This window comes from Acidovorax sacchari, from assembly GCF_042847045.1.
In the GTDB taxonomy this organism is placed as follows: Bacteria; Pseudomonadota; Gammaproteobacteria; order Burkholderiales; family Burkholderiaceae_C; genus Paracidovorax; species Paracidovorax sacchari.
On record NZ_AP035783.1, the window covers coordinates 2,662,910 to 2,719,849 of the forward strand.

The 56,940-nt window shown below is 70.1% G+C and carries 43 protein-coding genes, 2 tRNA genes and 2 riboswitches (2 of these 47 only partly in view); of the genes, 15 read left to right on the forward strand and 30 right to left on the reverse strand.

Annotated features, from left to right (window positions below):
• Nucleotides 1-404 carry the 3' portion of an SIR2 family NAD-dependent protein deacylase gene (locus ACGHC0_RS12070; protein WP_415268316.1) on the forward strand. 334 nt of this gene lie to the left of the window's left edge, so the window shows 404 of its 738 coding nt (coding positions 335-738); its start codon lies off the left edge, out of view; the stop codon is at nt 402-404.
• A 44-nt stretch (nt 405-448) separates the two neighbouring features.
• A riboswitch (FMN riboswitch) is annotated at nt 449-632 on the forward strand.
• A gap of 148 nt (nt 633-780) precedes the next feature.
• Nucleotides 781-1,482: a 3,4-dihydroxy-2-butanone-4-phosphate synthase gene (ribB, locus tag ACGHC0_RS12075; RefSeq protein WP_415268317.1), complete on the forward strand. Its 702-nt coding sequence runs from the start codon at nt 781-783 to the stop codon at nt 1,480-1,482.
• Between the two features lie 26 nt (nt 1,483-1,508).
• On the opposite strand, the gene ACGHC0_RS12080 is transcribed toward ribB, so the two are convergent.
• From ACGHC0_RS12080 to ACGHC0_RS12145, 14 genes are all read right to left on the reverse strand, one after another.
• The gene (locus ACGHC0_RS12080) at nt 1,509-2,477 is read right to left on the reverse strand and encodes an aldo/keto reductase (protein ID WP_415268318.1); all 969 of its coding nucleotides are present in this window, start codon (nt 2,475-2,477) and stop codon (nt 1,509-1,511) included.
• Between the two features lie 121 nt (nt 2,478-2,598).
• Nucleotides 2,599-3,183 (reverse strand): chromate transporter, encoded by a 585-nt coding sequence (locus tag ACGHC0_RS12085; RefSeq protein ID WP_208942442.1) that lies wholly within the window; start codon nt 3,181-3,183, stop codon nt 2,599-2,601.
• Nucleotides 3,180-3,776, reverse strand: coding sequence for a chromate transporter (locus tag ACGHC0_RS12090; RefSeq protein WP_415268319.1), 597 nt, complete (start codon nt 3,774-3,776; stop codon nt 3,180-3,182). The genes ACGHC0_RS12085 and ACGHC0_RS12090 overlap by 4 nt, the downstream gene beginning before the upstream one ends.
• A 116-nt stretch (nt 3,777-3,892) precedes the next feature.
• A complete protein-coding gene (locus tag ACGHC0_RS12095; RefSeq protein WP_415268409.1) occupies nt 3,893-5,719 on the reverse strand; it encodes an aminopeptidase P family protein in 1,827 nt (608 codons plus the stop codon).
• 20 nt (nt 5,720-5,739) lie between these two features.
• Nucleotides 5,740-7,203: a leucyl aminopeptidase gene (locus ACGHC0_RS12100; protein ID WP_415268320.1), complete on the reverse strand. Its 1,464-nt coding sequence runs from the start codon at nt 7,201-7,203 to the stop codon at nt 5,740-5,742.
• 32 nt (nt 7,204-7,235) lie between these two features.
• Nucleotides 7,236-7,661 carry an ExbD/TolR family protein gene (locus ACGHC0_RS12105; protein WP_368355433.1) on the reverse strand — a complete coding sequence of 142 codons (426 nt, stop codon included), beginning with the start codon at nt 7,659-7,661 and terminating at the stop codon, nt 7,236-7,238.
• A gap of 12 nt (nt 7,662-7,673) precedes the next feature.
• Nucleotides 7,674-8,093, reverse strand: a complete 420-nt coding sequence (locus ACGHC0_RS12110; RefSeq protein ID WP_415268321.1) for an ExbD/TolR family protein — start codon at nt 8,091-8,093, stop codon at nt 7,674-7,676.
• A 2-nt stretch (nt 8,094-8,095) separates the two neighbouring features.
• Complete coding sequence (locus ACGHC0_RS12115) at nt 8,096-8,989, reverse strand: MotA/TolQ/ExbB proton channel family protein (protein ID WP_415268322.1); 894 nt, start codon at nt 8,987-8,989, stop codon at nt 8,096-8,098.
• A gap of 269 nt (nt 8,990-9,258) precedes the next feature.
• Nucleotides 9,259-9,981, reverse strand: a complete 723-nt coding sequence (locus ACGHC0_RS12120; RefSeq protein ID WP_415268323.1) for an energy transducer TonB — start codon at nt 9,979-9,981, stop codon at nt 9,259-9,261.
• A 55-nt stretch (nt 9,982-10,036) separates the two neighbouring features.
• Nucleotides 10,037-11,200, reverse strand: a complete 1,164-nt coding sequence (locus tag ACGHC0_RS12125; RefSeq protein WP_415268410.1) for a PLP-dependent cysteine synthase family protein — start codon at nt 11,198-11,200, stop codon at nt 10,037-10,039.
• Nucleotides 11,200-14,007: a S9 family peptidase gene (locus ACGHC0_RS12130; RefSeq protein ID WP_415268324.1), complete on the reverse strand. Its 2,808-nt coding sequence runs from the start codon at nt 14,005-14,007 to the stop codon at nt 11,200-11,202. Before ACGHC0_RS12130 ends, ACGHC0_RS12125 begins: the two co-directional genes overlap by 1 nt.
• A 1-nt stretch (nt 14,008) precedes the next feature.
• On the reverse strand, nt 14,009-14,341 hold the full coding sequence (gene trxA / locus ACGHC0_RS12135) for a thioredoxin (RefSeq protein WP_415268325.1): 333 nt from the start codon (nt 14,339-14,341) through the stop codon (nt 14,009-14,011).
• A 52-nt stretch (nt 14,342-14,393) separates the two neighbouring features.
• Nucleotides 14,394-16,169 carry an ABC transporter ATP-binding protein/permease gene (locus tag ACGHC0_RS12140; RefSeq protein ID WP_415268326.1) on the reverse strand — a complete coding sequence of 592 codons (1,776 nt, stop codon included), beginning with the start codon at nt 16,167-16,169 and terminating at the stop codon, nt 14,394-14,396.
• A gap of 92 nt (nt 16,170-16,261) precedes the next feature.
• Nucleotides 16,262-18,643: a TonB-dependent siderophore receptor gene (locus ACGHC0_RS12145; RefSeq protein WP_415268327.1), complete on the reverse strand. Its 2,382-nt coding sequence runs from the start codon at nt 18,641-18,643 to the stop codon at nt 16,262-16,264.
• Between the two features lie 426 nt (nt 18,644-19,069).
• On the opposite strand from ACGHC0_RS12145, the gene ACGHC0_RS12150 reads away from it, so the two are divergent.
• Nucleotides 19,070-20,551 carry a PLP-dependent aminotransferase family protein gene (locus ACGHC0_RS12150; RefSeq protein WP_415268328.1) on the forward strand — a complete coding sequence of 494 codons (1,482 nt, stop codon included), beginning with the start codon at nt 19,070-19,072 and terminating at the stop codon, nt 20,549-20,551.
• 193 nt (nt 20,552-20,744) lie between these two features.
• Here the strand turns inward: ACGHC0_RS12150 and ACGHC0_RS12155 are convergent, their stop codons facing one another.
• Nucleotides 20,745-22,202 (reverse strand): sensor histidine kinase, encoded by a 1,458-nt coding sequence (locus ACGHC0_RS12155; protein ID WP_415268329.1) that lies wholly within the window; start codon nt 22,200-22,202, stop codon nt 20,745-20,747.
• A 22-nt stretch (nt 22,203-22,224) separates the two neighbouring features.
• The gene (locus ACGHC0_RS12160) at nt 22,225-22,914 is read right to left on the reverse strand and encodes a response regulator (RefSeq protein ID WP_368355444.1); all 690 of its coding nucleotides are present in this window, start codon (nt 22,912-22,914) and stop codon (nt 22,225-22,227) included.
• Between the two features lie 129 nt (nt 22,915-23,043).
• Between ACGHC0_RS12160 and ACGHC0_RS12165 the strand changes: the two genes are divergently transcribed.
• The 3 genes from ACGHC0_RS12165 (at nt 23,044) to ACGHC0_RS12175 (ending at nt 26,192) form a co-directional block, all read left to right on the forward strand.
• Nucleotides 23,044-24,003 carry a Bug family tripartite tricarboxylate transporter substrate binding protein gene (locus tag ACGHC0_RS12165; protein WP_368355445.1) on the forward strand — a complete coding sequence of 320 codons (960 nt, stop codon included), beginning with the start codon at nt 23,044-23,046 and terminating at the stop codon, nt 24,001-24,003.
• 117 nt (nt 24,004-24,120) lie between these two features.
• Nucleotides 24,121-24,678: a tripartite tricarboxylate transporter TctB family protein gene (locus ACGHC0_RS12170; protein WP_368355446.1), complete on the forward strand. Its 558-nt coding sequence runs from the start codon at nt 24,121-24,123 to the stop codon at nt 24,676-24,678.
• 2 nt (nt 24,679-24,680) lie between these two features.
• On the forward strand, nt 24,681-26,192 hold the full coding sequence (locus tag ACGHC0_RS12175) for a tripartite tricarboxylate transporter permease (RefSeq protein WP_368355634.1): 1,512 nt from the start codon (nt 24,681-24,683) through the stop codon (nt 26,190-26,192).
• Between the two features lie 173 nt (nt 26,193-26,365).
• On the opposite strand, the gene ACGHC0_RS12180 is transcribed toward ACGHC0_RS12175, so the two are convergent.
• The 3 genes from ACGHC0_RS12180 to ACGHC0_RS12190 form a co-directional block, all read right to left on the reverse strand.
• On the reverse strand, nt 26,366-27,556 hold the full coding sequence (locus tag ACGHC0_RS12180) for a PepSY-associated TM helix domain-containing protein (protein WP_368355447.1): 1,191 nt from the start codon (nt 27,554-27,556) through the stop codon (nt 26,366-26,368).
• Between the two features lie 31 nt (nt 27,557-27,587).
• On the reverse strand, nt 27,588-29,789 hold the full coding sequence (locus ACGHC0_RS12185; RefSeq protein WP_368355448.1) for a TonB-dependent receptor: 2,202 nt from the start codon (nt 29,787-29,789) through the stop codon (nt 27,588-27,590).
• Between the two features lie 135 nt (nt 29,790-29,924).
• A complete protein-coding gene (locus ACGHC0_RS12190; protein ID WP_368355449.1) occupies nt 29,925-30,194 on the reverse strand; it encodes a hypothetical protein in 270 nt (89 codons plus the stop codon).
• A 291-nt stretch (nt 30,195-30,485) separates the two neighbouring features.
• On the opposite strand from ACGHC0_RS12190, the gene ACGHC0_RS12195 reads away from it, so the two are divergent.
• Complete coding sequence (locus ACGHC0_RS12195) at nt 30,486-32,618, forward strand: D-(-)-3-hydroxybutyrate oligomer hydrolase (RefSeq protein WP_368355450.1); 2,133 nt, start codon at nt 30,486-30,488, stop codon at nt 32,616-32,618.
• Between the two features lie 113 nt (nt 32,619-32,731).
• A complete protein-coding gene (locus ACGHC0_RS12200; RefSeq protein ID WP_368355451.1) occupies nt 32,732-33,136 on the forward strand; it encodes a polyhydroxyalkanoate granule-associated phasin in 405 nt (134 codons plus the stop codon).
• A 22-nt stretch (nt 33,137-33,158) separates the two neighbouring features.
• Here ACGHC0_RS12200 and hemH read toward each other — a convergent pair whose 3' ends face one another.
• Entirely contained in the window at nt 33,159-34,214 is a 1,056-nt protein-coding gene (gene hemH / locus ACGHC0_RS12205) for a ferrochelatase (protein ID WP_415268330.1), read from the reverse strand.
• Between the two features lie 51 nt (nt 34,215-34,265).
• Here hemH and ACGHC0_RS12210 point away from each other — a divergent pair, with 51 nt between their 5' ends.
• Nucleotides 34,266-35,021, forward strand: coding sequence for an HAD family hydrolase (locus ACGHC0_RS12210; RefSeq protein ID WP_368355453.1), 756 nt, complete (start codon nt 34,266-34,268; stop codon nt 35,019-35,021).
• A 68-nt stretch (nt 35,022-35,089) separates the two neighbouring features.
• On the opposite strand, the gene ACGHC0_RS12215 is transcribed toward ACGHC0_RS12210, so the two are convergent.
• Together ACGHC0_RS12215 and ACGHC0_RS12220 are read right to left on the reverse strand one after the other, a co-directional pair.
• Nucleotides 35,090-35,899, reverse strand: a complete 810-nt coding sequence (locus tag ACGHC0_RS12215; RefSeq protein ID WP_368355454.1) for an alpha/beta fold hydrolase — start codon at nt 35,897-35,899, stop codon at nt 35,090-35,092.
• Nucleotides 35,899-37,212 carry an O-acetylhomoserine aminocarboxypropyltransferase gene (locus tag ACGHC0_RS12220; protein ID WP_415268331.1) on the reverse strand — a complete coding sequence of 438 codons (1,314 nt, stop codon included), beginning with the start codon at nt 37,210-37,212 and terminating at the stop codon, nt 35,899-35,901. Before ACGHC0_RS12220 ends, ACGHC0_RS12215 begins: the two co-directional genes overlap by 1 nt.
• 105 nt (nt 37,213-37,317) lie before the next feature.
• On the opposite strand from ACGHC0_RS12220, the gene ACGHC0_RS12225 reads away from it, so the two are divergent.
• Together ACGHC0_RS12225 and aroC are read left to right on the forward strand one after the other, a co-directional pair.
• Nucleotides 37,318-37,770, forward strand: a complete 453-nt coding sequence (locus tag ACGHC0_RS12225; protein WP_011796073.1) for a CBS domain-containing protein — start codon at nt 37,318-37,320, stop codon at nt 37,768-37,770.
• A gap of 246 nt (nt 37,771-38,016) precedes the next feature.
• Nucleotides 38,017-39,114, forward strand: a complete 1,098-nt coding sequence (gene aroC / locus ACGHC0_RS12230) for a chorismate synthase (RefSeq protein WP_368355456.1) — start codon at nt 38,017-38,019, stop codon at nt 39,112-39,114.
• Between the two features lie 33 nt (nt 39,115-39,147).
• Here aroC and ACGHC0_RS12235 read toward each other — a convergent pair whose 3' ends face one another.
• From ACGHC0_RS12235 to ACGHC0_RS12250, 4 genes are all read right to left on the reverse strand, one after another.
• Nucleotides 39,148-41,421: a hypothetical protein gene (locus ACGHC0_RS12235; protein ID WP_415268332.1), complete on the reverse strand. Its 2,274-nt coding sequence runs from the start codon at nt 41,419-41,421 to the stop codon at nt 39,148-39,150.
• 143 nt (nt 41,422-41,564) lie between these two features.
• Nucleotides 41,565-42,014: a transcriptional regulator NrdR gene (nrdR, locus tag ACGHC0_RS12240; protein WP_013594724.1), complete on the reverse strand. Its 450-nt coding sequence runs from the start codon at nt 42,012-42,014 to the stop codon at nt 41,565-41,567.
• A gap of 33 nt (nt 42,015-42,047) precedes the next feature.
• Entirely contained in the window at nt 42,048-43,292 is a 1,245-nt protein-coding gene (gene glyA / locus ACGHC0_RS12245) for a serine hydroxymethyltransferase (RefSeq protein ID WP_368355458.1), read from the reverse strand.
• Nucleotides 43,293-43,330: 38 nt separating this feature from the next.
• Nucleotides 43,331-43,489, reverse strand: a riboswitch (ZMP/ZTP riboswitch).
• Between the two features lie 41 nt (nt 43,490-43,530).
• Entirely contained in the window at nt 43,531-44,421 is an 891-nt protein-coding gene (locus ACGHC0_RS12250; RefSeq protein ID WP_368355459.1) for a lytic transglycosylase domain-containing protein, read from the reverse strand.
• 706 nt (nt 44,422-45,127) lie between these two features.
• Between ACGHC0_RS12250 and ACGHC0_RS12255 the strand changes: the two genes are divergently transcribed.
• Together ACGHC0_RS12255 and ACGHC0_RS12260 are read left to right on the forward strand one after the other, a co-directional pair.
• Nucleotides 45,128-49,060 carry a DUF748 domain-containing protein gene (locus tag ACGHC0_RS12255; protein ID WP_415268333.1) on the forward strand — a complete coding sequence of 1,311 codons (3,933 nt, stop codon included), beginning with the start codon at nt 45,128-45,130 and terminating at the stop codon, nt 49,058-49,060.
• A 213-nt stretch (nt 49,061-49,273) separates the two neighbouring features.
• On the forward strand, nt 49,274-51,976 hold the full coding sequence (locus ACGHC0_RS12260; RefSeq protein ID WP_368355461.1) for a DUF349 domain-containing protein: 2,703 nt from the start codon (nt 49,274-49,276) through the stop codon (nt 51,974-51,976).
• A 444-nt stretch (nt 51,977-52,420) separates the two neighbouring features.
• Here ACGHC0_RS12260 and ACGHC0_RS12265 read toward each other — a convergent pair.
• Nucleotides 52,421-52,505: transfer RNA gene (locus ACGHC0_RS12265), tRNA-Leu, on the reverse strand.
• 203 nt (nt 52,506-52,708) lie between these two features.
• Nucleotides 52,709-52,793 (reverse strand) — tRNA-Leu (locus ACGHC0_RS12270).
• A 19-nt stretch (nt 52,794-52,812) separates the two neighbouring features.
• Between ACGHC0_RS12270 and rnr the strand changes: the two genes are divergently transcribed.
• Both rnr and ACGHC0_RS12280 read left to right on the forward strand, forming a co-directional pair.
• A complete protein-coding gene (rnr, locus tag ACGHC0_RS12275; RefSeq protein ID WP_415268334.1) occupies nt 52,813-55,128 on the forward strand; it encodes a ribonuclease R in 2,316 nt (771 codons plus the stop codon).
• A 77-nt stretch (nt 55,129-55,205) separates the two neighbouring features.
• On the forward strand, nt 55,206-55,970 hold the full coding sequence (locus ACGHC0_RS12280; RefSeq protein ID WP_415268335.1) for an SDR family oxidoreductase: 765 nt from the start codon (nt 55,206-55,208) through the stop codon (nt 55,968-55,970).
• 91 nt (nt 55,971-56,061) lie between these two features.
• Here the strand turns inward: ACGHC0_RS12280 and ACGHC0_RS12285 are convergent, their stop codons facing one another.
• On the reverse strand, nt 56,062-56,280 hold the full coding sequence (locus ACGHC0_RS12285; RefSeq protein WP_415268336.1) for a hypothetical protein: 219 nt from the start codon (nt 56,278-56,280) through the stop codon (nt 56,062-56,064).
• 49 nt (nt 56,281-56,329) lie between these two features.
• Nucleotides 56,330-56,940 carry the 3' end of a glycogen synthase GlgA gene (glgA, locus tag ACGHC0_RS12290; RefSeq protein WP_415268337.1) on the reverse strand. The gene runs 916 nt beyond the window's last position, so the window shows 611 of its 1,527 coding nt (coding positions 917-1,527); its start codon lies off the right edge, out of view; the stop codon is at nt 56,330-56,332.

Genomic DNA, 56,940 nt, shown 5'->3' on the forward strand with positions numbered 1-56,940 from the left:
TGGCCGGCAGCGAGGGGGTGCTCTGCCTGCACGGCGACCTGCGTGCCAATCGCTGGCTGGATGCGCCGCTGCCCTGCTGCGATGCCGATGCTGCCGTGCCGGGTTGCCCGCCCGGCTGCGCCACCTGCGGCAATCTCCTGCGGCCGGCCGTGGTCTGGTTCGGCGAGGAACTGCCGGCACGGTTGCTGGAGCAGGCGCAGGACGCTGCCCACGAGTGCGACCTGATGCTGGCGGTGGGGACGGCCGGCGTCGTCTATCCCGCCGCCGGCCTGGCGCATGCCGCGCACCGGGCCGGCGCGCGCGTGGCCATCGTCAATCCGGAGCCCAGCGCCCTGGACGGCGTGGCGGACCTGCTGGTGCCCGGCACGGCGGCACGGGTGCTGCCCTTCGTCCTGTCCGCCTGACGCGGGGCGGGCGCGGTCCCACGGGGATGCGCGCGGCATAATCCACCGGTCTTCAGGGCGGGGTGGAATTCCCCACCGGCGGTAGGCGGTGCGCACCACGGTGCGCGTCGCGAGCCCGCGAGCGCTCCCGCCGCCTGGCGGGAGGTCAGCAGACCCAGTGCGAGGCGGCCGCCACGGCTGCCTTCAGTCTGGGGCCGACGGTCACAGTCCGGATGAAAGAAGATGCTGCCGGCCGGCTGGCCGCGCGCCCGCGAGGGTGCGCTGCCCGGGGGCCGCGCCGTGCCATGCGCGCCGTGCTGCGGCGGGGCATGCGGTGGCGCGTGGCCGGCGGCATGCGATGCCTTGGAGCGTTCTTTTCCAACCAAGGAGCGTTTCCATGAATTTCCCCGTCACTTTCCATACAGAGCGGTGCAACGCTGCGGCCGGGGCGCCGGAGCCCGCCGCGGGCGGCGTACCGCTGGCCCCCATGGCCGACGTGCTCGCGCAGATCGCCGCCGGGCGGCCCGTCCTGGTACTCGACGATGCCGACCGCGAGAACGAGGCCGACCTGGTCTGCGCCGCCGAGAACATGGCCGAATCCACCATGGCGCTGATGATCCGCGAGGGCAGCGGCATCGTGTGCCTCTGCCTGCCCCAGGACCATGCCCGGGCGCTCGGCCTGCGGCCGATGGTGGAGGTGAACCGGTCGTCGTTCGCCACGGCGTTCACCCAGTCCATCGAGGCCGCGTGGGGCGTGTCCACCGGCGTCTCGGCGGCGGACCGCCTGCAGACCGTCCGGTGCGCCCTGCGCGTGCCTGCGGCCGGCGCTGCGCCGGAAGTGGTCAGCCCCGGGCATGTGTTCCCGCTGGTGGCCCGCCCGGGCGGGGTGCTGGAGCGCGGCGGCCATACGGAGTCGGCCGTGGACCTCGCGCGCCTGGCCGGACTGCGCCCTGCCGGCGTGCTGTGCGAGCTGATGAACCCCGACGGGACGATGGCGCGCGGCACGGACGTGGCGAGGTTCGCGCACGCGCACGGGCTGCTGTGCACCACGGTGCAGGCGCTGGCGGCGTACCGCCTCGCCATCGGCGACGTGCGCTGAGGGGGTGGCGGCCGCAGGGGGCGCGGTCAGGCCTCGGCGGGGGATTCCTCGCTGGCCTGGCTCAGCGCTTCCAGGGCGTCGGCGTCGAGCTGCAGATGCGCGGCGCGCACCAGGTCCTGCAGTTGCTCCAGCGAGGTCGCGCTGGCGATCGGCGCGGTGATGGCGGGCTGGGCCATCTGCCACGCGATGGCGACCTGGCCGGGCGTGGCTTCGTAGCGCTCCGCCACCTCGTCGAGTTCGGCCAGGATGCGCAGGCCGCGCGGGTTGAGGTATTTCTCCACCGTCCTGGCGCCGCGCGCGCTCTTGGACGCGTCGGCTTCGCTGCGGTATTTGCCGGTGAGGAAGCCGGCGGCCAGGGCGTAGAAATTGATGACGCCCACCTGCTGCTCCAGGCACAGCGGCTGCAATTCATCTTCGAACACCGCGCGGTCATAGAGGTTGTAGAGCGGCTGCAGCGATTCATAGCGCGGCAAGCCCAGCCGCGCGCTGGTGGCGAGCGCCTCCGACAGGCGGGCGGCCGAGTGGTTGGACGCGCCGATGGCGCGTACCTTGCCTTCGCGGATCAGGTCGGCATAGGTGCCCAGCGTGTCCTCGAGCGGCGTGGAGGGATCGTCGTCGTGCGACTGGTAGAGGTCGATGTAGTCCGTGTGCAGGCGGCGCAGCGAATCCTCGACCGCACGGCGGATGTAGTCCGGCTTCAGGCCGACCTTGCCGTCGCCCATGTCCTTGCCCACCTTGGTGGCGAGCACGATCCGGTCGCGCTTTCCGGTGCGCTTGAGCCACTGGCCGATCAGGGCCTCGGATTCGCCCCCCATGTGGCCCGGGTTCCAGCGCGAATAGACATCGGCCGTGTCGATGAAATTGAAGCCCGCATCCAGCCAGGCGTCGATCAGCGAGAACGTGGTCGGCTCGTCCACCGTCCAGCCGAACACGTTGCCGCCGAAGCACAGTGGGGAAACCTGCAGGCCGGAGCGGCCGAGGGGGCGTGATTGCATGGGTTGGAGTCTCCTGGAGTGGTTGGAAAGCCGGGCCGCCGCGGCTGCGGGGGCCCGGCGGGCGTCCGGACCATTGTTGCGGCGCCGCACGGTTCCCGGGACGCGCAGTTGTAAGAACCTGTCAGATCCAGCCCAGCGCCCCGAGCACGGCCCCCGCGCCCAGCAGCCACAGCAGGTGGATGCGCGTGCGCCAGACGAGCAGCATGCACGCTGCCGAGACGATCCACAGCCGCCAGCTCTGCGCGATGCCGCCGTGCGCGCTGCAGAGCACGAAGGCCGTGGCCAGCAGCAGGCCCAGCACGACCGGCGTCATGCCCTGCTTGAAGGCGCGCACGGCCCGCATGCCGCGGTGGCGGTGCGCCCAGCGCGCGGCGGCCCAGGTGAGCAGGCTGCTGGGCAGCATGACGCCCACGAGACACAGCACCATCCCGAGCAGGCCCAGGGCCCAGCCACCTGCGTTGAGCCCCACGTTCCAGCCCAGCAGCCCGATGAACAGCACGTTCGGGCCGGGCGCGGCCTGGGCGATGGCGATGGAGGCGTTGAACTGCGGATCGGTCAGCCAGGCGTGCCGGTCCACGAGGAAGCGGTGCATGTCCGGGGCGGTGGCGATGGCGCCGCCCACGGTCAGCAGGGACAGCGAGAGGTAGTACGAGAACAGGTGCAGCCAGTCGGCCGGCTGCAGCGCCAGGGTGGCGGCGGCCGTCATGCGGGCAGCTTCCGCCAGGTGGCCGCGCAGGCCGCGCCGCCGATCGCCAGCAGCACCACGGCCAGCGGCCATTGCAGCACTGCCATGGCCACGAACGTCAGCGCGGCCAGCGCCGCGCCCCCTGCGGCGCCGAGCGGGTGCGCGCGCAGCGCCACCGCCATGCGCAGGGCCACGCCTGCCACCAGGCCGGCGGCCACGGCGCCCATGCCGCGCAGGGCGCCCGCCACGGCCGGGTGGGCGGAGAACCGCGCATATGCCACCGCCAGGCACAGCAGCACCAGCAGGGGCAGCAGCAGCATGCCCGCCAGGGCCGACAGCGCGCCGCGCCAGCCGAAGTAGCGGTCACCCACCATCACCGCAAGGTTCACCACGTTGGGCCCCGGGAGGATCTGGGCCACGGCCCAGTCCTCGATGAATTCCTCGTTCGTCAGCCAGCCCTTGCGGTCCACCAACTCGCGCTGCACCACCGCGAGCACGCCCCCGAATCCCTGCAGGGCCAGCCAGGTGAAGGACCAGAACAGCTCCTTGCAGTCGCGCGGGGCAGGACGCTCGGGGCGGTGGTCGGCGGGATCGGGGTCGGCGTGGGATGGCATGGGAACGAAGCGGTATGCGGGCCGGAAGGGGCCGGGACGGCCCGCATCGTACGCCGGAGCGCGGTGTTCCGCTGGCCCCGCGCAGGCTTGCCGTGGGGCGGAAAGCGGTTCGTCCTTCAGCGCAGGATCGGCCGGGTGCGGTCCAGGAGCCACTGGCGGGCCCGCCGCGCACGTTCGTCCTGCGGGGAGGCGAATTCCGGCAGCAGCGCCTCGCGCACCACGGCGTGGTATTGGTCGATCCAGCGCACCTCTGCATCCGTCAGCCGGTCGAGGCAGAGGCAGTCCAGGTCGATGGGGCACAGCGTCAGCGTCTCGAACGCCATGAAGCGGCCGAAGGCGCTTTCGCCCTTTTCGATCGCCAGCAGCAGGTTCTCGATGCGCACGCCCCACTGGCCGGGACGGTAGATGCCCGGTTCGACCGAGGTGACCATGCCGGGGAGCAGCACGGAGTCGGCGTTCGCCTCGGCCCGCACCGAGATGGACTGGGGGCCTTCATGCACGTTGAGGTACCAGCCCACGCCGTGCCCCGTGCCGTGGCCGTAATCGATGTGCTCGCGCCAGAGCGGTGCCCGGGCCACGGCGTCGATCATGGGGGCGCGGGTGCCATGGGGAAAGTGCAGCGTCGATAGCGCGATCAGGGCCTGGAGCACCAGGGTGCAGTCGCGGCGCTGGGCGTCGCCGGGCGTGCCCACGGCCACCATGCGGGTGATGTCGGTGGTGCCGCCCGTGTACTGGCCTCCGGAGTCGATGAGCAGCAGTCCGTCGCCTTCGATGCGGGCATGGGCGTGGGCCGTGGCCACGTAGTGCGGCATGGCGCCGTTGGCGTTGAAGGCTGCGATGGTGGCGAAGCTGGGACCCACGAAGCCCGGACGGCGCATGCGTGCGGCCGTGATCCCGGCGTCGATGTCCAGCTCGGTGGGCGTCGCGCCGGCCCGGAGCCGTTCCTGCAGTTCCGCGAAGAACTCCGCGAGAGCCACGCCGTCCTGCACCATGGTGCGCCGGATGGCGGCGGCTTCCGCGTCGCTCTTGCAGGCCTTCATCAGCGCGCAGGGATTGGTGCCCTGGCGCAGCGATGCATCCTGCGGCAGTGCCTGGACATGGCCGGCCGTGGTACGCCGGGGGTCGATCAGCACGCAGGCGCCGGGTGCGAGGGAGCGCAGCGCCTCACGTGCACCGGCATAGGGTGCCAGCGCGATGCCTTCCGACGCGAGCGCCTGCCGTACATCGACCGGCATGCGGGTGGGGTCGATGAACAGGGTGGCGCCCTGCGGTCCGACCAGCAGGTGGGCGAGGAACACGGGGTTGTAGGGCACGTCGCTGCCGCGCAGGCCCAGCAGCCAGGCGATTTCGTCCAGCGCGGAAACGAAATGCCAGTCGGCGCCGTGCGCCTGCATCTGCTCGCGCAGCCGGCGCATCCGGTCGGCGCGCTCATGGCCCTGCACGCCGGGGGGCAGGGCCGCGATGGGTCCCGCGGGCAGACCCGGCCGGCCGGGCCAGGCGCACGCCAGCGGGTCGATGTCGGTGCGCAAGGGGTTGCCGTGGGTGCGGCAGAGGGCTTCGAGCTGCTCCAGAACCGCCAGCGACAGCACGTCGGCATCGACCGCCACCGTTCCGCCGGGGCCCGCGAGGCGGCACAGCGATGCGAGGTCTTCGCGTATCGCGCCCGGCATCGCCTTGCGCATGGCGATGCCGCTGCCCTGCAGCTGGCGCCCGGCCTGCTCCCAGTAGCGGCTGTCCACCCACAGTTCGGCCGCCTGAGCACCGACGACCAGCGAGCCCGCTGAGCCATCGAAGCCGCTCAGCCAGCGGCGGCCCTGCCAGCGGGCGGGCAGGTACTCGGAGAGGTGCGGATCGGACGAGGGGACCAGGCAGGCGGCGATGCCGCTGGCCGACATGTGCCGGCGCAGGCGCAGCAGCGGCGTGTCCGGGGCGAGGATGTCCATGGGCGACCGGTCGGGGGCGTTCACGGCGTGGCCCGGTCGATCAGGTACTGCGCCAGCAGGGGCACGGGCCGGCCGGTGCCGCCCTTGTCCTTGCCGCTTTTCCAGGCCGTTCCCGCGATGTCCAGGTGCGCCCAGCGCCCCTGGACGAAGCGCGAGAGGAAGCAAGCCGCCGTCACGCTGCCTCCGGCGCGACCGCCGATGTTGGCCAGGTCCGCGATGGGCGATTTCAGCTGTTCCTGGTAGGCAGCATCCAGCGGCATGCGCCAGGCGGGGTCTTCCACCTTGTCGCCCGCGGCGATCAGCGCGTTGCCCAGCGCGTCGTCGTTGGCGTAGAGGCCGCTGCGCACATGGCCCAGGGCGATCACGCAGGCGCCGGTCAGCGTGGCGATGTCGATGGTCAGTTCCGGTTCGAAGCGCTGCTGGGTGTAGGTGAGCGCGTCGCAGAGGATGAGGCGGCCCTCGGCATCGGTATTCAGCACTTCGATGGTGGTGCCGCTCAGGCTGCGGACCACGTCGCCGGGCTTCAGCGCATTGCCGGCCGGCATGTTCTCGCAGGCCGCGATCACCGCCACCAGGTTGACCTTGAGCTTCATCTCGGCACAGGCGCGCAGGGTGCCCAGCACGCTGGCGGCGCCGCACATGTCGTACTTCATTTCGTCCATGGCCTCGCCGGGCTTGAGCGAGATGCCGCCGGAGTCGAAGGTCACGCCCTTGCCGACCAGCGCCACCGGCGCGCGCCTGGCCTTGTCGCCCTGGTAGCGCAGCACGATCAGGCGCGGCTCCTGCACGGAGCCCTGCGCCACGGCGAGGAAGGAGTGCATGCCCAGCGCCTCGATGCCGTCGCGGTCGAACACCTCCACCTCCATTCCCCAGGCCTGGCCCAGCGCCTGCGCCTGCTCGGCCAGGTGGGCGGGGGTGCAGACGTTGGGTGGGGTGTTGCCGAGGTCGCGCACCATCGCCACGCCGTGGGCGATGGCCTGTGCCTGGTACAGGCGGGCGTGGATGGCTGCGTGGTGTTCGTCCGATGGGGTGGCGAATCTCAGCGTGCGTTCCGGCGGCTCGGGTGCCTTCTCGGTGCGGTAGGCATCGAAGCGGTAGTCGGCCTGCTGCAGTTCGAGGATCGCGTGCACCCAGTGCTCCGCATCGTCGCCCAGGGCCCAGACGATCCTGGCGGCGCGGGTCGCGGCGAGCGCCCGGGCTGCGGCGCGCGACGAGGCGGCCGATGGCGCTTGCGCCGCGCCGGTCCCCACGAGCAGGAGCCGGTGCGCCTGCAGGCCGGCGACGGCGTGCAGCAGCACGGTTTGCCCGGGCTTGCCGGCCAGTTCGCCTTCGGCGCGCAGCCGGGTCAGCAGGCCCTGGCTGGCCTGGTCGATGGCCTTGGCGAGGCCCTTGAATTTGCCTTCCGTGATGCCGACGACGAGGCAATCGCAGGGCGTCTGCAACAGGCGTGCGGGTGTGGGGAAGGCGTTGAGCTGGAAATTCATGGAGGTTCCTGGAAGGCGGTGGCGCGGGCGGATCAGTTGAACTGTTCCTGGCCGGCCAGTCCGACCTTGGTGAGGCCGTGGCGCTTGATGGAGGCCATCACGTGCACCACGGTCGAATAGTTGGCGTTCGCGTCCGGGCGCACCTGCAGCTCCGGGTGGTCGGGCTGCATGGAGGCGGACAGCAGGCGCTCGTTGAGCGTGGCGAGATCGACGGTCTCGTCGTTCCAGCGGATGAGGCTGGCCGGCCCGATGCCGATGCGGACGATGCGCAGTTCCCTGGGCGGCGGAGGCGGGGTGTCCGTGGGCACGGGCAGGTCGAGTTCCACGGTATGCAGCTGCATCGGGATGGTGATGATCAGCATGATGAGCAGCACCAGCATCACGTCGATGAGCGGCGTGGTGTTGATCTCCATCATCAGCGCGTTGTCCTGCTGCTTGCCCCTTCTTGGCAGTGCCATGGCGTGTCTCCGTCAGGGGTTGGACATCGGTTCGGTCACGAACCCGAGTTTCTGGATACCGGCGTCCTGCGCGGCGCGCACGATGCGGCCCACGGGCAGGTAGGTGGCCGAGGCGTCGCCGTACACCTGCACCATGGGCTGCGGCGTGGCGGCGGCCAGTTCGGCGAACCGCTGCCGCAGCGCGGGCAGGGTGATGGGCGCGGCGTTCCAGTAGATCGCGCCGTCGCGCGTCACCGACAGGTTGATGTCCTCGATCTTCGCCTGGCGCGGGTCGTTGGTTTCCTTGGGCAGGGCGACGGGCACCGTCTGCGTGGCGACGGGAATGGTGATCAGGAAGATGATCAGCAGCACCAGCATCACGTCCACCAGCGGCGTGGTGTTGATGGACGAGACCAGCGGATCGCCGCCGTCCTGGCCGACGTTCATCGCCATGGTCAGCTCCCGAGGGTGATGGCGGGCTTGCCGCCCAGCAGGGACGTGTGCAGTTCGGTGCCGAAGTCGTGCACCTCGTCCAGCGCGGCCTTGTTGCGGCGCACGAGCCAGTTGTAGCCCAGCACCGCGGGCACGGCCGCCGCCAGGCCGATGGCGGTCATGATCAGCGCTTCGCCCACGGGGCCGGCCACCTTGTCGATGCTGGCCTGGCCCGCCAGGCCGATGGCCGTGAGCGCGTGGTAGATGCCCCAGACGGTGCCGAACAGGCCGACGAAGGGCGCCGTCGAGCCGACGGTCGCGAGCACCGCAAGGCCGCCCTGCAGGCGGTCGCCGACGGCGTCGATGGCCTGCATGACCGACTGGCTCAGCCAGCTGTTGCGGTCCACCTGCTGCGTCAGCGGGCCTTCGTACTGCTTCTGCGCGACCAGCCCGGCCTCGGCCACGTAGCGGAACACGCTGCTTTCCGGCAGCGCCTGGGTGGAAGCGCGCAGGTCGCCCCGGTTCCAGAAGTCCGCCTGCACCAGGCGCGCCTGGCCATGCACGCGGCGCTGCTCCAGCAGCTTGGTGATGATGACGTACCAGCTGGTGGCCGACATGATCAGCAGGATGAACAGCGTGCCCTTGGACACCATGTCGCCGTGCTCCCACATGGCCTTGAACCCGTACGGGTTCTCCTGACCCGCCGGGCGGGCTGCCGGCGCGGCGGAGCGCACGGCTGCGGTGCCGTCGGCACCGGGCGCCGCCTGGGCCGCGGGGGTCGTGGCAGTGGCCGCGGCGTCATTGGTGGCGGCGGCCTGCGCGAACGCAGCCGCGGGCACGGCCAGTAGCGCCAGGGCGCACAGCGGCGCCGCGACCAGGCCGCGCAGGGAAGGGAGGTGGAACAGACGTTGGGACATGGTGGGCTCTCCAGGAAAAGGGGATGGATCGATGAAATGGTTGGGCGATGGGCTATCGGGGTGTCACATCAGGAATTCACGGCTCTTGAGCATCGGCAGCGCCGTATGAAACCGGCGCAGCGCCACCCGTCGAATGGCCGCGGAGCAGGCCACGTCAGCAGACGCCGCGGAACCGGCTTCGCCGGGCCGCTGGCGTCGTCCCCCTGCCCGCCGTGCGCAGCACGGCGAGAGCGGGGGGAAGCGGCGCAGCCGCTCAGGGGGGTGTCGCTTCACTTCAAGCTGAAGCTGAACGGAACGCGCACCCGGACGGGCATGCCCTGGCCCTTGCAGCGCAGTTCGCGCATGGCCTCCAGCACGGGGCCCGCGAACAGGTCGGAACTGGCGCTGGCGATGCGCAGGTTCTCGACCGAGCCGCTGGGCGACACGTTGAATTCGGCCACCACGGTGCCTTCCAGGCCCTGGCGGCGCGCGCGGGAGGGATAGCCCACGGTCTGCCGCACCTCGGCGTAGTTGGAGCAGACCAGCTCGACCGATGCCACGGGTGGCGCTGCGGGCACCGGGGCCGGTGCGGGCGGGGCCGGCGGCGCGGGTGCAGGCGAGGGAGCCGGTGGCGCGGGCGGTGCAGGCGGAGCGGGCGCCGGTGCCGGCGGTTCGGGGGGCGCGGGCGGCACCGGCTCCACGGCCACGCGTTCGGGCGCGGGCCGGGGCGGCGGTGGCGGCTTGGGGGCCGGCGGTTTCGGCGCGGGCGGCGTGGGCGCCGGCGGCTTCGGAGGAGGCGGGGGCGCAGGCGGGGGCGGCGGTGCCTGGATGGCCGGCTCCGGCTTTTTCTCGGCCATCAGCGAGACCAGCAGCGCATCCTTGTCGATCTCTTTCGGGGGCTTGAGGGCCGTGCTGGTCACCAGCACGTAGGCCAGGCCGACGTGCAGGGCGACGACCATCGCGATGCCCGGTGCGCGTTCCCGCAGGTCTTTCTTCGGGGGCTTTCTGTTCATGGTTTCCAGGCCTTCCTGTTCGGTATCTGCAGACGCTCTGTCGCCCGGGGCCGGGTCACGCGCCGCTGGCGGCGCAACGCAGCGTGGAAGCGAGCGGCGCGCCTTCCAGGAAGCCACGCAACTGCCCGTCCGCCTGCACGATGTCGATCCCGCTGCGCTCGTACCATGCCGGGTCGTAGTAACTGCGGGCGTAGCGGTCGCCGCTATCGCAGAGGATCGAGACGATGGATCCCTCGCGGCCCGAGGCGGCCATCTCCTGCGCGGCCCAGAGCAGGCCGACGAAGTTGGTGCCTGTGGAGCCGCCGACCTTGCGGCCCAGTACCGTGGAGACATGGCGCATGCCGGCCAGCGACAGGGCGTCGGGCACCTTGACCATCGCGTCCACGCAACTGGCGATGAAGCTGCGCTCGACCTGGGGGCGGCCGATGCCCTCGATGCGTGAGCCGTTCGCGACCGTGAGGGCGGCATCGGGACGCCCCTGGTGCAGGCCTTCGTAGTAGTCGAAGAACACCGACATTTCCGGATCGGCGCACAGCACGCGCGTGGGGTGCTGGCGGTAGCGCACGTAGCGGCCCAGCGTGGCGGAGGTCCCGCCGGTGCCGGGGCTGCAGACGATCCACTCCGGCACGGGATGCCGCTCCATCTGCATCTGCCGGAAGATGGATTCGGCGATGTTGTTGTTGGCGCGCCAGTCCGTGGCCCGCTCGGCATAGACGAACTGGTCCATGAAGTGGCCGCCGCTTTCTTTCGCCAGCACCATCGAAGCGGCATGCAGGTCGCAGGCCCGCTCCACGAAGTGGCAGCGCCCTCCGTGGAATTCGATCGCGGCGATCTTCTCGGGCGACGTGGAGGCCGGAACGACCGCGATGAACGGCAGGCCCAGCAGGCGCGCGAAGTATGCCTCCGACACCGCCGTCGATCCGCTGGAGGCCTCGATGACCGGTGCGCCCTCGCGCAGCCAGCCGTTGGAGAGCGCATACAGGAACAGCGAGCGGGCGAGGCGGTGCTTCAGGCTGCCGGTCGGGTGGCTCGATTCGTCCTTGAAGTACACGTCGATGCCCGGGTAGCCGGGCAGCGCCATGGGGATCAGGTGCGTGTCGGCCGACCGGCTGAAGTCGGCCTCGATCCGGGCGATGCACCCGGCTTCCCAGGCGCGCTGCCGGCTGCTGCGCCCGCAGGCTGTTACCGGGCGGAGGAGGGAGGCGGGAAGGGGCGCCATCATGCGGCCTCTTGGGCGGGGTATTCCGCCAGCTGCAGCGAATGGCCCAGATAGTCCATGGCCGACCAGGCTTCCACGCGCCCGCCCAGGTGGCGGCCCAGGAACTCTTCGCACAGGGCATTGAACGACATGCGGTTGGCTTCCCGCACGAAACCGTGTCCTTCGTCCGGGTAGAGCGCGTAGGTCACGGGGATGCCACGCTGCCGCAGGGCGGCGACCATCTGCTCCGATTCCGCCTGCTTCACGCGCGGGTCGTTCGCGCCCTGGGCGATGAGCAGCGGCGCACGGATCTGTGCGGCGCGGTGCAGGGGCGAGCGCTCGCGCATCTGGGCCAGTCCCTCTGCGGTGGCCGGGTCACCCATCGCGCGGTGCTGGCGCACGCGGTCCGATTCCCAGTAGGCGGGAATGGAGGCCAGCAGCGTTTCCAGGTTGGAGGGGCCGACCACGTCGATGCCGCAGGCGTAGCGCGACGGGTACCGGGTGAGCGCCGACAGCACGGCATAGCCACCGTAGCTGGCGCCGAAGATGGCCAGGCGCTGGGGGTCGGCGATGCCGCGCTCCACGGCCCAGGCGACGGCGTCTTCCAGGTCCTCGTCCATCCTGCGGCCCCATTCGCCGTCCGCCGCGTTGACGAAGCGCTTGCCGAAGCCGGTCGAGCCGCGGAAATTCACGCTCAGCACGGCGTAGCCGCGGTTGGCCAGCCACTGGTGCATGGGGTTGAAGCCGAAGCCGTCGCGCGACCAGGGCCCTCCGTGCACCAGCATCACCAGCGGCAGCGGCGCGGTCGTGCGCAGGTCACCCGACTCGGAGCCCGCGGGCACCGTGAGGTAGGACACCAACGAGAGGCCGTCGCGTGCCGGAATGACCACCGGCTGCATCCGCGCGAGCGGAGCCCAGGTGAGTTCGGGCCGCAGATCCAGCAGGTGCCGCAGCGTGCGCGCCTGCCGGTCGTACATCCACGACGAGGAGGGCCGTGTATCGGACGACATGGCGACGATCCAGCGCTGATCGTCTTCGGTGCGTGAGGTCAGGCGCCATTCGCCGTCGCCGGCATGGCCGTCGAGGGTTTCGATGTCGCGCTCGATGGAATCGTCCAGCACGTGCAGCTTGAAGCGCTCGTAGGTCACGCCGTAGGCCAGGGGGCGATAGCTGGCGGCGTCGGTGATCATGCCGCCGATGTCCGCGCGCGGGTTCTCGGCCAGCACGGTGATGGCGCCGCTGTTCCAGTCGATCGCGACCAGCGCGGCAGTGTCGCGCCCTCGGCTGTCGTAGGCGTACAGGGTGCGGCCCTCGACGTCGAAATGGGAAGGACCGGAGCTGCGCCCGTCTTCCGCCGAGAAAACCTGCCAGGGCTGCCAGGCTCCGGACGCATCGCGCCGCAACCACTCGCTGCCGCCGTCCCGCGTATTGCGCACGGCCAGCTTCGCCCGGTACTGCGCATCCACCACGAAGCCGGTGAAGCCGGTGTTCTCTTCCACGCACTGCATGTCGCCGGTGCGCAGATTCAGCACATGCACGTCGAAGAAGCGTGCGTCGCGCGCGTTCGAGACGATGGCGATCTCGTCGCGCCGCACCCGGCTGATGCTCTGCACGCCCGTTCGCACGCCCGGCGCCGCAGGGGTCAGGGCGCGCAGGCTGCCGTCCGAGAGGTCGGCGCCGAACACTTGAAAGTTCTCGTCGCCATCGCGGTCCTGCGAGAACAGCAGCATGCCGGGAACGTAGGTCCAGTGGAAGCTCTGGATGCCGCGCCGCGTGTCATGGGTGATCTGCCGTGCCTCGTTCGGGCTGCTGCTGGGCGCGGCCCAGATGTTCATCACGCCCTCGCTGTCGGCCAGCCAGGCCAGCCATTGGCCGTCCGGACTGATGCCCATGGCTGCCTTTGCGGGGTTGGCGAACAGGTGCTTGCGGGGGATGAGCGCCGCGGGCGCGTCGCCGTCGGTCGCATGCAGGATGTTCTGCATCGCCAGTGCTGCCTGGCGCCATTGCCTGGCGTACTGGCTCCTCTGGTATCGGTAGAAGGCCCTCAGCCGCCTGGCTTTCTCGGGATGCTTTTGCTCCAGCAGAGCGAAGACATTGGTGTAGTCGGTATCACCAGGCTCGCGGCTGGCCATGTCTTCCGCATGCAGGGCTTCCAGCACTTGCTTCATGTCGTCGTCTTCCTCCTTGCCCCACGGATAGACGGCCATGCTCGTGGCGATACGTGCGTTCATCCAGCCACGCAGCGTGTCCGACACGGCGCTGCGGGACTGCATCGGGTCCCAGGCAGCGGCTTCGATGCACGTTCCCACGGATGCGGCCACCGAACCGGGCGTCTGGGCGTTGGTCTGCTCCACCGCCGCACGGCGGGCTTTGCGCCAGCTCGCGCTGTCGACGTCCTGGCCTGCCAGGCGCGCCGCATGCAGCGCTGCCACGCCTTCCAGCGCCTCGGCCAGGCCAGCGGCAGCCTCCAGGCCGTTCAGCCCGTGGGTCTTGCCCTTGAGCAGCTCCAGCAGGCTGCGGCTGCCGACCGTGTCCATCGCCATGCCGGGCTGAATGCCCTGCATCAAGTGGATGCCCCAGGAGACGCCGAGCGTCGAATTGGCGGCGACCATCGAATCGATCGTGAGGGCGAGCCACTTCGGCAGGCCGAAGTCGGCTTCCCAGCGGTCCAGGTCGTCGCCCTGCAGCAGGGTGCCGACGAAGCTGCCGACCTCTCCGTTCCAGTAGAGGGGTCGGTGTTCCCACCGCCCAGCCTTTTCCAGGGATTGCAGTTGGTCGATCACCTGCTGGCGCAGTTGGGGGTTGCCGTGGTATGCGTTCAGGGGCATGTCAGGCTTCCAGGGCTTCGTCGATGACCTGCGCGATACGCGTCTTGGAAACCAGGCCCACCAGGCGGGCCTTTTCCTTCCCATCCATGAAGAGGATCATGGTGGGCAGGCCGCGCACCTGCAACTGCTGCGTGGTTTCCTTGTTTTCGTCCGCGTTGATCTTGCAGATGCGGGCTTCGCCGGCGTATTCCTCGGAGATGTCGTCCACGATGGGCAGCAGCTGCTTGCAGGGGGCGCACCATTCGGCCCAGAAGTCCACCAGTACGGGGCCGGAGGACTGGAGGACGTGTTCTGCGAAGGTGGCGTCGGTGAGCGGGATGACGTTGGAAGCCATGGTTTGTTCTCTGCGAGTGGTCGGAAAGTGAATGAAAGGGGGTGAGCCGGATTCAGGCGGGTACCGTGGGCGGCCCGGAGGCGTTGCCGCCGTTCCTGTGGTCGTCCTGGCTGCCGCCTTCGCTGCTGCCTTCGCTGCGTTGCGGCGTGAGGTCCAGCACGTGGTCGTGGTAGGAAACCAGCGATTCGCGGTGCGCGACGCTGATCAGGGTGCTGTCCGGCAGGGCGTTCAGCAGGGCCTGGTAGAGCGCCTGTTCGGTGTCCGGATCGAGCGCGCTGGTGGCCTCGTCCAGGAAGAGGTAGTCGGGCCGGTGCAGCAGCGCGCGGCAGATCGCCAGCCGCTGCTGCTCGCCGCCCGAGAGCTTCTGTTGCCAGCGGTCGCTGTCGTGCAGCCGGTCTGCCAGGGCGGACAGCCGCACTTCCTGCAGCACCTCGCGCACGCGCCTGTCGTCGAAATCCTCGGGCTGCCCCGGATAGCACAGGGCGGCCTTGAGCGTGCCCTGCGGGATGTAGCTGCGCTGCGGCAGGAACATCATCCGGCCGCCGTCCGGCTGCTGGATGTCGCCCTCGCCGTAGGGCCAGATGCCCGCCACGGCGCGCAGCAGCGTGCTCTTGCCGGCCCCCGAGGTACCGCGCACCAGCCAGCGCTCGCCCCGGCGCATGCGCAGTGCGGGGATGGAAGCCAGCGGTTCGCCATCGGGCTTCCTGAGCGAAAGGTCCTGCGCCGCGATGGCGGAATGCGCGGTCTTCGCCACCCGGATGCCCGAAGGACGGGCGTTGACTTCCTCGATGGCACCCAGCAGGTCGCGCAGCCGGTTGCCGAGCGCCCACCACTCGGTGAAATTGACGTAGGCCAAGCTGAAGAAGACCAGGCTGCTGCTGACGGCGGTAAAGGCGCCGCCCACGCGCGTCACGTCGCCCACCGTGATGGCGCCGGAGAGATAGCGCGGCAGCGCCGCGGCCGTAGGCAGCAACTGGCTGGAGAAGGTGTGGGTGTAGGTTTCGCGCGCCAGGATCAGTTTGGCATTGCGCACGATGATGTCCCGCCAGTTGGCGCGCACCTCTTCGAAAGAGTCGTCCAGGCGCTTGTGCTCCTGCGCACCGCCGTCATAGAAGGCGATCTGCTCGGCGTTCTCTCGCAACTGCATGCCGCGATAGCGGAAGTTGGCCTCGACGGTCTGGCGGAGGTTGAAGAGATGGATCAGCGGGCGCCCGGTGAGGTGCGACACGAGCAGCGCGCCGGCCGAATACGCATAAACCAGATAGACCATGTACCCGGGGATCGAGAAATCGATGCCCCATGACGTGAATTGCAGCGTGCCGGACAGGTTCCAGAGAATGACGGTGAACGAGATGGCCGAGACCACCACGTGGATCGGATTGAGGAACAGAAAAAGCGTGAGTTCGATGAACCGCGGAATGTCCTGGGAAATGCGCTGATCCGCGTTGTCCAGGCGCCCGTCCCGCTCGATCGCGTAGTAGGTGCGCCGTTCCGTCCAGGCCGCCAGGTACCGGCGCGTCATGGCTGTGCGCCATTCGTACTGGAGCAGTTCCGTCACCACGAAGAGGAGCACCATCGACACCAGCATGGTGAGCATGCCGGCGATCCAGGACAGGCCCAGGCTGCGCCAGATGCCGTCCCACTCCCGCTTCACCAGCGCATCCACCACCTGGCCCTGGAGTTGGTTGCTCCAGACGGCCACATAGACGCTGGTGAACATGAGGGCCAGCTTGATCGCGAGAAGGATCCAGCCGCGCAAGCTGTCGCGCGAAGCCCAGTAAGGCAGGATCAGGTCGCGCAGGCGAGGGCGGTGGCGGTGGGCGTTCATGAACGAGGAAGACCTTGGAATGGATGCGGGACGCAGGCAGGCCGCGCGGGCAGGACATTGCGGCGCGGCCGCATGCCCTGGTGGAAGAGCCTTCAGAACTTGTGCTGATAGGTCAGCGTGTACGTGCGCTTGTCATACATGGGCACGTACAGGGGGGAGGAGGATGCGGCGTACAGCGTGCGGTCCGCCAGGTTCTTCACGCCCAGCCGCAGCGACCATTGCGGCTGCGTGTAGGCGATGCCGGCGTCGATGCGGGCGCCGCCGGGCAGGCGCGTGGCCGCGTCGGTGAATCCCATCCGCGAGCTGCCCCAGGCGCTGATGCCGAAGGCGAGGCTCACGCCGCGCAGCCCATCCGACTGGAAGTCGTAGGTGCTCCACACGCTGGCCTGGCTGTTGGGGCCAACACCGGGCCGTGCCAGCGGATCGGACAGGCTCTTGCGCTTGTTGTAGGAGTAGTTGGCGATGAGGTTGAGCCCGCGCATGGGCTGGCCCGAGGCCTCCAGCTCCACGCCCTGGGTTCTCTGCCCGTCGATCAGGTCATTGCAGTTGAGCGGGCGGTTGCTCCGCAGGAGGTTGGTCTGATCGAGCTGGAACACGGCCGCCGACCAGGAGAAGCGATCTTCCACATTGCTCTTGATGCCCAGTTCCTTGCTCTTCGACAGCGTGGGTGGGGTCGCCGGCGAGTTCGTGCCGCAGATGGACAGGTCGGAGAAGAGCGGCGAGAAGCCTTCGGCATAGCTCCCGTAGATCGAGGTGTTCCAGTCCAGGTTGTAGATCAGCCCGGCATTGACGGTGTTCTTGCTGAACGATCTCTTGGGGGACGTCGTCGCTGGCGTGGGCGGCGTCGTGTACGCGATGGTGGTGCCGGGGCCGAGGTCCATGCTCGAGTGGCGCAGGCCCGCCACCAGCGTCCACTGCTCCCACTTCACGGTGTCCTGGATGTAGATGCCCCGCTGGGTTTGCGGTGAATGAATGTTGTACGCGCGGCTCGCATCGCTGCGCTCGAGGGCCGGGAAGGGGTATTGCGTGGGCTGGCCGAAGGGCACGGCCGCCCTGGGGCCCGTGTACTGGGTCTGGTCCAGGGAATAGTTGGTGTGGTTGACGCCCGCCACCAGGCTCTGGTCCAGCGGCCCGGTCTTGAACTTGTATGTCAGGTAATGGTCGCCGCCGGTCGTGTCCTGCTTCATGTGGTTGATGGTGCCGCTGTAGCTGAGCAGCAGGTTGGGAACGCTGAGCGGGAACTGGGGCGTCCACAGGCTCAGATCCTGCTCGCTGCTGGTGCGCTGCATGCGGCTGGTGAACTGCAGCGCGTCGGAAAACGTGTGCTGCAGCGTGTAGAACACCGAGCGCGTGTCGAGATCGACGCCGTTGCTCCGGTTGCCGGGCAGGGTGGACGGAGCCGGCTCGATGAAGCCCCGGATCGCGATCGTGTACGGGTCCAGCGGCGTGTGCGACCTGGAGGCCGATGCGCCGACGATGACGTCCGTGTCCGCATTCTTCCAGCGCAGCTCTCCCAATCCGTAGTCCTGCGAGCGCCCGTCGTAGCCTGCGGCGCTGCCGCTGGCGCGCGTCGCCGATCCGATCACGCGGTAGCTGAGCTCCTTGCTGTCGCCGATGGCGCCGGCCAGGTCGATGGTTCCGGTGCGCTCGGCGTGGCTGCCGTAGCTGACCGACACATCGCGGATGGGCTCGGTCGTCGGTTTCTTGGTGACGATGTTCAGGGTGCCGCCGAGGGCGTTCGCTCCAGCGAGCAGGGCCTGCGGGCCTTTGAGGATCTCGATGCGCTCCACGCCGGCGACGTTGGTCTTGTAGGAGTTGGGATCGCTCAGCCCATTGGACAGCATGCCGGTGCCCGCGCCGAAGCCGCGGATGTTGAAACCGCTGCCCCCTTGCGTGGCCGGTATCGTCACCACACCGGCCACGTTCCTGAGTGCGTCTTCGACCGTGGCGGACTGCTGGGTCTCCAGCACCTTGGCCGTCAGCACCGTGACCGACTGCGGCACGTCGAGCAGGTCGGCACCGCCCCGCGTCGCGGTGGAGGAGCTGGACGCGCGGAACCCGGTTTCGGCCTCGTCGCGCTTGGCCGTCACGGCCACGGCCGCCAACTGCTGCACGAACACGCGGATCGAGCCGTCCGGGCCCGTGTTCATGGTCAGGCCGCTGCCCGAGATGGCGGCCTGGACGGCGCCCTGCTCGCTGGTTTGTCCGGAGATCGCGGGTGCCTGGAGCCCCTTCACGTCGGCTTCCTCGAACTGAACGCGCTTTCCGCTGATCCTGGAGATCGCCTGCAGTGTGGCCGAGAGGGGGCCCGCGGGAATGGAGAAGTCCCGCTGCGCAGCGGCCTGCGCCGCTGCCGCAGGTTGGCCCTGCTGCTGGGCATGCACGGCCGCCGGCAGTGCGAGGGCGAGGGCGGCGCAGACGGCGGTGGAGCGGAACGGAGCCGGGCGGAGCATCGGGGACGTGGTGGACAACATGGCGGGAATCCTCTGGAAGGGCATGGTTTGCGAAATCGCTCTCAACAGATGCAATTAGTGTTCCATACGCTTTTCATCTGGCTTGCGCGGCCGTTGCGCTCCTGCATTTGGGCGGCGGCTCCTATTTGGATTCCGGGCGTGAAAAGTGTTTGGTACAGTTTTATTGTGACACTTTGTCCGTCGCGCAGGATCGGGGTATGTACGGATGGGCTGCCGCCGATGTCATACGTGCGCCGGCAAGGTGCAGGGGGATGCACCATGTTGTGGCGGAACGGTGGCGAGAAAGGCGCGTGCTCTCTTCTGGCGCGTCATGGTGGATGACTGACTGTATGTGGCAGTTTTTCTGGGACAGTCCTGCAACGGCTCCGGCGGTCTATCATCCGCGGACCCCTTCCACATCTCCATCCTTCCGACAGCGCACCGTCCATGCCAGCCACCCCCAAGCCGAAGCCGGGCCCCAGGCCGCAGAAAAACCAGGCCTCGCCACAGGCCGCCCGCGCCAGCGGAGCGCTCATCGACCGGATCTTCGATGACGTCAGGGGCCGGATCGAAAACCGGGCGCTGGCTGTCGGGGAGCGGCTGCCATCGGTACGCGCGATGGCAGCCAGCATGGACATCAGCAATGAAACCGTTCTGCGCGCCTACGACAAGCTGGTGGCAGCGGGCTACCTGGAGGCGCGCCGTGGCTCGGGCTTCTACGTATCGCCCGAGGCCCTTCAAGTGGGCAAACCGGCTTCGCCACAACGGTGGAACGGGCCGCCGGCCCAGAATGCCTGGGACCATTTGCTGTATTCCAGGGGGCCCGATGGCGATTCCGCACTCGGCACGCTGCCCGCCGAGTGGATCGGCACCGAGGTGCTGTCCGGTGCCCTGCGGTCACTGGCTGCCCGGCCACCTGCGAACCTGTCCGAATATTCGGACCACCGCGGGTGGCCGCCGCTGCGCGAAGCCCTGGTGGCCAAGCTGCGGATGGCCGGCATCGATGCCACGCCCGACCAGATCATGACCACGGCGGGGGGCGCCGATGCGCTGAATCTCGTGATCTGGTCGCTGCTCTACCAGGGCCAGTACGTGGTGGTGGAGGAGCCGGCATCATTCATCCATACCCAGCGCCTGCTCGCCAGCGGCATCTGGATACTGCGTGTGCAGCGCCTGGAGGACGGTCCGGACCTGGAACGGCTCGCGGAACTGTGCGAGCAATACAAGCCCAAGGCCTTCCTCTGCAGCTCGGTGCTCCAGAACCCGACATCCACCAACCTGTCACCGCGCAAGGCCCACCAGTTGCTCAAGCTCGCGGAGCAGCACGACATGTGGATCGTGGATGACGACACCTACGGCGACCTGCTGCCACGCAGCCGGCTGGGCGAGACGGCACGCCTGGCGGCGCTGGACCATTTCGAGCGGGTGATCCATATCGGCAGTTTCTCGAAGACCGTGGCGCCGGCATTGCGGTCCGGCTTCCTGGTGGCCAACAGCCAGCGCATGAGGCGACTGATGCTGATGCGCTCGGTCAGCGCGATCCACTCCTCGCTGCTCACGGACCAGATCGTGCACCACCTGCTCAGCGAAGGCGGCTACGAGCAGCATTGCGAGAAGCTGCAGAAAAAGCTGGCTGCCCGTGGCAAGGCGCTGCTGGCGAAAATTCGCGCGCGGGGCTGGCAGGCGGCCGAGACGGGAGCGGGCATGTACCTGTGGATGTCTCCCGGCGAAGCCATCGATGGCGGGGCTGTATGGCGGGCTCTGGCCGCGTACGGCGTCATGGTCGCGAACGAAAGCATTTTCACGAGCGAGATGATCGAATCGCACGTGCGTCTCAACATCGCTCGCACCGACGATGCTCTGCTGGACCGGATCGCGGCCGCCATTGCCGGCATCGGGGGCGCAGCGGGCCCCGCCGGCATGCCCTGACCCGGATGTGACGTGCCGGCCGCACGCGGGTGCCCGGCTGCCGCTGGCTGTCAGCCATTCGTAAGGGGCATGCCCACAATCGACGGCACCGGGCGGGCGCATGGCGCCTCCCGGGGATTCGGGCTGTGACCGGGCCGCAGCGCCTGCCCGACTTGGGCCCGCCCTCCGTGGCGGGCATTTCTTTGCGCCGTCGTCAGGGCATGGACCTCTTCCTCTCCGTGCCCGGCGCATGGCCGTCCCGGGCCAGCGGCAACCGCACCACGGCATCGAGGCCGGCCACGCGGCTGCCGTCCATGCGGTTCGACAGTTCGATCTGCCCGCCGAGCGCCCGCACGATTTCCTGGCAGATGGCCAGCCCCAGCCCGGAGCCGGTCCGCACGTCGCCCGCGGAGAACGGCTGGAAGAGGCGCTGCGCCAGATCGGCGTCGATGCCCGGTCCGCTGTCGGCCACCGTCAGTGCCGCATGGCGCCCGTCCGTGACCAGTTCGACCGACAGCAGGCCGGATTCGGGCGTGTGCCGGATCGCGTTGTGCAGGAGGTTGCGGGCCAGTTCGCGCAGCATCCACTCGTGGGCCTGCACGGGAGCGGGCTCCGTGTGGATGCCGAAATCCAGGTCGCGCTGAGCGATCAGGGGCGAAAGCTCGAGCGCGATCGCGCGCAGCTCCTCGTCCAGGCGGGTCACGGGCGGCGCGCTCTGCTGGCGCAACTGCTCCACCTTGGCGAGCGCCAGCATCTGGTTGGCGAGCTGCGTGGCGCGGTCCACGGTGTCGCGGATTTCCAGCAGCGCCTGCCGGGGCGCCACGTCGCCGCGCAGCGCCGACTGCACCTGCACCTTCAGCACGGCCAGGGGCGTGCGCAGCTGGTGCGAGGCATCGCGCACGAAGCGCTGCTGGTGCGCCAGCAGGTGGGCCAGCCGGCCCATCACGTGGTTCGTGGCCTCGACCAGGGGCTGCAGTTCGCGCGGCGCACCGGGCGCTTCGAGGGGGCGCAGGTCCTCCTCGGGCCGGTTCTGCAGCTGCTCGCTGAGCTGCCGCACCGGGCGCACCGCCCACTGCACCACCAGCGCCACGATCAGCGCGACGACCAGCGCCAGCAGGGCCTGGCGGGCGAGGGTGGCCTGCAGGATCTGCAGCGCGAGGGTGCGCCGCAGCTCCAGGGTTTCGGCCACCTGGATCACCGCCATGCCGCGGCCCGTCGGGCTGGCGACCGGCTGCAGCAGCACGGCGACGCGCACCGGCTGGCCGCGGAATTCGTCGTCGTAGAAGTCCACCAGCGCGGCATAGGGCGGCCGTGCAGGAATGCGCCCATGCCAGAACGGTAGCTCGGCGAAGCCCGACACCAGTCCGCCGTGCAGGTCCGACACGCGGTAGAACATGCGGCTCTGGTTGTCCGCCTCGAAGGCCTCCAGCGCGGAGTAGGGCACCGTGGCCCGCAGCCGGGCCTGCCCGTCATAGCCCGACACGTCGATCTGCTCGCCGATCGTCTTGGCGGACGCTAGCAGCGTGCGGTCGTATGCCGTGTGCAGGGCCGACAGCGTCTGGCGGTAGAGGCTGGCCGTGTTGTAGGCGATGAACAGCGCCACCGGCACCAGGATGCCCAGCAGCAGCCGCCGCCTCAGCGACTGGGACCGGTCGGCCCGGCCGCGGTTCACGCCGTTTTCCCCCGTGCGCGCCTCATGCGTCGGCCTTGAGCAGGTAGCCCAGCCCCCGCAGCGTCATGAGCGTGAGCCCGGTACCTGCCAGCTTCTTGCGCAGCCGGTACACCACCACTTCGATGGCTTCGTACTGCACATCCAGCTGCCCAGGGAACACCAGTTCATAAAGCCGCTCCTTGGCCACGGCGTGGCCCGGCTGGGCGAGCAGGGCGTGCATGAGGGCCAGCTCGCGCGGCGTCAGCTCCATCACCTCGCCATCGCGGTAGATGGCCCCGCTGTCCTTCTCGTAGCGGATCGCGCCGATGGACACCGTGGAGGGCGCGGCGGGCGGCCGCGCTTCCGACAGGTCCCCCAGCCGGCGCACCAGCGCGCGCAGGCGCGCCTCCAGTTCGTCCAGGTCGAACGGCTTGGGCAGGTAGTCGTCGGCGCCGGCATTGAGCCCCAGCACCCGGTCGCCCACGGTGCCGCGGGCGGTGAGCAGCAGCACCGGCGTGCGCAGGCCCCGGGCCCGCGCCTGCTGCAACACCTGCAGGCCGTCCAGCCCGGGCAGCGTCAGGTCCAGCACCACGGCATCGGGCGGGCGCGAGGCCCACTGCGCCAGCGCGGCCCGGCCGTCGCCGAGCGCGGTCACTTCCATGCCGCGGCGCGCGAGCGAACGCTGCAGCGTGGCCTGCATGGCGGGATCGTCTTCCACGAGAAGCAATTGCATGCGCGGGACCATAGCACCGGGCGCTGCCGGTGCCCCCATGGGTGTTTTCCCTGAGTCGGCGGACAGCCGTTTGACAGGAAGCGGGCGCATCATCGGCCCCGTTCGCCAAACCACAAGGAGACAAGAGACATGCGTCGCGATACCTTCCTCAAATCCCTGGCGGCCCTCGCGGCCGCGGGCACGCTGCCGCTGTCGGCCCGCGCCGCAGCCGCCATCCGGATGCTGCTGCCCGCCAACCCCGGCGGCGGCTGGGACACCACCGGCCGTGCGCTCGGCAAGGCGATGCAGGACGCGGGCGTGGCCTCGTCCGTCACCTACGACAACAAGGGCGGCGCGGCCGGCGCCATCGGCCTGGCGCAGTTCGTCAATTCCGCCAAGGGCGACCCCAACTCCCTGATGGTGATGGGCTCGGTCATGGTGGGCGGCATCATCACCGGCAAGCCGCCGGTCAACCTGTCGCAGGCCACGCCGATCGCGCGCCTGACGAGCGAATACAACGTGTTCGTGCTGCCCGCCAACTCGCCGTTCAAGTCGATGGCCGAGGTGATCGCCCAGCTCAAGAAGGACCCGGGCAGCGTGAAGTGGGGCGGTGGCTCGCGCGGCTCCACCGAGCACATCGCGGCGGCCATGATCGCGCGCGAGGTCGGCGTGGACCCGGCTAAGATCAACTATGTCGCGTTCCGTGGGGGTGGCGAATCCGTCGCGGCGATCCTGGGCGGCAACGTCACCATCGGCGGTGGCGGCTACAGCGAGATGGCCGAATACATCAACACGAAGAAGATGGTGCCGGTGGCCGTCACGTCGGGCCAGCGCCTGAAGGGCTCGAGCGTGCCCACGCTCAAGGAGCAGGGCATCAACGTCGAGATCGGCAACTGGCGCGGCGTCTATGCGCCCCCGGGCATCTCCGCGCCGCAGCGCAAGGCGCTCATCGACATGGTGGCCCAGGCGACGAAGAGCAAGAGCTGGGCCGAATCCATGGAGAAGAACGACTGGACCGCCGCCTGGCTCGCGGGCGATGAATTCGGCGCCTTCGTGGATGCCGAGTTCGCCAGCATGCGCGCCACCATGGTCAAGGCCGGCATGGTCTGACCGCCGCGGCGGGCGCCATGCCCGCCGTGCTTCCCGAGTTTTCCTCTTTCTCCTACCGCTTCGCGCGGCCGGGCGGCGCGCCTGCGCGCCACGGCCGTTTTCCCGAGGACACCCATCATGTCAGAGCCTCTTGCTCCTACCGCGGCGGATGCCGACAGCGACGAGGGCGCCGTCCCGTCCCGGCGCGCCCAGACCATCGTGGGCGGCGGCGTGCTGCTCGTGGCGGCGGCGCTCGCCGCGGGCGCCCTGCAGATCCCCGGCGACGCCGGCTACGGCGGCGTGGGCCCGAACTTCCTGCCCTGGCTGGTCGCGGCCGTGCTGGCCGTCTGCGGCGGATTCCTGCTCTGGGAAGCGGCCTCCGGCGGCTTCCGCTCCCTGGGCGCACCCGGCGGTGCGGCCCGCGCGGACAGGCAGGCCTTCGTCTGGGTATCGGCCGGGCTGCTGCTCAATGCCGCGCTCATCGGCACGGTGGGCTTCATCGTCAGCTGCACGCTCTGCTACGTGCTGGCCGTGCAGGGCCTGCGCCGCGCGGGCCGCCAGCCGGCCGCGGGCGCCGCACGCACCTGGGCCGTGGACGTGTTCACCGGCCTGGCCATTTCCGCGCCGGTGTTCTGGGCCTTCACGCAATTCCTGGCGATCAACCTGCCGGGGCTCACGCAAACGGGATGGCTGTGATGATGGATATTTTCAACGCCCTGCTGCAGGGCTTCGCGACGGCGGCCACGCCCGCCAACCTGCTGTGGGCCCTGGTGGGCTGCGCGCTCGGCACGGCCGTGGGCGTGCTGCCCGGCATCGGGCCCGCCGTGGCCGTGGCGATGCTGCTGCCCATCACGGCCAAGGTGGAGGTGACGGCCTCCATGATCTTCTTCGCCGGCATCTACTACGGCGCCATGTACGGTGGATCGACCACCTCCATCCTGCTGAACACGCCCGGTGAAACGGCCAGCATGGTCACCGCGATGGAGGGCAACAAGATGGCCAAGAGCGGGCGCGCGGGCGCGGCCCTGGCCACGGCGGCCATCGGCTCGTTCGTCGCCGGCACCATCGCCACCGTGGTGGTGACGCTGTTCGCGCCCTCCGTCGCCGAGTTCGCGGTCAAGTTGGGGCCGCCCGAATACTTCATGCTGATGGTGCTGGCCTTCACCACGGTGAGCGCGGTGCTCGGCCAGAGCACGGTGCGCGGCCTCACCGCGCTGTTCCTCGGCCTCGCGCTGGGCTGCGTGGGCATGGACCAGATCTCCGGCGCGGCGCGCTACACGCTGGGCCAGCCCGAACTGCTGGACGGCATCGACATCGTGCTGGTGGCCGTGGGCCTGTTCGCGGTGGCCGAGGTGCTGTATGCCGCCATGTACGAGGGCCGGCAGGTGGACACCCGCAACCCCATGGGCCGGGTCCACATGACGGCGCGCGACTGGAAGCGCTCCGTGCCCGCGTGGCTGCGCGGCACGCTGCTGGGCACGCCGTTCGGCTGCATTCCCGCCGGCGGCACCGAGATCCCGACCTTCCTCAGCTATGCGACCGAGAAGAAGCTGGCCAGGGGCGCGGACCGCGAGGAGTTCGGCAGCAAGGGCGCCATCGAAGGCGTGGCCGGCCCCGAAGCCGCCAACAACGCCACCGTCACCGCCGCGCTCATCCCGCTGCTCACGCTGGGCATCCCGACCTCCAACACCACGGCGGTGCTGCTGGGCGCATTCCAGAACTACGGCATCAACCCCGGCCCGCAGCTGTTCACCAGCTCGGCCGCACTGGTCTGGGCGCTGATCGCATCCCTCTACATCGGCAACGTGATGCTGCTGGTGCTCAACCTGCCCATGGTGGGCCTGTGGGTGAAGCTGCTCAAGATCCCGAAGCCGCAGCTCTACGCGGGCATCCTGATCTTCGCCACGGTGGGCGCCTACGGCATGCGCCAGAGCGCGTTCGACCTGTTCCTGCTCTACGGCATCGGCCTGCTGGGCGTGATGATGCGCCGCTTCGACTTCCCCACCGCGCCCGTGGTGGTCGGCATGATCCTCGGGCCGCTGGCCGAGGCGCAGATGCGCAATGCGATCTCGATCGGCGAGGGCAGTTGGTCGGTGTTCGTGACGCGGCCGATGTCGCTCACGCTCATCGTGATCGTCGTGGCCGTGCTGGTGCTGCCCCGCCTGCTGCGCGGCTGGGCCGCCCGGCGGTTGCGTGTGGCAACCCCCTGAGGCGCTTCGCGCCTTCCCCCTTCTCTCACGCTGCGCGTGGGAAGGGAGACGCAGCCAGCGCGGCGGGGCGGCCCTTGCGCGGCGGCCGCTGGCATGGCCTGCTCCGCGGCCTTCCGAGTGGTCGTGCCCGAGGTGGCTTTTGCGCTGCTGGCCCGGCGTTGTCTCGTGAGTTATCAGTTCCCCGCGGTGCGCGCCGCGGACGGCTCCAGCGGGGCGCCTTCGGGCGCCCCGTCGCGCTGGCGGCGGGAGGCCGTGTCCTTCTGCGTGGCGCCCGAACCCTTCTTCAGCCACAGGTAGAGCCCGCTGCCGAGCACGATGATGGTGGCGATGTCGAGCAGCGCCCAGAGGATCTGCATCGGCATGCCGGCATAGTCGCCGAAGTGCAGCGGCTGGGAGATGAGCAGGGCGGTCAGGTACCAGGGCAACTCCGGCGCAGCCGTGACCTGCGCCATGCGCGCGTCCACCAGCACGGGCTGGTAGAGCCGAGACGTGAGCGGTTCGTTGCCGCGCAGGAAGAAGGTGTTGTGGTGCGGGCTGGAGAACGCGGTGCCCGGGAAGGCGATGAACGACAGGCGCATGCCCGGGGCGCGCTCCAGCGCCGCGTCCAGCGATTGCTGCAGCGAGCCGCGTTCGGCCTGCGGGGTGACGGGCTGGCCCGCATAGGGCGCCAGCAGCGACGAAAGCTGGTCGTGCTGCCAGTACTTGATGACCAGGTCGGCCCAGGTATTGATCATGCCGGTGCCGCCCACCACGAAGGCCCACACCAGGGTGACGATGCCCAGCAGGTTGTGCAGGTCCAGCCATTTCACGCGGGTGGAACGCTGCTCGCGCACCGTGCCGAAGTCCAGCTTGCGCATGAAGGGCGCGTACAGCACCACGCCCGAGACAATGGCCACGAGCAGCAGCAGCCCCATGAAGCCCAGGAAGAGCTTGCCCGGCAGCCCCGCGAACAGGTCCACGTGCAGCTTGTACATGACGTACATGAAACCCTGGTCGAAGCGCGGCTGCGCGAGGATGGCGCCGGTGCGGCCGTCCACCGCCACCGAGCGGAAGTCGGTGGTCGGAGCGGGCGTGTGCGTGAGCGTGACGAACCACACGTTGGGGTCGTCCGCGTCCTGCGACGCGAACTGCACGATGCGGTCCGGATGCTGCGCGCGTGCCACCTCCAGCACCCGGTCCAGGCTGACCCGGCGCGTTTCCCCGGGCATCGGCGGTGCCTCGACCTCCGTGCCCAGCAAGTGGCCGATCTCGTGGTGGAAGATCAGCGGCAGCCCCGTCAGGCAGAGCAGGAGCATGAACACGGTGCACACCAGGCTGCTCCACTTGTGCAGCCAGGACCAGGTCTTGAGGGCTTTGGGGGTCATGTCGTCGTCCTGCTCCGGCGAAAATCCGCGCTCAGAAATCCACGCTGGCGCTCAGCGTGAAGGTGCGCGGCCCGCCCACCACGAGGTAACCCGAGCCGGGGTAGCCGCCGGACGAGGCCCAGTAGTTGCGATCGGCCACGTTGTCCACGCGGGCGCGCAGCGTCACGAGGCGGCCGCTCCATTCCGTGGCGTAGCGCACACCCAGGTCCAGGCGGGTCCAGCCGGGCACGCGCAGGGCGTTGGCGCCGTCGGCATAGCTGGCGCCCGTGTAGACGGCGCGCGTATCCAGCGCCAGGCCGGGCATGCCGGGAACGTCCCACTCCACGCCGGCATTGGCCTGCACGCGCGGCACGCCGATCACGCGCTTGCCGTCGGTGGCTGCGCTGCCCGTCCTCTGCTGCTTCGCGTCCAGCCAGGTCACGCCGCCCAGCAGGCGCAGGCCGCGCATGGCTTCGCCCTGCACGTCCAGTTCCACGCCCTGGTGGCGGTCCCTGCCGGAGGCGCTGAACACGTTCGAGGCATCCACGTAGGCGCGGGGCTTGGTGGTGCTGAAAAGCGCCAGGGACCCGCGCAGGCGGCCGCCGTCGTACTTCACGCCCACTTCCTTCTGCTTGGCGACATAGGGCGAGAGTTGCTGCCCGCTGTTGGCCACGGGCGCGCCGTTGGCGGTCGCCGGAGCGGTCTGGCCCTGGCTCAGGCTCTCGATGTAGTTGCCGTAGAGCGACCACTGCGGCGCCATCTTGAAAACGAGGCCCGCCATGGGGCTGTTGCGGCTCTGCTCGTAATGTGCGAGCAGCGCGGAGGTGCCGTAGGCGAAATCGGAGGTGTCCAGGCGCTGGTGGCGCAGGCCCACGGTGAGCAGCACCGTATCGTCCAGGAAGGAGAGCGTGTCGCCCAGGGCGTAGCTGAGCAGCCGCGTGCGGCCGGTGAGACGGGGGCTGGCCAGCGTGCCGCCATACAGCGTGGCGGCGCTGAAGGCCGGCTGCGCGGTGGGGCGGTACTGGTAGAGGTTGGAGGCGATGGTGTTGCGCCAGTCCATCGCGTACGCGTTGTCTTTCTCGGCCTCGAAATATGACACGGCCGCCACCCATTCATGGCCCACCGCGCCGGTGCGCAGCTTGCCGCGCAGGCCGATTTCGCCGGTGTCCACGCGGTCCTTGCGGGTGTTGTCGAAGCGGTAGGCCGTGCCCGCGCCCGTGGCGGCGTCGGTCACCGTCAGGTTGGCGAGCGAATTGGCTTCCTTGCCGCGACGCATGCCCCAGGCACCCCAGGCCGTGATGCCGGGCGACAGGTCCACCTCGCCGCGGAACGTGCCGAACACGTCGCGTTCGTTGGAGTACGCCCAGGGCTGCGAGAAATTGGCGGAGGCATCCGGCGCGGCGGGCACGGCGGTGGCGCCGGACAGCGACACGTTCGGCCGCGTGCCCTTCAGGCGGTGGTCCTGCCAGCCGATGTCGCCCGACAGGCGCACGTCGCGGCTGCGCCAGTCCAGGCCCAGGGCCACGAGGCCGAGCCGGCTCTTTTCATGGTCCACGGCGGTGTCGCCGTCCTGGTAGGCGGCATTGAAGCGGATGCCGGTGCTGCCGTCCGGCCCGAAGCGGCGGCCGATGTCCACCCCCGTCTCGATGCGGCCGCCCGACCCCGTGCCCACCGTCACGCGCGACAGCGGCTCGTTGGGCGCCCGCTTGGGCAGCAGGTTGACCGCGCCGCCGATGCCGCCGCCCGACGGCGTGGCGCCCGACAGGAAGGTGGAGGCGCCGCGCAGCACTTCCACGCGCTCGAACAGTTCTGTGGCGATGTACTGGCGCGGGAGCAGGCTGTAGAGGCCGTTGTAGGCCGTGTCGTCGGAGCCGAGGACGAAGCCGCGGATGAAGTACGCCTCCTGGAAATTGCCGAAACCGCGGGCCAGGCGCACGCCGGAGTCGTTCTGCAGCACCTCCCCAACGCTCCGGGCCTGCTTGTCCTGGATCAGCTCATTGGTGTAGCTGGTGATGCTGAAGGGGGTGTCCATCGCATCCTTCGTGCCCAGGATGCCGGCGCGTCCGCCGCGCGCCACCTGCCCGCCGGGATAGGCGGGAGAGAGGCCCTGGGCCGAGGCATCGGCGCTGGCGTTGACGGTCACCGTCGACAGCGCCGGCGCGTCGGTGGCGGCAGGCGCGGCGGATTGCGCGCCGGCCTGGGTGCCGAGCAGGGCGAGGGAAGCGGCAAGGGCAAGGGGATGGGGGCGGAACATGACGGAGGGCCTGGATGGGTGGAGCGCGAGACGCGGAGGGAGTGGAGGGGAAAGCGGGGAAGGGCCGCGGTCGGTGTGGCGCACGGCGGCGCAGCGGGGAAGGGGGCCGGACGGAAGCCCTGGAGGGCGCCGGAGTCAGCCGCGCCGCCGCAGCCAGCCGAACCACGCCATCACGGCCACGGGCACGCCCAGCGCGACCCACGACCAGGTATCGCCCCAGCCGTCCGATACCAGGGCGCTGACCAGTCCGCTGGCCGTGAGCACGCCCAGGGCGATGGGCCATCCCCACACACGGCCCGGACGGGCCGCTTCCGCGTGCGGCGCGGCGAACGCCTGGGAATCGGAGAGACCTGGGCTGGCCGCAGGGGATTGCGGCCCGGTGAGGGAGGCGGGCGTCGAGGGCATGGGCTGCTGGGGCTGGAGGGCGTGCCGGCCGGGGGAGCGAGAGGCGCCGACGGGGTCGGCACAGCAGGCCCCGGGGACGGGAGCGTCCGCCGGGGCACCCCACCAGGGCACTGTTCGCAAACCGCCATTCTAAAAGATATTGCGAATGGTTCGCATTGAAATTTATGGAATGTATGAAAGGGCCGACCCGCTGCCTGCCGGGCAGCGCTGCGGCGAACCGGTGGCCGGATGCCCCCTGGCGGGCGCGGATAGCCTCATACTCCGGCCACCCCAGAGAGGAGATTTCAGCCCATGACCGTCGTCTTTAAAACCGTCCCCCTGTTCATCGCCGCCCTGGCCGCTTCCTCCTGCGGGGGCGGGGGCAGCGGTGCATCGGTCGATTACGACTTCAATGCCCGCCCGTCCTACCTGAACGACCTGCGCCAGGCCAGCTACGACGGCGTCGGCGACGACCTGCTGACCGGCGGCCTGGGCCGCTCCGGCCTGCAGGACGATGCACCGCCGGGCTACGCGGGCAGCCAGCCCACGGCGGATGAGCTGCGGCGCAATGCCATCTACGTGAACTACCGGGCGCTGGTGGACACGACCTCCGACGGGGGCTACGGCCGGCTCTACGGTCCGAACGTGGACATCCAGGGCCGCGCGACAGCGGGCGAGGGCATGGTGGCCGGCACGGAAGCCATCGCCTATTCGGACGACGGCTCGGGGCGCCGCAACGTCACCCTGATGGTGCAGGTGCCGGATGCCTTCGACCGCACGCGCCCGTGCATCATCACCGCCACCTCGTCGGGCTCGCGCGGCATCTACGGCGGCATTCCCACCGGCGAGTGGGGCCTCAAGCGCGGCTGCGCCGTGGCCTATACGGACAAGGGCACGGGCACCGCGCCCCACGACCTGCAGGCCGATACCGTCGCGCTGATCGACGGCACGCGCACCAGCGCCACGCTCGCGGGCACGCGCGCCGCCTTCAACGCGGGCCTGTCGGCAGCGGACCTGGCGGCCTTCAATGCGGCCACGCCGCAGCGCCTGGCGTTCAAGCACGCGCATTCCGGGCAGAACCCGGAAAAGGACTGGGGCCGCTCCACCCTGCAGGCGGTCGAGTTCGCGTTCTATATCCTCAACGAGCGCTTCGGCGACCGCTCACCGGGCGGGCAGCCGCTGCGCACCTTCACGCCGGCCAACACGACGGTGATCGCCTCCAGCCTGTCGAACGGCGGCGGTGCGGCGATCGCGGCCGCCGAGCAGGACACCCAGGGCCTGATCGACGGCGTGGCCGTGTCGGAGCCGTCGGTGCAGATGCCGGCCAACGCGGGCATCACCGTGCAGCGCGGCGGGCGCACCGTGGCCGTGAACGGCCTTCCGCTGATCGACTACACCACCCAGGCCCATCTCTACCAGGCCTGCGCCGCGCTCGCGCCCTCGCTGGCCTCCACGCCCTTCGCGGCGGCCTTCGCCATCCGCTTCGCGGACCCGGCCTTCCCGGTGGCCGCCAACCGCTGCGCCGGCCTGAAGGCCCAGGGCCTGCTCTCGGCCACCACCACGGCCGCCCAGGCGGAAGAAGCCCTGGCGCGCCTGACGGCCTATGGCTGGGAGCCCGAGTCGGGAGCGCTGCACGCCTCGCTCGCGGCGTTCGAAGTGGCTCCGTCCATTGCCGTCACCTATGCCAACGCGCTCTCGCGCGCCAGCGTCCAGGACCGGCTGTGCGGCTACAGCTTCGCGACCACGTCGGCCATCGGCGCGGTGCAGCCCACGCCCGCCGCGGTGACGAACACCCTGTTCGCCACCGGCAACGGCATCCCGCCCACCGCCGGCGTGCAGCTTGTCAACGACCGCAGCCGCGGCGTGCCGGTGCGCGACCTGTTCTCGTTCAACGCCGCAGGCGTGCCCACATGGAACCTGGAAGGCGCGCTCTGCCTGCGCAGCCTGGTGACGGGCACCGACACGGCCGCCCGGCGCCTGCAGGCCGGCCTCGACGAAACCCGCCGCACCGGCAACCTGCAGGGCAAGCCCGCCATCATCGTGCACGGCCGCGACGACGCGCTCATCCCGGTCAACCACACCTCGCGCCCCTACGCCGCCCTGAACCGGCGCGTGGAAGGTCCGGCCAGCCGCCTGAGCTACATCGAGGTCACGAACGCCCAGCATTTCGATGCCTTCATCGGCCTGCCTGCCACGCTGCCGGGATACGACAGCCGCTACATACCCCTGCACCTGTACCTCAACCGGGCGCTGGATGCCATGTACGCGCACCTCGTGAGCGGCCAGCCGCTGCCGGCCAGCCAGGTGGTGCGGACCGTGCCGCGCGGCGGCACGCCGGGCAGCGCTCCCGCGATCACCGCCGCGAACGTGCCACCCATCGCGGCCACTCCGGCGGCGGCCGATGCCATCGCCATCACCAGCGGTGCCATCGCCGTGCCGGACTGACCTGCGGCAGCCCGGCCTCCCCTGCGGGTAAACCCCCGCGGCGCGCGCGGTTGCTCGGAGCCGGCGCCCGGGCCGGCCGGTAGAGTGGGGGGCCGCCACTTCGAGGAATGCCCATGTCCGGTCCTTCGTCCCGCCGCACCCGTTCCCTGGCACGCCAGGGGGCCGAACTCGCCATGGCCGTGCCCCCCGTCGTCGCGCACCGCGTGGCGCGCATGGCCCTCGCTGGCGCCAACCCCTCTCAGCGCGACCGGCGCGAATTCGGCCGCATGGTCGCCGAGAAGCAGTGGGCCTTCATGCAGTCCTGGGCCGCCATGGGCATGCAGGCCCTGCTGGCCCAGCAGGCCATGGCGGCCAGCATGATGCGGCTGTGGTGGACGCCCTGGACAGCGGCCACCGGCCCGCAGCTGGCGCGCCAGTGGCAGGACGCGGCGGCCGGCGTGTTCGGCAAGGGGCTCGTCCCGGTCCACCGGGCGGCGGTGGCGAACGCCCGCCGCCTGGCGCGCACGCCCCTGGTGTGAGGGCCGGACTGGCTGCAGGTGCTCAGCGGGCAGCGGCCGCGAGAGGCGGCATCCCGGTATCCCAGCCCGACAGGTGCTCCTGCGCGATCCGGCTCAGGGCCGTGATCCAGGTGCTGTCCGCGTTCAGGCAGGGGATATAGCGGAATTCCTTGCCGCCCGCATGCAGGAAGGCCTCGCGCGCCTCCTGGTTGATTTCCTCCAGCGTTTCCAGGCAGTCGCTGGTGAACCCCGGGCACATCACATCCACGCTGCGCGTGCCGCCCCGGGCCATCTCGATGAGCGTCGGCTCGGTGTAGGGCTCGAGCCACTTGGCCTTGCCGAAGCGGGACTGGAAGGTGACCCGGTAGCGCTCCGGCGCCAGGCCCAGCGCCTGTGCCAGCAGCGCGGCGGTCGCCAGGCACTCCTGCTGGTAGGGGTCGCCCAGGCGCACGGCGCGCTCCGGGATGCCGTGGAAGCTCATCACCAGCTGTTCTGCCGGCCCGCCCTCGCGCTGCCAGTGGGCGCGCACGCTGCGTGCCAGCGCGTCGATGTAGGCGGGATGGTCGTGGTAGCTGTTCACGAAACGCAGCTCCGGCAGGCGGCGCGTGCGCAGCGCATAGGCGCACACATCGTCCGACACGCTCGCGGTGGTCGTGCCCGAATATTGCGGATAGAGCGGCAGCACCAGCACGCGGTCCACGCCCCCGGCCTGCAGGGCCTTCAACTGGCCGGCGATGGACGGCTGCCCGTAGCGCATCGCATGCCGCACCTGCACCCGCAGCCCCGCCTCGCCCAGCCATCCACGCAGCAGCGTCGCCTGGCGCTCCGTCCACACGGCCAGGGGGGAACCCTCGGGCATCCAGATGCTGGCGTACTTGGCTGCGGATTTGGCCGGCCGGATGCGCAGGATGATGCCGTGCAGGATGGGCAGCCAGGCGGCGCGGGGAATCTCCACGATGCGCGGGTCGGACAGGAACTGTGCAAGATAGCGCCGCAGCGCGGGCGCGGTGGGCGCCTCGGGCGTGCCCAGGTTGCACAGCAGCACGGCGGTGCGGGGCATCGGGGCGGTCTGGGAGCGGTCGGCGGCGGATGCGTTCATGGGCGCGTAAGGGATGGGGGGGAGGCAATGGTTGCGCTATTCTCGGCCACCATGCTCGATACCGCCCGCATCCGCGCGATGACCCTTGATCTCGACGACACCCTCTGGCCGATCTGGCCGGCCATCCGGAGGGCCGAGCAGGTGCTGCGGGACTGGCTGGGAACGCGCGCCCCGGCCACGGCCGCCTTGCTGGCCGATGCCGAAACGGCCGCCGTGATCCGCGCCGATGTCGTGCAGGCGCATGCCCATCTCTCCCACGACCTGAGCGCCCTGCGGCGCGAAAGCATCCGCGCGGCGCTGCGGCGGGCCGGGGAGGACGAATCCCTCACCGAAGCGGCCTACGAGCTGTTCTTCGCGGAGCGCCAGCGGGTGGACCTGTATGACGACGCCATCGCCGCCCTCGAATTCCTCGCGCCGCGCTATCCGCTCGTGGCGCTCACCAACGGCAATGCGGACCTGCAACGCATCGGACTGGGCGGGTATTTCCAGGGAAGCGTGACGGCCCGCACCTTCGGCGTCGCCAAGCCCGATCCGCGCATCTTCCACGAGGCCGCGCAGCGCCTCGGCGTGCTGCCCGAGGCCGTGCTCCACGTGGGCGACGACGCCACCCTCGACGCCCACGGCGCCCTGCAGGCCGGCATGCAGGCCGTCTGGATCAACCGCACCGGCATCGCCTGGCCGCACGAGGGCCCGGAGCCCGCCGTGGTGGAAGACCTCACCGGCCTGTGCCGGCTGCTCGCACCACAGCTGTCACAGGCCCACCAGCAGGGCGGGGCGCTGCCCGCAGGCGCCGACCGCCGCTCGTAGCGCATCCCTTCGGGCGTCCCCTGCGGCGGCTCCGCTTTCGCGGAAAAGGCCCCCCGCGAGGGTCACCCTCAGGCGCCCAGGAAGGCGCGCAGCGTGTGCAACGTTTCCTCCGGCGCCTCCGTCATCAGGGAATGGCCCACGGGCAGCATCTCCACGCGCACGTCCCGCCCCGCCGCGCGCGCCGCCGCGATCAGGCCCTGGGCCGCGCGGGGCTGCGTCATCTGGTCCTGCGCACCCAGCGCGAACAGCACCGGGCAGGCGAGGGCGGCCACGGCGGCTTCTGCCCCCGCATAGCGGTCGCAGGCCACGAATCCCCGGTGGAACACGTTCACGTGCGGATTGCTGCGCAGCACGCGGCGGCCGAGCGCCATGCCTGCGCCGAAGGTCCAGAAGCCCGCGCCCGAGGGCGACACCAGGCTGCTGCGGGAGAACACGTTCACCATCCGCAGCGCCTTCTCGGGTTCGGTCAGCGAAGCTTCGATGAGCGCAGGGGACACCTTCATCGGGTAGGCCGTGCCCACCAGCGCCAGGTGCGTCGCGGCGGCACCCAGGCGCGCGGCCGCCTCCAGCGCGATCAGCGACCCCCAGCTGTGGCCCACGAGCGCCGCCCGCTCCACATCCAGCGCGCGCAGCAGCGAGACGATGAAATCCGCCGCCTCCTCCACGCTCTGCGGCGCTTCGCCCGCGCTGCGGCCATGGCCGGGCAGGTCCACCGCCAGCACGTTCCAGCCGTGGTGCGCGAGATGCCGGCTCTGGAATCCCCAGACGCTGTGGTCGTTGAGCACGCCGTGCACCATCACCACGGTGGGCCGCGCCGGGTCGAAGGGCCTGCCGCCCGTATAGCAGTAGGCCGAGTGGCCGTTGACGGTCACCTGCATCACGCACCCGCCTTTCCGCCGGCTTTTTCGGCGACCTTCAGCGCACGTTTCAGGTCGTCGATCAGGTCGTCCGCATCCTCCAGCCCGATCGACAGGCGGATCGTGCCCTGCGCGATGCCGGCCTGCGCCAGCGCCGCGTCGTCCATCCGGAAGTGCGTCGTGCTGGCGGGGTGGATCACCAGGCTGCGGCAGTCGCCCACGTTGGCGAGGTGGCTGAAGACCTTCAGCGACTCGATGAAGGCCCGGCCCTGCGCCCGGTCGCCGCGCAGGTCGAAGCTGAACACCGAGCCCGCACCGCGCGGCAGCAGGCGCTTCGCGAGCGCATGGCTGGGGTGCGACTCCAGCATCGGGTGGCCGACGCGGGACACGAAGGGGTGGCTCGCCAGGAACTCCACCACCCGTTCGGTGTTGCGCATGTGCCGTTCCATGCGCAGCGGCAGCGTCTCGATGCCCTGCAGGATCAGCCAGGCGGTGTGCGGGCTCATGCACGCGCCGAAATCGCGCAGCCCCTCGCGCCGCGCGCGCAGCAGGAAGGCGCCCACGGTGGACTCCTCGGAGAACACCATGCCGTGAAAGCCCGCGTATGGTGCGCAGAGCTCCGGGAAGTGCCCCGAAGCCTCCCAGTCGAAGCTGCCGCCATCGACCAGCACGCCGCCGATCACCGTGCCGTGGCCGGAGAGGAACTTGGTGGCGGAGTGATAGACCAGGTCGGCCCCGTGCTCCAGCGGGCGCATGAGCCAGGGGGAGGTGAGGGTGGAGTCCACCAGCAGCGGAACACCCGCCGCGTGGGCGATCTCCGCCACGGCCGGGATGTCCAGCACCTGCAGGCCCGGGTTGCCCACCGTTTCGCCGAACAGCAGGCGGGTCTCGGGCCGGATGGCGGCGCGCCAGCCGTCCAGGTCGTCCGGCTGCACGAAAGTGGTCTCGATGCCGAAACGACGCAGCGTGTAGTGCAGCAGGTTCTGCGAGCCACCGTAGAGCGCCGTGCTCGCCACGATGTGCCCGCCCGCGCCCGTCAGCGTGCTGACGGCCAGGTGCAGCGCGGCCTGGCCGCTCGCCACCGCGATGGCCCCGGCGCCGCCTTCGAGCGCCGCCACGCGCTGCTCCAGCACCGCGTTGGTGGGATTGCTGATCCGGCTGTACACGTGGCCGGGCCGTTCGAGGTTGAACAGCGACGCCGCATGGTCGCTCGATTCGAAGACGAACGAGGTCGTCAGGTGGATGGGCACGGCGCGCGCGCCGGTGGCCGGATCGGGCACGGCGCCCGCATGCAGCGCCAGCGTGTCGAAGCCGGGGTCGGAATAACCGGGCATTCGTTGTCTCCTGTGTGTGATCGCAGCGCAACATTGTGGGCTATATTGCGCAGGAAACACCGATCGGCCCGCCCCCGCGGCGCGGCGCCCCCCTGGAGACCTCCCATGAAAGTCAGCGACATCCTCCGCGTCAAAGGCAACACGCTCTTCACCGTCACCGCCGACGAACCCCTGGCGAAAGCCGTGGAGGTCATGGCGGACAAGGACATCGGCTCGCTGGTGGTGATGGACCACGGCGACCTGGTCGGCATGCTCACCTTCCGCGAGGTCATCCAGGCCGTCGTGAAGAACGGCGGCACCGTGGGCACCATGCTCGTGCGCACCGCCATGGACGACGCGCCCCTCACCTGCACGCTCGAAACCGAGATGGACGAGGTGCGCCGCATGATGCTCAACCGGCACGCGCGCTACATGCCGGTCATGGACAAGAAGATGCTCATGGGCGTGGTCAGCTTCTACGACGTGGCCAAGGCCGTGGTGGACAGCCAGAACTTCGAGAACCAGATGCTGAAGGCCTATATCCGGGACTGGCCAGAAGAAAAGGAAGCTACCCCCTGAGGCGCTGCGCGCCTTCCCCCTTCTCTCGCCGCGCTGCGCGCGCCGGGAAGGGGGACGACCCCAGGGGCCCGGCGAAGCCGGTTCCCCGGGGTCTGCTGGCCTGGCCTGCTCCGCGGCCTTCTGATGGGTGAGGGCGTGTTCGTTCAAAGGCCGCGCCTGCTGGCGGATGTTTGAACTGGCTGCCTGGTGCAATGGCCCGAGTCGAATGGCCCGGCTCAGCGGATGGCTCTGGGATAATCCGGCGCCATGAGCGGCAACACACTCGGCACCATCTTCGCAGTCACCAATTTCGGTGAATCCCACGGCCCGGCCATTGGCTGCGTGATCGACGGCTGCCCACCGGGCATGGAGCTGGCGGAGGCCGACATCCAGGCGGAGCTGGACCGCCGCCGGCCGGGCACGAGCCGCCATGTCACGCAGCGCAACGAACCCGATGCGGTGGAGATCCTGTCCGGGGTGTACGAGGGCCGCACCACCGGCACGCCGATCGCGCTGCTGATCCGCAACACCGACCAGCGCAGCAAGGACTACAGCAACATCGCGCAGAGCTTCCGCCCGGGCCATGCCGACTACACCTACTGGCACAAGTTCGGCGTGCGCGACCCGCGCGGCGGCGGGCGTTCGTCGGCGCGGCTGACGGCGCCCACGGTGGCGGCCGGGGCGGTGGCGCGCAAGTGGCTGCAGGCGAAGTACGGCGTCGAGCTGCGCGCCTGCATGACGCAGCTGGGCGAGCTGGAGATTCCGTTCGAGAGCTGGGACCATGTTCCCCGCAACCCCTTCTTCGCGCCCGTGGCCGATGTCGCCCGCTACGAGGAGTACATGGACGCGCTGCGCAAGGCCGGCGATTCCTGCGGCGCGCGCCTGCGCGTGCAGGCCCGCAACGTGCCCGTGGGCCTGGGCGAGCCGCTCTACGACAAGCTCGATGCCGACATCGCGCATGCCATGATGGGCCTCAATGCCGTCAAGGGCGTGGAGATCGGCGCCGGCTTCGCGAGCGTGGCGCAGCGCGGCACCACCCATGGTGACTCGCTCACGCCCAAGGGCTTCGCCAGCAACAATGCCGGCGGCGTGCTGGGCGGCATCAGCACGGGCCAGGACATCGAGGTGTCGCTGGCCATCAAGCCGACCAGCTCCATCATCAGCCCGCGCGAATCCATCGATGTGCATGGGCAGAGCACCGAGGTGGTCACCAAGGGCCGCCACGATCCCTGCGTCGGCATCCGCGCCGCGCCCATCGCAGAGGCGCTGCTGGCCATCGTGCTGATGGACCATGCCCTGCGGCACCGGGCCCAGTGCGGCGACGTGGTGCCCGCGGTGCCGCCGATCCAGGCGTCCTTCCTGTAATCGACAGGCGGGCTGCGGCCCGGGCTCAGGGCCTCAGGGCGCCGACGCGGGCGCGGCCGGGCCGCTGGCGGCGGGCGAGGCCGGTACTGCCTGCGAGGTCGCAGCTGCATTGGCCGGCGCGGCGGGGCGGTGGTGGAACCAGCCCATGCGCCATGCCAGCACGCCCGCCACCACCAGCACCACCGCCACGCAGGCCGCCGTCCAGGCCGGCTTGCGCGACTCGGGGAACGGATCGTTCAGCATCCGGCGCACCCCGGGCGGCACGTGGGCCGTCTGCGACAGCGATCCGCCCAGGCGGGTGTTGATGCGCATCCGGCCGTTGATGGCCCAGCCGCTCGCATCCAGGATCGGGCCCAGGCTGCGCTGGCGCAGCTTGAGCCAGGCGATCAGCATGCTCGGTCCCGAGATGGCCACGATGATGCCGAGCAGCGCGATCGGTATCCAGGCGCCCAGGTCCACGAATTTCGCGAAGATGCCCACGGCGACGGCGCTCAGGCTGCCCAGGGCCACGCCCAGCGCGGCCACCGTGCCCACGTCCATGCGGCGCTGGGTGTCGGATGCGCCCGCCGGCGCCGACGGCGCCGCGGCGTTCGCCAGGGTCTTGCCAGGGGCGGTGGCCAGGTTGCCGGCCGTGGCACCCAGCGACTTCTCCACCCGGGAATCGCTCGCGGCCGCCCGCTTGGCCACCTGTTCCTCGATCATGCGCAGGAACTTCTTGTAGGGCGAGAAGAAGGCCTGGGCGATGCTGGTAGGGTTCTCGATGATCTTCGTGATGGTCGCATCCCAGTCCAGGCCGTCGCGGTCGTAGAACACGCCATTGCGGCCGACGAAGAGGAAATCGACATCCCCGGCCGTGAAGGCCGCGACGATGCCCATCTTCCGGCCCTTGCGCGTGCAGTCGCAGTAGGCGAGGTAGGTCTTGGCCAGCCCCGCCAGCTTGGCGTGGCGGCCCGCGTCGGCCACCTGCACCGTCAGGTCGCAGCTGCGGGCGTCCAGGTAGAGCGTGCCCGCCTGGAAGATCGCCCCCTCGCGCTGGTAGAAGGCCGAGAACGAGACGAAGTTGTTCAGCAGCCGAAGCAGGTCCCGCTTGAAGCGCAGCAGCTTTTCCAGGGCCAGCGTGTGGCCGTTGTGCGCCTTTTCGGCCTCGTCCTGCGCGATCAGCGCCATCACCCGTTCGCGCACGCCGCTGCCGTGCAGCTGGCGCACCGTATCGGCATCGAGTGCGTCCAGGTGGGTCGCGGGGCGTGCCGACAGCTGCTTCAGGCAGGGCTGCAGCGCCTCCAGCGTGCGCTTCCAGTCCGCCTCCGACAACGACGCGCGCGCTGTTTCGCCCAGCAGCGGCACCAGGGCCTTGTCGCGCAGCGCCTGCACGGCGCCGGCCCAGGCGGGATTGATGCCGCGTTCCAGCGGCAGGGTGCCATCGGGCGTGAAGGGCGCCAGCGGCAGGGCCGCCACGGCGTCGGAGGCGGGCGAGAGCTCCAGCCGTGCCAGCGCGGCATAGTCGTCGTCCGACGGGTGCATCGCCGTGCGCACGCGTGGGTCGTAGGCGGCCAGCCGTGCCCGCGTGAAGAAGTCGTCCACCTTGTGGCGCACCGCCTGCACGGCCTGGGCTGCCTGCAGCGTGCGGTCTCCGAGCGGCATTCCCTCCGGATGCGCCTGCACCCCGTCCGCCCATTGCTGCAGCGCGTCCACCTCGGCGAAGAATGCCTCTGCCGTCTTGCGGTCCACCCCCGCCGGCTGGTCGGCCACCGCCGGCACGCTGCCGTGGGTAGCCATGATGCGCTCCAGCGCCTCCCGGGCCTCCGCATCGTCCTCTGCCGTGGCGGGAGACACCACGCCGTCGCCATTGAAGCGCTGGGCATTCAGCTTCTCGCTGCGCGCCAGCACCTCGTCCAGGGTGATGGATTCCGCATCCTCGCGCCCCGCCAGTGCCAGGATGCGCCGGGCCTGCTCGGCCAGGGCCGCTCCGTCCTCGGTGGAGCCGTCCAGGGCCGAGAGGGCCAGCGCAGGTCCCGGCCGGGCCAGCTCATCCGGATCGCGCAGCCGTTCGCAGGCCCACGCGCAGGCCGCCAGCAGTTCGGGCGGGCGGATGCGCCCGTCGCCGTCGGTATCGATGAGGTCGAGCGTGCGCGGGTCGAACTCCACGCCCCGCGTGGGGCAGGCCAGCGCCACCCAGAGTTTCTGGTCCAGTTCGGCCAGGTGCGCGATGTCCGCGCCCGTGCGGATGATGACCTGGTCCACGCCGCCGGCGCGGAAGAATTGCCATGGATGTGCGGAAGACGGGGAAGTCGGTGCGTCGGACTGCATGGATCAATGCGGGGGATCGGGGAAGGGGCCAGGCTGTCGCCGCAGGCGCGGCCGGGCCGGTCGATTGTGCAGCGCGTGCGGCGCCCCGTGCGTAGGACCACGGCCGACGCGCCGTGCCTGGCCGGCACCGCCGGGCACGCAGCCTACTTGCGCACCTCGTCCACGAGCGCCCGGAACTCGTCGATGTCCTCGAAGCTCCGGTACACGCTCGCGAAGCGGATGTAGGCGACCTTGTCGAGTTTCTTGAGCTCGCGCATCACCAGTTCGCCGATGCGGCTGGACAGCACTTCGCGCTGCCCGAGGTTGAGCAGCTTTTCCTCGATGCGCTCGATGGCGCTGTCGATCTGCGTGGTGCTCACCGGCCGCTTGCGCAGCGCGATGCTGAACGAGCCGATGAGCTTGCTGCGGTCGTATTCGATGCGCCGGCCGTCCTTCTTCACCACGTTGGGGAAGCTGACTTCCGGGCGCTCATAGGTCGTGAAGCGCTTGTCGCAGGCCCCGCACTGCCGGCGCCGCCGCACGAAGTCCCCGTCCTCGGCCACGCGCGTCTCGACGACCTGCGTCTCGGGGTGGCTGCAGAACGGGCACTTCATTGCGGGGGCGGCGGTCTCGAGGCTGCGCTGCGGTCAGCGATAGACCGGGAAGCGGCTCGTGAGCGCGTGCACCTTCTCGCGCACCGCGGCCAGGTTGGCTTCGTCGTGCGGGTTCTCCAGCACGTCGGCCACCAGGTTCGCGGTGATGCGCGTTTCCTCTTCCTTGAAGCCGCGCGTCGTGATCGCGGGCGTGCCCACGCGGATGCCGCTCGTCACCATCGGCTTTTCCGGATCGTTCGGGATGGAGTTCTTGTTGATGGTGATGTGGGCCTGGCCCAGTGCCGCTTCGGCCGCCTTGCCGGTGATGCCCTTGGCGCGCAGGTCCACCAGCATGACGTGGCTTTCGGTGCGGCCGCTGATGATGCGCAGGCCGCGCTCGATCAGCGTCTCGGCGAACACCTTGGCATTCTTCGCGACCTGCTGCTGGTAGGCCTTGAACTCGGGCGTCAGCGCTTCCTTGAAGGCCACGGCCTTGGCGGCGATGACGTGCTCCAGCGGGCCGCCCTGCAGGCCCGGGAAGATGGCGGAGTTGATCGCCTTCTCGTGTTCGGCCTTCATGAGGATGATGCCGCCGCGCGGGCCGCGCAGGCTCTTGTGCGTCGTGGAAGTGACCACATCGGCGAAAGGCACGGGGTTGGGGTACTCGCCCGCGACCACGAGGCCCGCATAGTGGGCGATGTCCACCCAGAAGATGGCGCCGACTTCCTTGGCGATCTTCGCGAAGCGTTCGAAATCGATGCGCAGGGAATAGGCGGATGCGCCGGCGATGATCAGCTTGGGCTTGTGCTCGCGGGCCTTGGCTTCCAGCGCGTCGTAGTCAATCTCTTCCTTCTCGTTCAGGCCGTACGACACGATGTTGAACCACTTGCCGCTCATGTTGAGCGGCATGCCGTGCGTCAGGTGGCCGCCTTCGGCGAGGCTCATGCCCAGGATGGTGTCGCCGGGCTTCAGGAAGGCGAGCAGCACGGCCTGGTTGGCCTGCGAGCCGGAATTGGGCTGCACGTTGGCGGCATCGGCGCCGAAGAGCTTCTTCACGCGGTCGATGGCCAGCTGCTCGACCACGTCCACGTTCTCGCAGCCGCCGTAGTAGCGCTTGCCGGGATAGCCTTCTGCGTACTTGTTGGTGAGCTGCGAGCCCTGGGCCGCCATGACGGCGGGCGAGGCGTAGTTCTCGCTGGCGATCAGTTCGATGTGCTGCTCCTGGCGCAGGTTCTCGGCCTGGATGGCGGCCCACACTTCGGGATCGGCTTGTTCGACAAGAATATTGCGTTGGTACATGGCGTGGCAGTCCTGTGAATGGTGTCCCTTGGAAAAACAAGGGCTGCCCAGGCGAACGGCGGAACACAACGGGCCCTGCAGCCCGTGCGGCACGCTTCCCAGTGGTTCGCAGGATGAAGTGCCTGCCGGTTTCCACGTCAGCGGCGGTGCCCGCCTTCGCGGATGCACCGCGCCTATCGCCAGTCGCGTACCCCTCGAGTGTAGCGGACGGCAGGGCGGGATGGCACCGCCGCGAGCGTCAGAGCCCCGGGGTGAGCATCGCGAGCTTGTCCTCGCCCGAGGAAACGGCGGGCGACGCATCGGCGGTACCCGCGGCCTTGGCCGGCAGCGTGGTCTGCGCCGGGGCCTGGGTGGACAGCATCGGGGGCGTCGTCGCGGGAGCGGCCGGCGCAGGCGGCGTGAAGATCGGCACGTTGCGGCCGTTGGCCACCTGGCGCAGGCGCATGTGCTCCGCCATGACCTTGATCGCGTACCCGCCGTCATCGGCCAGGTTGGCCGCGCCCACGTAGTAGCGCAGCCCGCCTTCGAGGGAGCCGGCGCGGGCGATGCATTCCTGCAGCACGCGGACCCCGACGCGCAGGTTGCTCACGGGATCGAAGGCGGCGAAATGGCCGCCGAAGTTCTCGTATTTGTCGGTGTGGACTCGCGTCATGACCTGCATCAGGCCCTGGGCGCCCACGGCGCTCTGCGCGAAGGGATTGAAGCTCGACTCCACGGCCATGATGGCCAGGATGAGCGTGGGATCGAGCTTGGTGCGGCCGCCGATCTCGTAGGCCTCGGAGACCAGCGCGGCGAGGGGTTCGGGCGCCACCCGGTACTTCTTGCTGAGCCAGAACGCGACGGCGGCCTGCTCCTTGGGCAGGTCCTTCGGGTTCGTGGCCGTGGCGCGCTCGCTGGCCTCGGGCTCCATGGGCACGCCGATCATCGCCACCTGGCGCGCCTGCAGCCAGCCCATGAGCTTTTCCTCTCCGGCCTGCCGCAGGTCCGGGCGGGCGGTGAGGGTGATCACGCCGAACGCGACCGTCAGCCCGACCAGGGCGAAACTGCTGTGGGTGATTTCGAGGAAACCGTCGATCACATCGGATGCGAAGGTCTGCACTCCGCCGATCACCCGTCCTGACGCTGTCATAGCTCTTCCTTTCTGAGTCGAGGCCTGTTGCGGGCGAACCCCGTAGTGGGGTCTCCCGTGCCAGGCATCTCGCCTGGATTGGTACGCCATCCAGTTCCCGTGGAAACAGCCTGCGCAGCGGTGCAGGGGGAACGACTTCGCCGGATTCGGCAGCGATGGAGATAGTGGTCAGCCTCGGTTTTCGAAGCTGGCGGATTCTAGGAGGGGTCCAAATGCCGGGTCAATACTAAGGCTGCTATCCATTAGATCAATTTATTCTAAAAAGCATGGATGCAAACACAGCTTTCGGGTCTCGAACAATGCTTTCGTGCACTCGACCGTGAAACCCTTGTGACACTCCTCGCGAGTGAGGAAGTTTTGGACAATCGCAATGGTGCGATCGATTGCAAATATCGTTTGGACGCACCCCGCGGATTGGGTAAATTGGAGGCGTCTGGCAGTGACCAGGCATCGCCCGACGAAGCGGAAACCACCATCCATGTGGCATGCAGTGCCCTGGTTGGGCAGGTGGAATCTTCCACGGCAAACCCTCGGAGGCAATACCTTGCCTCCTGCCCCATGGACGCTCACCCTCCATGGCGCAAACGATGGCAAAAGACCGTTGTGTCAGCCGTCAAGCCCGGCAGTGGCCAGCAGGCCCTGCCGGGCTTTCTGTTTTTCACCTTGTTACGCTTTGCCGGCCTGCCCATCTGCTGCAATTCCGGCCATGGGTGCAATCGAATCAAATGTGGAGCCGGCGAAGGATCCCGCAGGCGGACGCCGGCATGCTCGCAGGGCCGCTGCCGCCATCGCCGCGCGCTGGGTAGCCGCCGGCATCGCCTTGCTGCTGCTGGTGTGGGGGTTGGCCTGGCTGGCCGTGCCGCCCCTGGTGCGCTGGGGGCTGGAGCGCTGGGGCAGCGGTTTCGTGGGACGCGCCGTCACGGTGGGAAAGGTGGATTTCCGCCCCTGGACGCTGGAGCTCACCGTGCATGACATCGCCCTGGCGGCAGCGGCTCCCGGTGCGCCTGCCCAGGCAGAAATCCGGCGCCTCTATATAGACATGGAAATGCAGTCCCTGGTGCGCCGGGCGCCGGTGCTGGACGCTCTGGAAATCGACGCACCGCGGCTGCGCGTGGTCCGCGGACAGGATGGCCGCTACGACATCGACGACCTGCTGCAACTGGGCGCCGCGCGCCCGGCAGGCGGGGAAAGTGGTGGCGGCGCCCGGTTCGCGCTCTATAACCTGGCGCTGCGCGATGGCGCGGTCGAGTTCACCGACCGGACGACGGGCCAGACGCACCGGTTGACGGGATTGGAGCTCGGCATCCCCTTTCTCAGCAACCTGCCCGCCGATCGGCAGGTCACGGTGACGCCGCGGCTCGCTTTCAGCCTGGATGGAAGCACCTTCGATACCGGAGCGCGCAGCACGCCGTTCTCGGAAGACCGCAATACGCAGGCCCGGCTGCGGGTCCGGGGGCTGGATCTGTCTCCACTGCGTGCCTACTGGCCCGCGGGAGCGCCCCTCCGGCCGCAGGCCGGGACGCTGGAGGCCGAACTGGACATCGGATTCCTCCAGGGGCCGGAGCCGCGCCTGACCGTGGGCGGGCATGCGCGCCTGTCCGGCGTTCGCCTGGACGGGCCGCCGGGCTCCGGGGCCGTCGCGTTCCAGGCGCTGGATGTCCATGCGGCATCGGTGGAGCCGCTGCGCAGGTCGGTGCACCTGGCTTCGGTCGAGTGGTCCGGGCCGGACGTCGCGGTGCGGCGCGACGCCCGGGGGCAGTGGGACTGGGCCGCCGCGGCGGGTGCCGGCAGCACGCAGGGCGCTCCGGCCGCCACGCCGAGCGGCGGTGCGGGCCCGCCTTCCGGGGCCTGGCAGGTGGCGATAGACCGGTTCGTGGTCCGGGAAGGGCGCGTGGCGTGGCGCGACGAGGGCGCGGCCCGCCCGGTCGCCATGGCATGGGAGGGCGTCCATGCGCAAGCGCAGTCGCTGTCCTGGCCGTGGAAGGGAGGGATTCCGTTCCGGCTGCAGGCCCGCATGCGGCCCGCCGCCGCCGGGGACGACGGCAGGTCCGGCGCCACCGGGCGTGCGGAGGCACCCACCACGCTGCGGGTGGCGGGCACCGCGTGGCCCGGCCGGGGGCAGGTGGCGGCATCACTGCGCGGCCTGCCGCTTTCGGCTGTCGAGGGCTATGCGGCAGGTGTGTTCGCGCCGCGCGCCGGGGCGTACATCGAGACCGACGCCGGTGTCGCCTGGAACCACGCCAACGGTGCCCTGGTGGCGAAAGTGGCGCGCTTCGTGGCGGATGGGGTCACGCTGGCCTGTCCGGCCGGCGGGCCGTGTGCCGCGCCATCCGCCGAGGCAGGCCGTCCGCCGGACGGCACGGCAACGCCGCCGGGCGCATGGGTGCAGGCAGAGCGGCTGGAACTGGAGAATGCGTGGATCGACGTGCCCGCCCGCGCGGTGTCCGTGGAGCGGGTCCTGGCCCGGGCACCGCGGCTGCGGGCGGAGCGCGACGCGCAAGGGCGCTGGATGTTCGATGCCTGGCCGCTGCAGGGCGCGGCCGACCGGGGCCCTTCCCGGGAGGCGCGGCCGGCAGATGGCGGTACTCCCTGGTCCGTCCGGCTCGGCGAGGTGTCGGTGGAGCGCGGGGCGGTGGCCTTGCGCGACGCGGTGCCGGCATCCCCGGTGGATCTGCGCTGGTCCGCCATCGCGCTGCAAGCCCGTGGGCTGCGCTGGCCGCAGGCGGCCACCGGTCCGGCTGCGCCGGTGCAGTTGTCCCTGTCCGGGCAGTGGGACGCCGGCCGGCGCGAACCCGGCCGCCTGGCATACGAAGGCCGGCTGACGATGGCTCCGCTGGCCGTGCAGGGCCGCCTGCAGGCCCAGCGGTTGCCGCTGCACCTGCTGGAGCCGTATGCCGCCCCGTGGCTGAACGTGCGCATCGTGCGGGCCGAAGCGGGTTTCGAGGGCGACGTGGACTATGCCGCGACGGCCGCGGGAGCGAAGGCCTCGTTGCGTGGCAATGCCGCGCTGGACGAGGTGCGCGTACGTGCGCCCGCCCCGACCCCGGCCCTGGTGCCGGCAACGGATGCGGGATCTCCGCCCGCACAGCCCCGGGGCGAGGAACTGCTGCGCTGGCGCAATCTGGCGCTCCAGGGCGTGCAATGGGAGATGGCGCCCGGCGCGCCCTCGCGCGTGGATGTACGGGAAACGGCATTGCGGGATTTCTTCGCGCGCATCGTGTTGCAGAAGAACGGGCGGCTCAACCTGCAGGACCTGGTCCGCAGCCCGGATGTCTCCTCCGGGCCGGAGCCTGTGCCCGGGCCCGCTCCGGCCCAGGCCGCCGCCAGCGGGGCCGCCGGGGTCCGCCCCACGGCCACCGGCGGTGCGGCCACCGACCCGGCAGCCCGGAAAGCCGCGGCGCCCCACGGCGGCCCGGTGCTGCGTTTCGGGCCGGTGGTGCTGTCCGCGGGGGCCGTGCGGTTCACCGACTACTTCATCGAGCCCAACTACTCTGCCGACCTCGGTGATCTGGCGGGACGCATCGGCGCGTTCTCCTCCGAGCCTCCGCCCGGGGGCGGGGAGCCCGCGATGGCGGAACTGGAGCTCAGCGGGAAGGCGCAGGGCTCGGCGCCGCTGGAGATCTCGGGACGCATCAACCCCCTGGCGAAGCCGCTGGCGCTGGACATCCAGGGCCGGGTGCGTGATCTGGAGCTGCCGCCGCTGTCGCCCTATGCCGTCAAGTACGCCGGCCACGGTATCGAGCGCGGCAAGCTGAGCATGGACGTGCGCTACAAGGTATTGCCGGACGGGCAGCTCACCGCCGGCAACCGGCTGGTGCTGCACCAGCTCACCTTCGGCGAACCGGTGGAGGGCGCTCCCGCCAGCCTGCCGGTGCGGCTGGCTGCGGCGCTGCTGGCGGACAGCAACGGGGTGATCGATCTGGACCTGCCCATCAGCGGCTCGCTCAATGATCCCCAGTTCAGCCTCGGACCGGTGATCATGCGGGCCATCGGCAGCCTGGTCCTGAAGGCCGTGACCTCGCCGTTTTCGCTGCTGGCCAAGGCCTTCGCCGGCGGGACGGCGGAGCAGGGGGCCGTGGCTTTCGCACCCGGCAGCGCGATACTGGATGCCGCGGCCCTGCAGGGGCTGGACAAGATGGCGCAATCGCTGCGCGACCGGCCGGCCCTGCAACTGACCGTGACGGGCCATGCCGTGGCGGAATCCGAGGAAGACGGCTGGAAGCGCGAGCGCCTGCGTTCACAGGTGCAGGCGCTGCAGCAGCGGCGCCAGCCCGCGCGCGCGGATGCGGGCGTGCAGGGCGCACCGCTGGCCCCGGGTGGTCCGGATGCGGCCCAGGCGCATGCCTATGCCGATGCGCTGCGGGAGTTCTACCGCCGCATGGACATCCCCAAGCCCCGCAACCTGCTGGGCATGGCACGCGACATTCCCGTCCCGGAGATGGAGGCGTTGCTGCTGGCCCAGATGAAGGTGCCCGAGGGCGCCCTGCGCGAACTGGCCCAGGCGCGCGCGGTGGCGGTGCGCGACGAACTGGCGCGCCGCGGTGTGCCGCTGGAGCGGCTGTTCGTGGCGGCTCCGCGCGTGGATGCACGCGGAGAGGGCGCCGCGCCGCAGGCGCAACTGGCCCTTTCCGCGCGCTGAAGCGGTGTGCGGAGGGTGGTTGTACCCGCGCGGCCCGGCCCCATATGGCATGCTCGGGCCGCATTCCGGGCCTCCGTTTCCCGGCCGCGGCAGGCGTATCTCCGGACCGGCGGACAAAACCGGGCCAAAATAGCGCCTTCGACGCTGGCCGGGCCGTGACCCCGGCGTACGGGCGCTGGTGCTTCCGGCACCTGGCCCCTCCTGACCAGAACCATGTTTCCTTTTTCTTCTCGCAACAAAATGTCTGACGCCCCTGAAGTGACCCCGGCCCCGGCCAAAGCCTCCGAGCCGCATCCGCTGGACGCGTTGACGGGCGGGGCCTTTTCCGCCGCCACGTCGGGCGAGCGTGCCTCGCGCATCCGCGACTGGCTGGCCACCCAGCCCACGCCCGAGCAGTTGCAGGAAGTGTTCAAGGAACTCAGCGGACGCGACAAGGGCGCGGCCCGTGCCGTGCGCGAGCGCCTCGACGAGATCCGCCGCGCCAAGGGCCAGGAAGCCATCGCTGCCGAATGGGCCGACAAAGCCACCGCGTTGCTCGATGCTTCCCGCTTCCACATCGCGGACGCGCTCGCCTGGCAGCGCGATGCGGCCAAGGCCGGTGCGCCGCTGTCCCGCGAACCCCTTGCGTCGCTCAAGGCCCGCCTGGCCGAGCGCATGAAGGTCATCGAGGACCTGCAGCACCGCGTGCAGGTACAGCGCGAGGCGGCCGTGCTCCTGGCCCAGCGTATCGACGTGCTCTCCACCAAGCCCTGGCGCGACGCGCAGGCGGCGCTGGAAGCGCTGCGCGCCGACGTCGAGCGCTGGCAGCAGCAGGCAGACGAACTGTCGGGCGACCCTGCCTGGCCCAGCGTCGAGGCCCGCTTCCCGCCCCAGCTGGAGGCCTCCCGCACGCAACTCCTCGTGGTGTGGAACGCCTTCCAGCCGGCCATCGCACAGGCCGCAGCGGCTGCCGAGAATCCCGAGGCGCCGCTGCCCCCCGTGCCGGTGTGGGCGGAGGAACTGCGCATCGCGCGCGGCGGCGAGCCGCTGGCCGAGACGGCGGCTTCCGGTGCTGCGCCGGCTGCCCCCGCCCGCGCGGCGGCCAAGACCGATCCGGCGGTGCGCGAGAAAGCCGAACAGGCCGTGCGCGCCGCGCTGGCCAGGCTGCAGGAAGAAACCGCCCAGGGCCACGGCAAGGCGTCCGCAGGTGCGGCCACGGCCCTGCGCACCGTGCTGAAGCAGCACGGCCGCCATATCGACACGGCCCTGGAGCACGACGTGCACACCGCGCTCGTCGCCGCGGGCGAACTGCAGGGCTGGCAGCGCTGGAGCGCCGACCAGGTGCGCGAGGACCTCGTGGCCAAGGCGGAGGGGCTGCTCAAGCGTCCCGAAGGCCAGGCACTGGGCGGCCGCAAGATCCAGGAAAGCCTGCGCCAGCTGCGTGAGCAGTGGAAGCAGACCGACCAGGGCGGCCCGGCGAACCATGCGCTCTGGAAGAAATTCGACGAGGCCTGCAATGCCGCCCACAAGGTGGTGGAAGCCTGGCTGGAAAAGGTGCGTTCCGACGCGGCCGAGCACAAGGCGCAGCGCCTCGCGCTGATCCAGGAACTGCAGGCCTGGACGGCCGCGCAGGCAGCGGGAGGCGCGCAGTCCGACTGGAAGCAGGTGGGCCGTGCGCTGCACCAGTTCTCCGATCGCTGGCGCGAGGGTGGCCACGTCAACGAAAAGGTCTATGCCGAACTGCAGCCGCAGTGGAAGCAGGTCATGGCCGAAGCGGCCGCGCCGCTGGAGGCAGCCCAGAAGCAGAGCCTGGCACGCCGCCATGCCATGATCGAAGAGGCCGTGGCGCTGGGCGCGGCACCGGCGCTGCGCATCGATGCCGTGAAGGCACTGCAGCAACGCTGGCAGGCCGAGGCCCAGTCCGTGCCGCTGGACCGCAAGCAGGAACAGAAGCTCTGGGATGCGTTCCGCAAGCCCATCGACGAGGCCTTCAACCGCAAGACGGCCGATCGCCAGAAGGCCGCGGGCGAAATGAGCGCCCACGACCGGGCGGTTCTGGAGGCGTCCAGGGCGGTGGAGGAGGCCAATGCGTCCGGCGATGCCCAGCGGATCCGCACGGCGCTGGCCGCGCTGGAAGCAGCCATCCGCGGCCAGCAGCAGGCGGCGGCCGATTCAGCCGCCGCCACGCAGGCTTCCGCCGCCACCGAGTCGGCCCCGGCCGAGGGCACGGAGGCGGCTGGCGATGCCGGCGCTGCGCCCGCCGCGGCGCCGAAGCCCGCTCGTCCCGTGGTGGCGGTGCGGGGCGATGACCGTCCGGGTGCCAAGCGTGATGTTCCCGCACCGGCGGGCCGCCCGGGCCGCCCCGGCGAGCGGGACCGCAGGGACGGCCGTCCGGGACGTGACGGTCGCGACGGCCGGGACGGTGGTGACCGTGGCGGCCGCTTCGGCGACCGCGATCGCACGGCGCAGGCCCGTGGCCCGCGCCTGGGCGACGCTGCCTTCCGCGCCCAGCGCGAGGCACAGGAGCACGCCCAGGCGGCGCTGCGCAGGCTGGCCGCGCAGGCGCATGGCGAAGCCCTGACCCAGCTGCTCGCGGCCTGGGAAAAGCGCGATGCATCGCAGCTGCCGTCCGCACAGGAGCTGGGATCGCAGGTGCCTGCCGGCGTGCGCAGCAGCTGGGCGCAGGCGGTGTCGTCGGGGCCGGCGGGGGATGCGTCCGAGGCATTGCTGCGTCTGGAGATGGCGGCCGAGGTGCCCACGCCCGCGGAGCAGTTGCCCGCGCGCCGCGCCCTGCAGCTGCAGCTGCTCACGCGCCGCAACGATCCGCCGCCGGCGCAGACCTGGGCCCAGGATGCCGCGCGGGTGCTCGCCAGCGCGAGCGAGCCCGGCAATGCGCGGCGCTTCCAGCAGGCGCTGAAGGCGCTGCTCAAGGGCTGATCGCCCCCTCTGCTCTGGCTGCCGGGGGCTGGTCCGTGCCTCCGGCGGGCCGCTGCACCGCTTGGCGGTGGGTGGCGAGCTACAGCAATTGCCGCCGTGCTGTCGCGGCCTGTGCCCAGCGCTCCGGGCGCATTCTGTTGGTCCTCATCTTTCGCATCGCATGCATCGCAGGGTGCATGCATCCTGTCCCTTGCCGTGGGAGGTACGGCTGCGCTCGTGTGCCAGCGGCTGGCGCGCCACGTATCTCATTGGAGGGGGGATGTATGGGCGGAGCCCCAGGGGAGCCATGGCCACGCTGCAGCATGGCTGCCTGCTGGTCTGGCGCCGACGGGAGAGTCTGGCGCCGGATAAGTCGAGCTTCCCGCGGGCATGCACATCCAGGCCGGAGGCCTGTCGCAGCCGGAAAAAGAAAAAGCCGCTGGGTAAGCAGCGGCTTTTGAATTTTGGTGCCCAGGAGAGGACTCGAACCTCCACGATGTTACTCGCTAGTACCTGAAACTAGTGCGTCTACCAATTCCGCCACCTGGGCATCTCAGGAATCCTTGAATTCTAGCGTCTTTTTTTGCCGTTCCAGGCAAGTTGACGATTTTTTTGAAAAAACTTTGGAGCCACCTGCTTCCGGGAACCTCGCGGCCTGGAGAGGCAGCCCGGTGGCTCCCACGCAAACAAAAAAGCCGCTTCACAAGGGAAGCGGCTCGATTGCCGAAAAACCGGTCTGGTTCTCGTTAAACTTGGTGCCCAGGAGAGGACTCGAACCTCCACGATGTTACTCGCTAGTACCTGAAACTAGTGCGTCTACCAATTCCGCCACCTGGGCATTTCAGGAAAGACTCAGATTGTATATCAAAAAAACCAAAGCCGTTGCAAACGTCGCGCACTCCGATGACGAAATCGAAGGCAGCGTGCAGGGCCACCGCGACGGCCACGGATTCGTGCAGCGCGACGACGGCGATGCCGACATCTACATCCCCGCGAACGAGATGCGGGCTGTGCTTCACAAGGACCGCGTGCGCGTGCGCATCGCGCGGCACGACCGGCGCGGCCGGCCCGAGGGCCGCATCGTCGAGATCATCGAACGCCCCCAGCACCCGATCATCGGGCGCCTGCTGCAGGAAAGCGGCGTGTGGCTGGTGGCGCCGGAAGACAAGCGCTACGGCCAGGATGTGCTGATCCCCAAGGGCGCTACCGGCTCGGCCAAGACCGGGCAGGTCGTGGTGGTGGAACTGACGGAGCCGCCCGCGCTGTTCGGGCAGCCCGTGGGCCGTGTCACGGAAGTGCTGGGGGAGGTGGACGACCCGGGCATGGAGATCGAGATCGCCGTGCGCAAATACGGCGTTCCGCACGAGTTCTCGCAGGAGGCGCTGGCGCAGGCCAAGGCCCTGCCCGACAAGGTGCGCGCGCAGGACAAGCGCCACCGCATCGACCTGACCGACGTGCCGCTGGTGACCATCGACGGCGAAGATGCCCGCGACTTCGACGATGCGGTGTATTGCGAGCCGGCGCGCGTCGGCCGCGCCAAGGGCTGGCGCCTGCTGGTCGCGATCGCCGACGTGAGCCACTATGTGGAGACGGGCAGCCCCATCGACGTGGACGCCTACGACCGGGCCACGAGCGTCTATTTCCCGCGCCGCGTGATCCCGATGCTGCCCGAGAAGCTGTCCAACGGGCTGTGCTCGCTCAATCCGGAGGTGGAGCGGCTGTGCATGGTGTGCGACATGCTGGTCACCGCCAAGGGCGAAGTGCATGCCTACCAGTTCTACCCGGCGGTCATGTTCAGCCACGCGCGCTTCACCTATACGGAAGTGGCCGCGATCCTCGCGAACACGCGGGGGCCGGAGGCGACGAAGCGCCGGGCGCGCGTGCAGGATTTGCTGAACCTGCACGACGTGTACCGCGCGCTGCTGTCGTCGCGGCACGCGCGTGGGGCGGTGGATTTCGAGACCACCGAGACGCAGATCGTCTGCGACGACAACGGCCGCATCGAGAAGATCGTGCCGCGCACGCGCAACGATGCCCACAGGCTGATCGAGGAGGCCATGCTCGCGGCCAATGTGTGCAGCGCGGACTTCATCGCGCAGGGTGGCCAGCCCGGGCTGTACCGCGTGCACGAAGGCCCCACGCCGGAGAAGCAGGAAATCCTGCGCAGCTACCTGAAGGCCATGGGGGTAGGCATGACGATCGGCGACGATCCGAAGCCCGGCGACTTCCAGGCCATCGCCGAGGCCACGAAGGACCGTCCGGACGCGCAGCAGATCCACACGATGCTGCTGCGGTCCATGCAGCAGGCCATCTACACGCCCGTGAACAGCGGCCATTTCGGGCTGGCCTACGAGGCGTACACGCATTTCACCAGCCCGATCCGCCGCTATCCCGATCTGCTGGTCCACCGCGTCATCAAGGCCATCCTGGGCCAGACCAAGTACCGGCTGCCGGCGCTTCCCGTGCCCGGCGAAGCCCATGCCAAGCTCGCCAAGCGGCTGGCCGCACGCGTGCCCGCGCCCACCCAGCAGCCGCGCAAGCCGCTCTCCGCCTCGGCGGCCCGGGAACTGCAGGCCTGGGAGGCCGCGGGCCTGCATTGCAGCGCCAATGAACGCCGCGCGGACGAGGCCAGCCGCGACGTCGAGGCCTGGCTCAAGTGCAAGTACATGCGCGAGCACCTCGGCGAGGAGTTCAGCGGCCTGGTCACGGCCGCGACCAGCTTCGGCATCTTCGTGACGCTGGACGCGATGTACGTCGAGGGGCTGGTGCACATCACGGAGCTGGGCGGCGAGTATTTCAAGTTCGACGAGGCGCGCCAGGAGCTGCGCGGCGAACGCACGGGCATCCGCTATGCCATCGGCACGCGGGTGCGCGTGCAGGTCAGCCGCGTGGACCTGGATGGGCGACGCATCGACTTCCGGCTGGTGCGCGAGGGCGAGGAGTCGCTGTCACCCGCGCGCGCTTCCCGCGGCCGCGGAGGGCGCGAGCCGTCGGAGCCCATGCTCCCGGCATCCGCCGATGGAGCGGGGGCAGAGCGCAGTCGCAACAAGGCCCGCAAGGGCGCTTCGCGGGCCGCCCGCCCGCAGGACGCCCCCGCGGCGCCGCGCAAGGCGGCGGCCAAGGGTTCCGGACGCCGCTCCGGGGCCGCCAAGCGGGGCAAGTCGCGCCGCTGAGCCCTGGCGGGGCGCCGGAATGCCGCGGGCGTCCGGCCCCGCCCCGGGGATGTGCATCCAGCAAGAGGACAAGATCGATGAAGGTTGCGAACGGAACGCCGCGTATCGCGGTGGTGACGGGTGCCGGCTCGGGCATCGGCAAGGCGGCGGCGCTGGCCCTGCTGGGTGCCGGCTGGTCGGTGGTGCTGGCCGGGCGCCGCGAAGCGCTGCTGCAGGCCGTGGTGGAGGAGGGGGGTGGAGCCGACCGTGCTTTGGCCGTGCCCACGGACGTTGCGGATCCGCAGGCCGTGGAGCGGTTGTTCGCCCAGGCCGTCCAGCGGTTCGGCCGCGTGGACCTGCTGTTCAACAACGCCGGGGTGGGCGCGCCTGCGGTGCCGCTGGAAGACCTGCCGATCGATGAATGGAAGCGCGTGGTGGACATCAACCTGAACGGGATGTTCTATTGCCTGCGCGAGGCGTTCCGGGTGATGAAGGCGCAGAGCCCGCAGGGGGGGCGGATCATCAACAACGGCTCGATCTCGGCCCATGCCCCGAGGCCGAACTCCATCGCCTACACGGCCACCAAGCATGCCGTCATGGGCCTGACCAAGACCGCCTCGCTGGATGGGCGCAAGTACGACATCGCGGTCGGGCAGATCGACGTGGGCAATGCGGGCACGGAACTGGCGCAGCGCATGACGCAGGGCGTACCCCAGGCCAATGGCCAGATCGCGGCCGAGCCGCTGATGGACGTGGGCATCGTCGCGCGGTCGGTGCTCTACATGGCGGAGCTGCCGCTGGAGGCCAATGTGCTGTTCCACACGGTGATGGCCACCAAGATGCCCTTCGTGGGCAGGGGATGAACTGTCCCGCCTTGCGGCGGATGGCGGAGCCTGGCGCTTGCCCGGAACGGCAGGCCTGGAGCCCCGCCGGAATCGCCGGAACGGCGGTGCTTCAGCCTGCGCAGGCAGACGCCTGCGACGGGCTGCCCTGGGAAACAGGGCTGCCCATCATGGAGGCATGGGCGGGCCGGATGCGGGACCTTGCATCGGCGTAAGCCGCCGGGAGGGCGGACGACGTGTCGGCAGGCTCGGCCGATGCCGGCGCCACGGTGTCGCCGATGTCGTCACGCTCCTGATACGACGACAGGAAAGGCCAGGTTTTGCGGATCATGTCGGGCTCCTAGAGAACGCGGGGAGCGCCGGTGTGTGCCGGCGTGGCATCAGTATTCCGCCGCGGGCCGGGGCTTCCTGTAGGACAAGGCTGAGGCCGTTTGCGGGCGGGTTTCCGCACGGTTACGTGCGGCGCCATAGGCCTGGAGGTACGCCCGGGCCGAGGCGGTCCATCCGAAATCGCGTTGCATGCCGTTGCGCTGCAGGCGGCGCCAGGCGTCGGGCGCGGTTTTCCAGAGGTGCAGGGCGCGGCCGACGGTCTGGTCGAACGCGGCCTGGCTCGACCCGCGCAGCACGAAACCCGTGCCGTTGCCCGCCGGGTCGTCGGCATCCACCACCGAATCGGCGAGGCCGCCGGTGGGGGTGACCACGGGCGGCGTGCCGTAGGCCTGGCTGTACATCTGGTTCAGGCCGCAGGGTTCGAAGCGGGAAGGCATGAGGAAGCTGTCGCTGCCGGCCTCGATGCCGTGGGCGAGGTCTTCGTCGAAGCCCACGGTAACGTGCATGTGGCGGGGATGGCGCTTCGCCAGTGCCCGCAGGGCGTTTTCCAGGGCCGGGTCGCCGCTGCCCAGGATGGCGAGTTGCCCACCCTGGCGCAGCAGGCGCTCGGCGCCGCCGATCACCCAGTCGATGCCTTTCTGCTCGGTCATCCGGCCGACGA

What these genes read in the sequence shown, in the direction of transcription:
- ACGHC0_RS12085 (WP_208942442.1), bottom strand. Translation starts at nt 3,183, where the DNA reads ATGACGGCCGCCGCCACCCTGGCGCTGCAGCCGGCCGACTGGCTGCAC.
- ACGHC0_RS12140 (WP_415268326.1), bottom strand. Translation starts at nt 16,169, where the DNA reads ATGAACGCCCACCGCCACCGCCCTCGCCTGCGCGACCTGATCCTGCCT.
- trxA (WP_415268325.1), bottom strand. Translation starts at nt 14,341, where the DNA reads ATGGCTTCCAACGTCATCCCGCTCACCGACGCCACCTTCGCAGAACAC.
- ACGHC0_RS12175 (WP_368355634.1), top strand. Translation starts at nt 24,681, where the DNA reads ATGGATATTTTCAACGCCCTGCTGCAGGGCTTCGCGACGGCGGCCACG.
- ACGHC0_RS12105 (WP_368355433.1), bottom strand. Translation starts at nt 7,661, where the DNA reads ATGGCACTGCCAAGAAGGGGCAAGCAGCAGGACAACGCGCTGATGATG.
- ACGHC0_RS12260 (WP_368355461.1), top strand. Translation starts at nt 49,274, where the DNA reads ATGTTTCCTTTTTCTTCTCGCAACAAAATGTCTGACGCCCCTGAAGTG.
- ACGHC0_RS12280 (WP_415268335.1), top strand. Translation starts at nt 55,206, where the DNA reads ATGAAGGTTGCGAACGGAACGCCGCGTATCGCGGTGGTGACGGGTGCC.
- ACGHC0_RS12110 (WP_415268321.1), bottom strand. Translation starts at nt 8,093, where the DNA reads ATGGCGATGAACGTCGGCCAGGACGGCGGCGATCCGCTGGTCTCGTCC.
- hemH (WP_415268330.1), bottom strand. Translation starts at nt 34,214, where the DNA reads ATGAACGCATCCGCCGCCGACCGCTCCCAGACCGCCCCGATGCCCCGC.
- ACGHC0_RS12090 (WP_415268319.1), bottom strand. Translation starts at nt 3,776, where the DNA reads ATGCCATCCCACGCCGACCCCGATCCCGCCGACCACCGCCCCGAGCGT.
- ribB (WP_415268317.1), top strand. Translation starts at nt 781, where the DNA reads ATGAATTTCCCCGTCACTTTCCATACAGAGCGGTGCAACGCTGCGGCC.
- ACGHC0_RS12215 (WP_368355454.1), bottom strand. Translation starts at nt 35,899, where the DNA reads ATGCAGGTGACCGTCAACGGCCACTCGGCCTACTGCTATACGGGCGGC.
- ACGHC0_RS12145 (WP_415268327.1), bottom strand. Translation starts at nt 18,643, where the DNA reads ATGTTGTCCACCACGTCCCCGATGCTCCGCCCGGCTCCGTTCCGCTCC.
- ACGHC0_RS12165 (WP_368355445.1), top strand. Translation starts at nt 23,044, where the DNA reads ATGCGTCGCGATACCTTCCTCAAATCCCTGGCGGCCCTCGCGGCCGCG.
- glyA (WP_368355458.1), bottom strand. Translation starts at nt 43,292, where the DNA reads ATGTACCAACGCAATATTCTTGTCGAACAAGCCGATCCCGAAGTGTGG.
- ACGHC0_RS12185 (WP_368355448.1), bottom strand. Translation starts at nt 29,789, where the DNA reads ATGTTCCGCCCCCATCCCCTTGCCCTTGCCGCTTCCCTCGCCCTGCTC.
- ACGHC0_RS12200 (WP_368355451.1), top strand. Translation starts at nt 32,732, where the DNA reads ATGTCCGGTCCTTCGTCCCGCCGCACCCGTTCCCTGGCACGCCAGGGG.
- ACGHC0_RS12225 (WP_011796073.1), top strand. Translation starts at nt 37,318, where the DNA reads ATGAAAGTCAGCGACATCCTCCGCGTCAAAGGCAACACGCTCTTCACC.
- ACGHC0_RS12250 (WP_368355459.1), bottom strand. Translation starts at nt 44,421, where the DNA reads ATGACAGCGTCAGGACGGGTGATCGGCGGAGTGCAGACCTTCGCATCC.
- ACGHC0_RS12190 (WP_368355449.1), bottom strand. Translation starts at nt 30,194, where the DNA reads ATGCCCTCGACGCCCGCCTCCCTCACCGGGCCGCAATCCCCTGCGGCC.
- ACGHC0_RS12115 (WP_415268322.1), bottom strand. Translation starts at nt 8,989, where the DNA reads ATGTCCCAACGTCTGTTCCACCTCCCTTCCCTGCGCGGCCTGGTCGCG.
- nrdR (WP_013594724.1), bottom strand. Translation starts at nt 42,014, where the DNA reads ATGAAGTGCCCGTTCTGCAGCCACCCCGAGACGCAGGTCGTCGAGACG.
- ACGHC0_RS12285 (WP_415268336.1), bottom strand. Translation starts at nt 56,280, where the DNA reads ATGATCCGCAAAACCTGGCCTTTCCTGTCGTCGTATCAGGAGCGTGAC.
- aroC (WP_368355456.1), top strand. Translation starts at nt 38,017, where the DNA reads ATGAGCGGCAACACACTCGGCACCATCTTCGCAGTCACCAATTTCGGT.
- ACGHC0_RS12235 (WP_415268332.1), bottom strand. Translation starts at nt 41,421, where the DNA reads ATGCAGTCCGACGCACCGACTTCCCCGTCTTCCGCACATCCATGGCAA.
- ACGHC0_RS12170 (WP_368355446.1), top strand. Translation starts at nt 24,121, where the DNA reads ATGTCAGAGCCTCTTGCTCCTACCGCGGCGGATGCCGACAGCGACGAG.
- ACGHC0_RS12130 (WP_415268324.1), bottom strand. Translation starts at nt 14,007, where the DNA reads ATGCCCCTGAACGCATACCACGGCAACCCCCAACTGCGCCAGCAGGTG.
- ACGHC0_RS12195 (WP_368355450.1), top strand. Translation starts at nt 30,486, where the DNA reads ATGACCGTCGTCTTTAAAACCGTCCCCCTGTTCATCGCCGCCCTGGCC.
- ACGHC0_RS12210 (WP_368355453.1), top strand. Translation starts at nt 34,266, where the DNA reads ATGCTCGATACCGCCCGCATCCGCGCGATGACCCTTGATCTCGACGAC.
- ACGHC0_RS12120 (WP_415268323.1), bottom strand. Translation starts at nt 9,981, where the DNA reads ATGAACAGAAAGCCCCCGAAGAAAGACCTGCGGGAACGCGCACCGGGC.
- ACGHC0_RS12150 (WP_415268328.1), top strand. Translation starts at nt 19,070, where the DNA reads ATGCCAGCCACCCCCAAGCCGAAGCCGGGCCCCAGGCCGCAGAAAAAC.
- ACGHC0_RS12255 (WP_415268333.1), top strand. Translation starts at nt 45,128, where the DNA reads ATGGGTGCAATCGAATCAAATGTGGAGCCGGCGAAGGATCCCGCAGGC.
- ACGHC0_RS12125 (WP_415268410.1), bottom strand. Translation starts at nt 11,200, where the DNA reads ATGGCGCCCCTTCCCGCCTCCCTCCTCCGCCCGGTAACAGCCTGCGGG.
- ACGHC0_RS12220 (WP_415268331.1), bottom strand. Translation starts at nt 37,212, where the DNA reads ATGCCCGGTTATTCCGACCCCGGCTTCGACACGCTGGCGCTGCATGCG.
- ACGHC0_RS12180 (WP_368355447.1), bottom strand. Translation starts at nt 27,556, where the DNA reads ATGACCCCCAAAGCCCTCAAGACCTGGTCCTGGCTGCACAAGTGGAGC.
- ACGHC0_RS12080 (WP_415268318.1), bottom strand. Translation starts at nt 2,477, where the DNA reads ATGCAATCACGCCCCCTCGGCCGCTCCGGCCTGCAGGTTTCCCCACTG.
- ACGHC0_RS12160 (WP_368355444.1), bottom strand. Translation starts at nt 22,914, where the DNA reads ATGCAATTGCTTCTCGTGGAAGACGATCCCGCCATGCAGGCCACGCTG.
- ACGHC0_RS12095 (WP_415268409.1), bottom strand. Translation starts at nt 5,719, where the DNA reads ATGGACATCCTCGCCCCGGACACGCCGCTGCTGCGCCTGCGCCGGCAC.
- ACGHC0_RS12100 (WP_415268320.1), bottom strand. Translation starts at nt 7,203, where the DNA reads ATGAATTTCCAGCTCAACGCCTTCCCCACACCCGCACGCCTGTTGCAG.